Source organism: Pseudoduganella danionis (genome assembly GCF_009720775.1).
Lineage (GTDB): Bacteria > Pseudomonadota > Gammaproteobacteria > Burkholderiales > Burkholderiaceae_D > Rugamonas > Rugamonas danionis.
This window is the reverse complement of record NZ_WNKW01000003.1, coordinates 115,292-172,382: the sequence shown is the minus strand read 5'-3', so window position 1 is coordinate 172,382 and position 57,091 is coordinate 115,292. Positions and strand designations below refer to the sequence as shown.

The window sequence follows — 57,091 nt, the reverse complement described above, 5'->3', positions numbered from 1 at the left end:
CCTGCCGCAGCAGCGCTTCGATTTCATGGGTATCGGCGTCGGCCGACACCAGTTGCACCAGCTTCAGCGCGAGCGCACGCGATGCGGCCTGGCTGCCCACCGGCTTGGGCGGCGGTGCCAGAAACCATTCGCCTTCTATCCAGCTAGCCGTGCCCGGCACTTGCTTGAATTCCTGGTCGAGTGCCGTGTCGCTGTGATGGATTTCATCAGCCGGTGCGGCCAGCCAGCCGGCGTCGAGCAGCAACTGCTGGCTGGCCTCGCTCAAACCGTCGCGGAAATAGCACGCCATGCTGCCGTCCGCCAATTGCTGCAGCAACTCCAGCGGTGCCATTTCAGGCTGCATGCCGCGCGCATCGAGCAACAGGGCCGACGGCATCCCGTGGCGGTCTGCCAGCGGATGGATGAAGACAGGCGGCGTAACAGGCGTAGCAGTCATGGAATTCCGGCAGAGGCAGTCAGTGATCCTGTTATGTTACTCTGAAACTATTGGCAACTGCCAACATTTAACAGTTGCTGCAACAGCTAGACCACGCCTGTTTTATATCAAGGCGGGACGCGGCAAATGCCCTAGCAAACGGGCGAAACGCTGCGGCTGCTGCCAGCGCTCCAGCCACCACGCCAGCGCCGCGCCCATTTCCCCGGTGCGCCAGGCCAGATAAAAGGTCTCGGGCGGCTTGGGCTCGGCCACGGCCTTTTCCACCAGCAGGCCGGCCGCTATCGCCGCGCGCGCACACGGCGCGGGCAAAAAACCAAAACCCATGCCGGCTAGCTGGTAGCGCAGCTTGCTCTGCATGTCGGGCACGCTCAGGCTGTCTTGCCCCAGCAACAGACCCACCGTGCGCGGCGGCAGCTTGCGCGCCGAATCAGCCACGCTGATCGCGCGGAAAGGTTGCAGATGGCCCCGTTCCAGCACTGCCGTCTCGGCTGCCAGCGGGTGGCTAGGTGCCACGCAGAACACGAATTCCATCTGGCCCAGCGCGTGGCTGACATAGCCGCCACCGGCCGGGCCCTCGCCAGCCGCACCGATCAGCAGGTCGGCGCGCCGGTCCAGCAGCGCTTCCCAAGTGCCGGACAGGGCTTCCTGCATCAGGCGCAAACGGGTCTGCTGGCCCAGCCCGTAGAATGCGCTGATATCGTCCTGCAGCGCACAAGCGGCGAACATGCTGTCCATGCCCACGGTCAGCTCAGTTTCCCAGCCGGACGCCACGCGCCTCACCCGGTGTTCCAGATCCTGCGCCGCGCGCAGCAGGTAACGCCCTTCCTTGAGCAGCTCGGCACCGGCCGCCGTCAGCACCACGCGCGGACCGTGGCGCTCGAACACTTGCACACCGAGGTCATCCTCGAGCTTGTTGACAGTATAGGAAATTGTCGACGGCACGCGATGCAATTCCTTGCCGGCAGCGGAAAACGAACCGCGCCGGTCGATGGCATCCACTATCTGCAAGGCTTCCAGGCTCAGTCTTAACATTCGATTTTTTCGATGATTGAATTGTAAATTTTCCGTTTTTTAATCCGGAACGGGCGCTCTATACTGTCGTTCATGGATGCAGCGATAAGAACGATGTTCAAAATTATCGCACATTAACCCGAAAAGAAATGGAGCCTTATCATGTTGCAAATTCGTCCTAGTGAAGCCCGCGGCCACGCCCAGCACGGCTGGCTCGATTCCCACCACAGTTTCTCCTTCGCCCACTACCATGACCCGCTGCACATGGGTTTCGGCCCGCTGCGCGTGATCAATGAAGACCGCGTGATGGGCGGCCAGGGTTTCGGCACCCACGGCCACCGCGACATGGAAATCATTTCCTACGTGCTCAGCGGCGCGCTCGAACACAAGGACAGCATGGGCACGGGCTCGGTGCTGCACTATGGCGATGTGCAGCGCATGAGTGCCGGCACCGGGGTACGCCACAGCGAATTCAATCATTCGCGCAGCGAACAGGTGCACTTCCTGCAGATCTGGATAGAACCGGACCGCACGGGCACGGCGCCCGGCTACGAGGAAAAGCACATCCCGCTGGAGAGCAAACAGGGCAAATTGCGCCTGATCGCCTCGCCCGATGGCCGTGACGACTCGCTGCGCATCCAGCAGGATGCCTATCTGTACGCCACCATCATGGCCGCAGGCGACCAGCTCGAACATGCGCTGGCAGCAGGCCGGCTAGCCTATGTGCACGTGATCCGCGGCACGGTCACGGTGAACGGGGTAGCGCTGAAAGGCGGCGATGCCCTCAAGCTCAGCGATGAGAATGCCGTCACGCTGGCCGGTGCCGAGGACGCGGAAATCCTCGTATTCGACCTGCCCCGCTAAGGCAGCCATCAGGCCGGCCGCTGGCAGCTCCTGAAAGCTAGAGGCCGGCCTAAAAAAACTTTCCGCCAGTTTTGGTATCATGAGGGGCGCGCCGGGTCTGTTCGAACAGCCCGGCGCGCGTTTTTTACCTTGTAGATCACTATTTGAAGAGCAGAATTATGTCGCAGAGTGCAACAACCCCGGCTAACGTGGACCTGGAATACACGACTTCGTGCGCCCTGCCGACGCCCTGGGCCCAGTTCACCCTGCACGCTTTCGTCGAAAAAAGCACGGGCAAAGAGCATCTGGCCATGGTGCTGGGCGATGTCGGCAACGGCGAACCCGTGCTCGGACGCGTGCATTCCGAATGCCTGACGGGCGACGTGCTGTTCTCGCAGCGCTGCGATTGTGGCGCCCAGCTCGAAGGCGCACTGCGCAAGATCGCCGATGAAGGCCGCGGCATCCTGCTCTACCTGCGTCAGGAGGGCCGTGGCATCGGTCTGGTCAACAAGATCCGCGCCTACCGCCTACAGGAAGCCGGTGCCGATACGGTGCAGGCCAATGTGCAACTGGGCTTCCAGCCCGATCAGCGCAACTACAGCATGGTACAACCCATGCTGGCGCAATTTGGCGTGAAATCACTGCGCCTGATGACCAATAATCCGCGTAAGATTGATGCTGTCGGCAAGCTCGGTGTGGAAGTGGTGGAACGGGTTCCGCTGCTGGTCAACCGCAATGCCTTCAACCAGCACTATCTGGACACCAAGGCAGCCAAGCTGGGTCACATGATGACGCCGCTGACGCCAGCCCCCGTGGAGGATGGCGCGCTGTAATCACCGGCCCCAGTAAAAGGAAGGCATGAATTTTCAGCGACTGATCGTTACATTGCTCCTTAGCTGCAGCGCTGGCGCTGTCTGGGCCGCATCCGGCGCGGCCGTCGGTACCGGTACGGCAGCCAGCGCGCCGGCCACCGGCCCGGCAACCGTACCAGCCAACAGCCCGGCCAGCGGCAAGGCCTTGCGCAAACCTGCAACGCCCGCCCCTGCCCCTGCCCCCGCACTGCCGGCCAGCCGCGCCGCCGATCCCGCAGCACTGGCGGCCGGCGAAGAAGACGAGGATGCCGACAGCACCCCGCTGCCCCCACCTTCCAGCGCCGCCCAACACCTATATGGCGCCGCCCGCAACGACCTGCTGCAAGTGCGCACCCTGCTCAAGAGCGGCCGCACCCAGTCCTCGGTCGGTTCCGGCTTTTTGATCGGCACCAGCAATCTGGTCATCACCAACTACCACGTGGTTTCCCAGTTCGCGCTCGATCCCGACACCTATGTGGGCGAATGGGTCGATACCAGCGGCCAGCGCGGCAATGTGGAACTGCTGGCCGTCGATGTGCTGCACGATCTGGCCGTGCTGCGCGTGAGCCGCAACGGCACGGGCTTTTTCAAGATGCCGGAAAAGCTGGCGCGCCTGTCGCAGGGCCAGTATCTGTATGCGCTCGGTAATCCGCTCGATCTGGGCTTCGCGATTTCCGAAGGCGCCTACAACGGCGTGATCGCGCGCAGCTTCTACGACCAGCTGATGTTCACCGGCCCGATCAATTCGGGCATGAGCGGCGGCCCCAGCGTCACCGTCGATGGCGCCGTGGCCGGCGTCAACGTCTCCAAGCGGCTCGATGGTGAACTGGTCAGCTTCCTTGTGCCGGCCCGCTACGCGCAGGACCTGCTGCGGCAGGTGGGCGAACAGGCCAAGCCGCCGGCCAGCTTTACCAGCATCGTCGCGGCCCAGTTGCTGCGCCACCAGAGTGCCATGGTCGACCAGTTGCTGGCCACACCCCTGAGCCTGAAGACCATGGGGCCGTATCAGGTACCCGTGCGCGAATCGGAGCAGATGCGCTGCTGGGGGCGTTCCAACGTCAAGGCCGACAAACCGTTCACCGTCGATGACGCCAGTTGCGCCATGGAGTCCGCCATCTTCGTCAGCGGCAGCCTGCAGACAGGCCAGATCGCCATCCGCCACCAATTCCTGCGCAGCGCAGGGCTGGACCAGTACCGTTTCGCCCAGCTGGCAAGTGCCTCGTTCAAGAACGAAAACTTCGGCAACAACAAGGATAGCCGCCTGACGGCGCCCCAGTGCACGGAAGATTTCGTCAACAACAGCAAGCTGCCCTTGCGTGCCGTGCTGTGCGTGCGCGCCTACCGCAAGTTCGCCGGCCTGTATGATTTCGCCCTGCTGACGGCCAGCACCGACCACGGCCTGATGAGCTTACAGAGCCGCATCGATGCACGCGGCGTGTCGTATGAAAATGGCTTGCGTCTGACCCGTGCCTTCCTCAGCGCACTGACACGTGCGCCCGCACCGAAAGGGGTGGCACGATGAACGCGCCCTACTTCGTCGAAATCCTCGCCCGCAATGGCGATGTACTACACCGCCACCGCCTGCAGCAACTGCCTATCCGTATCGGCCGCGGCTACGACAACGACGTCATTCTCGACGATGCGCACAGCGCCGCCAGCCACGCCAGCATAGACCTCGACGAGCATGGCCAGTTGCTGCTGCGCGATCTGGGCAGCGCCAATGGCAGCTACTACGGCGGCAAGCGCTGCGCAGCGATTGCGCTCGATGGTCATCGCGTGATCCGGCTTGGTCACACCCGATTGCGCGTGCGCAGTGCCGATTTTGTGGTGGCACCCGAACTGGCCGATACCACCATGCATGGCTGGGAAGGTGCCGCACCGGCGATCAGCGGCCTGCTGCTGGCCAGCGCGTTCGCGCTGGTCGAGACATGGTTTAACGATATCGAGAATTTCGCGCTGGTGCGCTATGTACTGGCGCTGGCTTCCTGCCTTGGCGCCGGCCTGCTGTGGAGTGGCGCATGGGGGCTGGCCAACCGCCTGTTCGGCAGCCATGCACGCTTTGGCCGCCACATCTTCATCCTCGGCAGCGGCCTGTGTGTGATGGGCGTGTGGCGTCTGCTCAGCACAGCCATGGCCTATGCATGGGACGCCACCGTGCTGACCCGCTATGGCAATCTGGTGATACTGGCGATCGCCTGCAGCATGTTGTACTTCCACCTGCGCACCATCAAACCGCACCACCCGCGCCGCTACGCCATCGGCAGCGGCATCACCTATGCGGCTAGCGCCATGCTGCTATTGCTGCTCAACCTGCAAAGTACTGGCCGTGCCGGCGACGAGCTGTATATGTCGGCTCTGCTGCCGCCGCAGTGGCACCAGAGCGCCGACCGCAGCGTCGACCGGTTCATGGCCGATGCGGCTGCACTGCGCAACGCGGCCGATGCGGCACGCACCCGCGGTAGCAGCAGCAATGACGACGAAGACGAAGACAGCGAGTGAATCTGGCTAGCCAGCTTGGGCCGGCTGGCTACTGCGAACTAGATCCGGCCGCGTTTGAATTCGGCCAGAAACGCCCGGGTCTGCGCGGGCGTCATGACCTTCACGGCATCGCCGTGCCACGCATACAGATAGGGTGTGCCACCCTGCCTGTCGGTCAGTTTGGCATCCAGCAGGAAGCAGGTACCCAGCGGATAGACGGCCGTATCGCACAGCGCCCGCGCGCACTGTACGCGCAAGCTGGGCGCAAACGCCTGCCCCGGCACCGGCTGTATCCACACCTGGCGCCCATCCGACACCGACTGCACTGCCACCTGCCGGTAAGCATAAATATCTCGCGCCAACATCATCTCCCATTTACAGGCTCAGGCCTGTGCCTACGCAACTCGACCCACGATCTTCATATTTGTGATTCAGGCTGCACGCTGCTGTATGGCAGAATGCCTTCCGTATTCAAGAACTTTAGCGCCTTTTGCAATGCAGATCCGTTTTTGTCGCACCGCTATCACTACAGCGGCCCTGTTTTTCCTGCTGGTCGGCCGCAGCGCAGCAGCAAGCGGTGAACTCGCCGTGTATGTACTTGGCGAGCCCGATGCCCAAGGCCGTCCGGCCCATAGCCAGCCCACCGTTCCGCGAATTATAGACCTGGTCGCAAGCGAATCCGGCCTGCCACTGGTGGCGCACCCGCTGCCATGGCGACGTGCGCTGTTCATGACCGAGACCGGTCAAGGCATATTGTACGGTGCCGAAGCAACTCCCGAGCGCCTGCGCAAATTCCAGTTCTCTGCCTCGCTCGGCTACGCTAATCAATGGCTGCTCTCGACCGAACAGGCACCGCTGGTGTTCCGTCAGTGGGAGGATTTGCGCAACAAGAAAATCTCTACCATGAGCGGCGCCAGCTACGGTGTCGAGTTCGAGCAGCGGCGCAATAGCCTGTTCAAAGTCGAACAGAACGCCACAAATATGGCCAGTCAGGTCAAGATGCTGAGAGCCGGCCGGGTAGATGCCATCCTCGTCGCCAGCTTCCTGAATCCGCAGCAACTCGAAGACAAGTTGAACTGCCTATTCCCCGGTGCAGGCAGGCTACTTATCCGCGGCAACCCGATCGAGGCCAACCCGATTTCTTTTGCTATCGCCAAGGATTCGCCACTGATCAGCAAGCTGCCAGCCTTGAATAGCGCCATCGAACAGATCGTGCGCAACCACAAGCTACTGCCCCTGTTTAACGCACCGCCCACGACGGCATGCGCACCGCACAGCTAAGCCGCGTCTCGTATCGCCGGGCGAACATTTAGTCAGCGAGCAGCAAGGCCACAGCTTCGGCATTGATGCCTTCTTCGCGTCCCAGATAGCCCATCTTCTCGTTAGTCTTGGCCTTGATGTTGACCTGACTGATATCGAGGCCCAGATCCTGCGCCAGATTGGCACACATGGCGCCGATGTACGGCGCCATCTTGGGCCGCTGGGCGATGATGGTGGCGTCGATATTGCCGATGCGGTAGCCGGTAGCCATCACGCGGCGCGCCGCTTCCTTTAGCAGCGTGCGCGAATCGGCGCCCTTGAACTGCGGGTCGGTGTCAGGAAAGTGTTTGCCGATATCGCCCAGCGCGGCCGCGCCCAGCAAGGCATCGGTGATCGCGTGCAGCAGCACGTCGGCATCGGAGTGGCCCAGCAGGCCCAGATGGTGGGGAATCTCGACCCCGCCGATGATCAGTTTGCGGCCTTCGACCAGTTTGTGGCAGTCGTAACCCTGGCCGATGCGGAATGGAAGTTTGAGCATAGTCTGTCCTGTTTTATTCGCCGGCAGCCAGATACATTTCCGCGATGCGGATGTCGGCCGGCAGCGTGACTTTGAGATTGCGCGGATGGCCTTCGATCAGGCGCGGCGTGAGGCCCAGCAGTTCCACCGCACTGGCATCATCGGTAATCGCATCCGGATCAGTGGCGCGGCCCAGTGCGCGCAGCAGCAACTGGTAGCTGAACATCTGCGGCGTCTGCGCCAGCCACATGCCGTTACGCGGTATGGTCGCGGCGGAGCATACGCCTTGCGCCGACGGTGCGCTGCGCTTGACGGTATCGACCACGGGCAGTGCCAGCAGGCCACCGGCCGCATCGTCGCCCACGCCGTCGATCAGCCGTGCGATCAGTGCCGGCGTCAGACCGGGCCGGGCAGCATCGTGCACCAGCACCATATCGCTCTCGGCGATCTCGTTCTGGATCGCGCGCAGGCCATTGAGCACACTGTCCATGCGGGTGGCACCGCCACAGCGCAGCACCGTGACACCGGCCAGTCCGGCCGGCAGCACTTCGTCGATATAGCCGTCGGCGGCGCTCACCACCACATAGGTGTGGCTGATCAGCGTACTGGCGCGGAACGCTTCAACGGCATGGCGCAGCATGGGCTGTCCTGCTACCGTCAGGTACTGTTTAGGGCAGCCAGCCGCCATGCGCGCGCCCACACCAGCGGCAGGCAGCAGAGCGACATAGCGTCGCGTCGGATTCGTATCAGTCATGTTCTTATTGCTTGTTATTGCTTGTTATTGCTTATTTTTGCTTATTTAAGCGCTTCAAAATGGTGGCGGCGACTTCGCCATTGCACACCTTGCCCATGCGGGCATATTCTTCCGGCGTATCGATCAGCGCCTGCTTATCCTTGCCCTTGTCGAATTCGTCGCGGATGAACGGAAACCACTTGCTGCTGATTTCATGCTCCAGCGCAGACATGGCCGTACCCGATGGCGCATACAGCGGCTTGGCATCGAAGCGCTTGTTCAGCGCATCGCGTACCACTTTTTCAACGCGCGCCAGATTATCCATATATGCCTGCAGGTGGCGCTGCTCATGCTCGAGTATCACCTGTTAGCCGCAGGAACCGGGAGCGAACTCGTTGCTCACATAGATCAGCACAGGCGAATAATTGAGCGACAGTTCCACCCGTGGCGCGATGCACTCGTAGCCGCTGGCAGCATCCTGCAAAATGGTGCCGCCCAGTTTGACGGCATACTGGCCATTCGTCACCGTCAGGCCAAGCGTGGCCATGCCATTGGCGGCGCTGCCGCTGCGCGCGGTGAGCTGATTGAAAGGCAGTTGGTTGTTGATGGTATAGCCATTACTGCGTGACGACAGTACGGACACAGTCTTGGCGATAGTATCTTCGCAGCGCACTTGAAATGGCGTGCGGCCGGCTGCGCTATCCGCCGCCATGGCCGCGATGGCCGGCGCTGGCACACAGACGGCCATGGCAGCAGATAGTGCAGCCGCTGCAGCGCGTGCAGCCAGCTTGCTCCATGCCCGCAGCACGTGCAGTTTCATCAGAGTTTCCAGTCGCCCGCGCGCAGCTTGTCGAGCCAGAAGATGCCGATCACCGTCTTCACGTCGGTGATCGAACCATCACGCACGCCTTGCAGCAGTTCGTCGATGGTGGCCGTATAGGTTTCGAGGAATTCACCTTCGTCCAGCTTCTGCTGGCCGGCTTTCAGGCCGCGCGCCAGATACAGGTCCAGATGCTCATCCGAATAGGCGATGGCATTATGGATGCGCGTGACGTACTGCCACTCGCTGGCCGTGTAACCGGTTTCTTCTTCGAGCTCGCGCTTGGCGCTGGCCAGCGGGTCTTCGTTATGGTCGATTTTACCGGCCGGAAATTCAATGAACACCTGATGCAGCGGATAGCGGAACTGGCGTTCCATGAGCACCGTGCCATCATCGAGCAGCGGCAGGATCACCACCGCGCCCGGATGCAGCACGTATTCGCGCTTGGTCTGCTGGCCATCCGGCAGTGCTATGGTATCGCGCTGGATTTTGAGGAAATGGCCGTCGTAGACCAGCTCACCGTCGATGCGGGTTTCTACCAGATGTTTGTCCATGCCTGCTCCACGTCGTTGAAGAACGATAGTGTATCAGTCGTGGCGCTTGCGCAGGTAACGCAGAATGAATCCGGGGAAAGCCAGCACGATGAACAGGCAGGCGGAGATGGCGTAGAACTCCCACGTTTGCGGGAAGCGGTTGCCGAGGCGGCCTTCGAGAGCGAAGCCGATGACACCCACCGCGAAGAAGAGCACGACCATTTCGATCAGCCGCACGAACAGCGGCTTGCTCTCCCAGCGGCTGGGCACGAGCGCGAATACGCGCTCGTTGAAGAATGGCAGGTTGGCCGCCGCAATCGCGATGACGATGACCAACCAGCTTGCTACGGAAATGTCCATCAGGTGTTCAGCGTGATGGTCATGGCTTTCAGGCAGGCTGCCAGCAGCGGGCCTGGCAGTACGCCGAGCAGCACGATGGCGATCGCGTTCAGGCTCAGAGCTACGCTCATGTCGGCCTTGACGACGATAGGCGACTCGTCGGCAGCTTCATCGAACCACATCACTTTCACTACGCGCAGGTAGTAGAACGCGCCGATCAGCGAGAACATCACAGCCAGTACGGTCAGCCAGATCTGGCCGGTGCCCAGCACGGCGGTCAGTACCGAGAACTTGGCAGCGAAGCCCATCATCGGTGGCACACCGGCCAGCGAGAACATCAGTGCCGACATGACGACAGCAAACCAGCCATTACGCTTGCTCAGACCTTTCAGGTCCGCCAGATTTTCAGCTTCGAAACCGGAACGCGACAGCAGCATCAGCATGCCGAAGCTGCCGATGGTGGTCAGCACGTAGGTGATCACGTAGTACATGGCGGCGCTGTAGGCAGCCGATGCACCGGTGCGGTCGGTGGTACCGGCCACGCCAGCCAGCAGGCCCAGCAAAACGAAGCCCATCTGCGCGATGGTCGAGTAAGCCAGCATACGCTTCAGATTAGTCTGGGCGATCGCAGTGATGTTACCGATCGCCAGCGACAGCACGGCCAGGATCATCAGCATCTGCTGCCAGTCGAATGCCAGCGGCATCAGACCTTCCACCAGCAGGCGGATGCAGATCGCGAAGGTAGCGATTTTCGGTGCGCCGCCCAGCAGCAGGGTCACTGCCGTTGGCGAACCTTCGTACACGTCCGGTACCCACATGTGGAATGGTACGGCGCCCAGTTTGAAGGCCAGACCAGCAACGAGGAATACCACGCCGAAAATCAGTACAGTCTTGTTCACGGTACCGCCAGCGACCATGGCCGAAACACCACGGATGTCCAGCGTGCCGGTCGCACCGTACAGCATCGAGATACCGTACAGCAGGAAGCCGGAAGCCAGCGCGCCCAGTACGAAGTACTTCATCGCAGCTTCAGTAGCTTTGTGGTTGTCACGGCGCAGAGCGACCAGTGCGTACAGCGACAGCGACATCAGTTCCACGCCCAGATACACGGACAGGAAGTTGGAACCGGAGATCATCACCATCTGGCCCAGCACGGTGAACAGGGCCAGCACGTAGAACTCGCCGCCCAGATTACCGCTCAGCATACCGCGGTCGTCAGCGTACTGACGCGAATACACGAGTGTCAGGCCAGCCGTCAGGTAGGTGAAGACCTTGAGCAGATTAGCCATCGGGTCGGACACGAACATACCGTTGAAGGTGTAGACCGTGTGGCCGGTAACGAAGTCGTTGTAGCTCAGGACGCCGGCAACCAGCAGCGTCGCCAGCGACAGCAGATAGGTCAGCGAACGCTGTCCCTCTTTGAGGAACATGTCGATCAACAGGATCGCCGAGGCACCGATCAGTAGCACCATTTCTGGGTACACCGGCACCATGTCGATAACAGCTTGTGGAATTGGAGTAGTCATTGTTTTGTTTCCGCTATCAGAACGGCAGCTTGCTCTTGGCGACGTGCGCCAGCAGGTCTGCAACCGAGGTTTGCATGGTGTCAGTGAATGGGGCTGGGTACAGGCCCATCGCCAGCACTGCAACAGCCAGGATGCCCAGCATGAAGAATTCACGACCGTTCACATCAACCAGTTCTGCTACGTGGTGATTCGCCACTTTGCCGAAGATCACGCGCTTGGCCATCCACAGCGAGTAGGCAGCGCCGAAGATCAGCGCAGTCGCAGCCAGCAGGCCGATAACGAAGTTGTACTGGGTAGCACCGAGGATCACCATGAACTCGCCGACGAAGCCGGAAGTCGCTGGCAGACCGCAGTTAGCCATCGAGAAGAAGATGAACAGGGCTGCGAACTTCGGCATCTTGTTGACGACACCACCGTAGTCGGCGATCTGGCGCGAGTGAGCCTGATCGTACAGCACACCGATACACAGGAACATGGCGCCCGAGATGAAGCCGTGCGAGATCATCTGCACGATAGCGCCCTGCACTGCCATTTCATTGAAGATGAAGAAGCCCAGCGTGACGAAGCCCATGTGGGCGATCGACGAGTAAGCCACCAGCTTTTTCATGTCTTTCTGTACCAGCGCCACCAGACCGATGTAGATCACGGCGATCAGCGACAGGGTGATGACGAAACCGGCCAGATATTTCGATGCGTCCGGGGTGATAGGCAGCGAGAAACGCAGGAAGCCGTAAGCACCGAGTTTCAGCATGATGGCAGCCAGCACGGCGGAACCGCCGGTAGGCGCTTCCACGTGCACGTCTGGCAGCCAGGTGTGCACTGGGAACATTGGTACTTTCACGGCGAAGGCCATGAAGAAGGCCAGGAAGATGAAGATCTGCTCTTTCATCGTCAGGGCAATCTTGTGCCACATCAGGATGTCGAAGCTACCGCCCGACACTTTGTACAGGTAGATGATGGCGACCAGCGTCAGCAGCGAACCGAAGAAGGTGTACAGGAAGAACTTGAACGAAGCGTACACGCGGTTTTCACCACCCCACACACCGATGATGATGTACATCGGGATCAGGGTCGCTTCGAAGAAGAAGTAGAACAGCAGGCCGTCCATGGCGGCGAACACGCCGATCATCAAACCCGACAGGATCAGGAAGGCGCCCATGTACTGGGCTACGCGCTTCTGGATCACCTGCCATGCCGAGATCACCACGATCACGGTGATGAAGGCGGTCAGCGGTACGAACCACAGCGACAGGCCGTCGATACCGAGCGAGTAGAAGATGTTGAAGCGTTCGATCCACGGCGAGCGCTCGACGAACTGCATGCCATGCGCGGCGTTGTCAAAGTTGGTAATCAGCGGAATGGTGGCGCCGAAGCTCACCAGTGCGCCGATCAGCGAACCAACGCGCACCAGCGCGGCGTTGGTATCGCGACCGATGGCCAGCACGATCAGGCCGAAGATAATCGGGAGCCAGATCGCGAGGCTCAGGTACGGAGGTAAGGTAGATATAGTTGACTGCATCATGGTTATCTTTATCTCTTTGCGTATCAGCTAATTAAGCGTGCCAAAACGGCAGGAAGTAGATCAGGAACCCCAGAATGCCGAGGATCATGACAAACGCGTAGTGGTAGATATAACCAGTCTGCGCCAAACGGGTCAGCGTCGAGAACCAGCCCACCACTTTGGCGCTGCCGTTGACCAGCAGGCCGTCGATCAGGGTGCGGTCGCCCACAGTCCACAGACCATTGCCCAGCAGGCGTGCGCCGCCGGCGAACACGGTCTCGTTGAACTTGTCCATGTAGTACTTGTTCTCCAGCAGAGTGTGCAGGAACTTGAACTTCTCGTAGAACCAGGCTGGTACGCGCGGGTTGATCATGTAGCAGTAGTACGAGGTTGCCACACCGGAGATCGCCAGCCACAGAGGCAGCGAGGTCAGTGCGTGCATCGCCATGGCCACAGGGCCGTGGAACTCGTGTGCCAGTTCTTCCATCACAGGGTGGTTAGCACCGAAGGTGATCACGCCTTTGAAGAAATCGCCGTACAGCATAGGGCCGATGGCCAGATAGCCGATGATGACCGAAGGGATGGCCAGCATCGCCAGCGGGAACCATACAACAAATGGCGACTCGTGCGGTTTCTGGCCCGGAGCCAGACCGTGGTGCGCGTGGTCGTCATGGTCATCGTGACCATGATCGTCATGGCCGTGGCCATCGTCGTGTGCAGCGGCAGCCGCCGGAGCATGGGCGTGGTGGTCGTCATGGTGAGCTTTGCCGAAGCGCTCTTCACCGTGGAACACCAGGAAGTACATACGGAACGAGTAGAACGCGGTCACGAACACACCAGCCAGCACGGCGAAGTTAGCGAAGCCGGCACCCCACAGGTGGCTCTCCCCTACTGCTTCGATGATCGAATCTTTCGAGTAGAAGCCGGAGAAGAACGGGGTACCGATCAGAGCCAGCGAACCCAGCAGCGAAGTGATCCAGGTGATAGGCATGTATTTACGCAGACCACCCATGTTGCGGATGTCCTGATCGTGGTGCATACCGATGATCACCGAACCGGCGCCCAGGAACAGCAGCGCTTTGAAGAAGGCGTGGGTCATCAGGTGGAACACGGCCACGGAGTAAGCCGATGCGCCCAGTGCCACGGTCATGTAGCCGAGCTGCGACAGCGTCGAGTAAGCGACCACGCGCTTGATGTCGTTCTGGATGATGCCGAGGAAGCCCATGAACAGCGCGGTAATCGAGCCGATCACGAGGATGAAGGACAGTGCCGTATCCGACAGTTCGAACAGTGGCGACATACGGGTCACCATGAAGATACCGGCGGTAACCATGGTTGCCGCGTGGATCAGTGCCGAAATCGGGGTCGGGCCTTCCATCGAGTCTGGCAGCCAGACGTGCAGCGGGAACTGGGCCGATTTACCCATCGCGCCGATGAACAGGCAGATACAGGCCACGGTCAGCAGTGCCCAGTCGGTACCCGGCAGGGTCAGCGACACCAGTTGTTCCTTCTTGGCGAACACTTCCTGATAGTCCATCGAACCGGCGTAAGCCAGCAGCAGACCGATACCGAGGATGAAGCCGAAGTCACCCACACGGTTGACCAGGAAGGCTTTCATGTTGGCCACGATGGCGGTCGGCCGGGTGTACCAGAAGCCGATCAGCAGGTACGACACCAGACCCACAGCTTCCCAGCCGAAGAACAGCTGCAGGAAGTTGTTGGACATAACCAGCATCAGCATCGAGAAGGTGAACAGCGAGATGTAGGCGAAGAAGCGGTTGTAGCCTTCATCTTCTGCCATGTAGCCGATGGTGTAGATGTGCACCATCAGCGACACGAAGGTCACTACGCACATCATCATCGCCGACAGCGCGTCGATCTGGAAGCCGACCACCAGCTTGATGGTGCCAACCGTCATCCAGTTGTACACGGTAGCGTTGTAGCTCGCGCCACCGATCACGTCGTTCAACGTCATCGCCGACAGGATGAATGCTACCAGCACGCCCAGTATGGTCGCCGTGTGCGAGACCGTACGCCCCACCACGTTGCCGAAAAATTTAGTTCCTAACAGGCCGGCAATCGCGGAGCCGGCCAGCGGCGCCAGTGGTACGGCCAGTAGGAGATTAGGGTTAAGAGTAACCGCCATGATGAACCTTAATCGTTATTATTCGAAATTGAACTTAGCCACGAAGGATTAACCCTTCAAGCTATCCAGGTCTTCTACATTGATGGTGTCCAGATTACGGAACATCACCACCAGAATCGCGAGGCCGATTGCCGATTCGGCAGCGGCGACGGTCAGAATGAAGAACACGAAGATCTGCCCGGCCGCGTCACCCAGATAATGGGAGAACGCGATAAAGTTCATGTTCACTGCCAGCAGCATCAGTTCGATGGCCATCAGCAGGACGATGATATTTTTGCGATTGAGGAAAATACCGACGATCGAGATCGCGAACAGTATCGCGCCAAGAACGAGGTAATGAGCCAGCGATAAAGTCATGGTGCCTCCTTAACTTCTGCTTCGGCCGCGCCGCGCGTGCTGACGGCATCGACTTTGACGATGCGCAGACGGTCGTTACGCTTGACGCGTACCGCTTCCGACGGGTCGAGATATTTGATGTCCTTGCGCTTGCGCAGGGTCAGCGCCACGGCAGCGATGATAGCCACCAGCAGCACTGCTGCAGCGACTTCGAAGCCGTAGATGTATTTGGTGTAGATCAGCAGGCCCAGTTCTTTGGTGCCGCCGATATTGCCGGCGTTGACCGGTTGCTGGTCCATTGCGTAGAACGAGCGCCACAGCACGGCCGCCATTTCCAGCACGATCAGCGCGCCGATGGCCGAAGCCAGTGGCAGATAGCTCCAGAAGCCCTGGCGCATCTTGTCGGTATCCAGATCGAGCATCATCACCACGAACAGGAACAGCACCATCACGGCGCCCACGTAGACGAGTACCAGCACGATGGCGAGGAACTCCGCTTCCAGCAGCATCCAGATGCCGGCCGCCGAGAAGAACGCCAGCACCAGGAACAGTGCTGCGTGCACCGGGTTGCGGGCCGTGATAACGCGCGTCGCAGCCAGAATCATGATGGCTGAGAAGGCGTAGAACAAAGCAGTTTTAAATTCCATAACTAACCCAAGAGACGTACATAATTGATCAATACACTGGGATGCCGGCACAGGGCCGGCAACGATCAGCGGTAAGGAGCGTCGGCTGCGCGTGCTTCGGCGATCTCTGATTCGTAGCGATCACCAACTGCCAGCAGCATCTCTTTCGTGTAGTACAGATCGCCGCGTTTTTCGCCGTGGTATTCCAGTACATGCGTTTCAACGATGGAATCGACCGGGCAGGATTCTTCGCAGAAGCCGCAGAAGATGCACTTGGTCAGGTCGATGTCGTAACGGGTGGTACGGCGCGAACCGTCAGCACGCTGTTCCGACTCGATGCTGATCGCCATCGCCGGGCACACTGCTTCGCACAGTTTGCAGGCGATGCAGCGCTCTTCACCGTTAGGATAACGACGCAGTGCATGCAGACCACGGAAACGTGGCGACATCGGCGTCTTCTCTTCCGGGTACTGCACGGTGATTTTGCGCGAGAACATATACTTGCCCGTCAGCGCCATCCCTTTGATCAGTTCGGTCAGCATGAAGCTGCCGATGAAATCTTTTAAACGTTCCATATTCTCTAATCCTTACTTCCAGATATTCCAGGAGGTCTGCATCACGCCTGCCACCAGTACCAGATACACCAGCGTCAGAGGGATGAACACTTTCCAGCCCAGACGCATGATCTGGTCATAGCGGTAGCGTGGGAAGGTACCGCGCACCCAGATGAACACCGAGACCAGGAAGAAGACCTTAGCGAACAGCCAGAAGAAGCCACCGAAACCGCCCCAGAATTCGAGTGCAGCCAGCGGTGCCGACCAGCCACCGAGGAACATGATCGAAGCCAGCGTGGCGATCAGGATCATGTTGGCGTATTCGGCCAGCATGAACATGGCGTAGGCCATACCCGAGTATTCCACCATGTGACCTGCAACGATCTCCGACTCGCCTTCCACCACGTCGAACGGGTGACGGTTACATTCGGCCAGACCGGAAGTCAGGTACACCACGAACAGTGGCAGCAGTGGCAGCCAGTTCCACGACAGCAGATTCAGGCCTTGTGCCGCCATCATGCCGCGCTGCTGGCTGGCGACGATTTCGCCGAAGTTCAGCGAACCGGATACCATCAGAATCACTACCAGTACGAAGCCCATCGGGATTTCGTAGGAAATCATCTGTGCCGAAGCACGCATCGCGCCGAGGAAGGAGTACTTCGAGTTCGAAGCCCAGCCGGCAATGATGATGCCGTACACTTCCATCGAGGTGATTGCCATCAGCAGCAGCAGACCGGCGTTCACATTGGCCAGCACGGCTTCAGGACCGAACGGCACCACCGACCATGCGGCCAGTGCCGGCATGATGGTCATGATAGGACCGATCACGAACAGACCAGGGTTAGCCTTGGCCGGGGTGATGATCTCTTTAAACAGCAGTTTCAGCGCATCGGCGATAGGCTGCAGCAGACCGGCAGGACCGACACGGTTAGGACCCACACGGATCTGGATCCAGCCGATGAACTTACGTTCCCACAGGGTCAGGTAAGCCACCAGACCCATCAGCGGCATCAGTACCACCACGATACGGATCATGGCCCAGATCAGCGGCCATGCCGGGGCCAGCACACTGTTGGCGCCCATGGCATTAATAGTCGTTACGAATTCAGGCAGAGCCATTATTTACCCTCTCCTGCTTTTTCAACAGTGATAGAACCGAACATGCTACCCAGCGCAGCGGTCGATGCATGGGCTGCAGCGACACGCACGGTGCGCTCTGGCAGCGCTGCGTCGATGGCAGCAACCAGCGTGGCGCTACCGGCACCCTGGGTCACTTTCACCAGATCGCCTGCAGCCACACCCAGTTGCTGGGCCAGCGCTGCCGACAGATGCGCTTTCGGCGCAGCCGCGTCGACGGTCTGTTGCAGCGACTCGGCACGGCGCACGATGGCGTCGGCGAAGTAGATCGGTACATCGGCGATACGCTCGGTGCCACCGTTGCCGATTTGCGCGGCCACCGGAGCAGCGGCGCTGCGGTTGTTCAGCTTGGCGGAAACGTCGGTCACACCGGCGCCCAGCACTTCGTCACGGATGGCTTCCGAAGTTTCATACTCGAAGCCCGACAGGCCGAGGATGTTACCCAGAACGCGCAGCACTTTCCATGCAGGGCGGGTTTCCAGCAGCGGCTTGACGGTGCCGTTGAAGCTCTGTGCACGGCCTTCGCAGTTGACGAAGGTGCCCGAAGTTTCGCTGAATGGCGATACTGGCAGCAGCACGTCGGCATATTCCATGCCGTGCTTGTACGGCGACATGACAACCACCATGTCGGCGTTCTGCAGCGCGCTGGCAGCAGCTTGCGGGTTGTGCGCGTCGAACGCTGGTTCGGCGTTGAGCAGCAGGTAGGCTTTTTTCTGTTCGCTGAAAGCTGGTGCCGAGGCGCCGTTGGCGTTAGCCACGTAAGCACCCACGGTGTTGGCAGCTTCGGTCAGGTAACCGAACTTGGCACCGGTCTGCTCAGCGATCCACTGGGCGGCAGCGTGCAGCGCGCCAGCCTGTGGGTGCTGGGCTGCAGCGTTACCGAGGAATACACCGCGGCTCAGTGCAGCGTCGCCCGACAGCAGCGAAGCAGCGATAGCCGTCGCAGCGGCATCAGCCTGTACGCCTTCGAAACCGGCCGGAGCGGCCACGCCTTTGGCGGCAGCTACAGCAACGACGACTTGCGACAGTGCTGCCAGCCAGTCCGACGGAGCAGCAATCATCTTGTTAGCGACGTTCATCAGCAGGTCGTCGTCGGTGGCGTGCAGGATGGACAGCTTGGCGCCGCCCTTCACTGCCAGACGCAGACGCGTAGCCAGTTGCGGATGATCTTTACGCAGGAAGGAACCGATCACGAAAGCGCGGTTCAGATGGCCGAAGTCGGCAATCGACATACCGAGCCAAGGTGCAACGCCCTGCAGCGACACGTCCGCGTTACGCAGACGGGTATCAACGCTGTCCGAACCCATGGCGCGGGTCAGTTTCTGCAGCAGGTGCAGTTCTTCCAGCGTCGAGTGCGGCGTCGCCAGCGAAGCCAGCGACTGTGCACCGTGTTCGTGACGGATGTTTTTCAGGCCGTGCGCCACGTATTCGAGCGCGGTCTGCCAGTCGACTTCTTTCCACTCGTTGCCTTGCTTGAGCATAGGCTGGGTCAGACGGTCAGCGCTGTCCAGACCTTCGTACGAGAAGCGGTCTTTATCGGAGATCCAGCATTCGTTGACGGCATCGTTTTCCAGCGGCAGCACGCGCTTGACCTTGCCGGCTTTGACCTGAACGATCAGGTTGGCGCCGAGGCCGTCGTGTGGCGATACCGATTTACGACGCGACAGTTCCCACGAACGGGCGCTGTAACGGAATGGCTTGGAAGTCAGTGCACCCACAGGGCACAGGTCGATCATATTGCCCGACATTTCCGAGGTCACGGTCTGACCAACGAAAGCGGTAATTTCGGAATGTTCGCCGCGGCCGATCATGCCCAGTTCCATCACGCCGGCCACTTCCTGACCGAAACGTACGCAACGGGTGCACTGGATGCAGCGCGACATCTCCTGCATGGAGACCAGCGGGCCGCCGTCTTTCGGCGCCACTACGCGCTTGTCTTCTTCGTAGCGCGAAGTGGTCTTGCCGTAACCTACGGCCAGATCCTGCAGCTGGCATTCGCCGCCCTGATCGCAGATCGGGCAGTCCAGCGGGTGGTTAATCAGCAGGAACTCCATCACCGACTTCTGAGCCTGTACGGCCTTGTCGGAAGCAGAGCGCACAATCATGCCGGCCGCAACGGGCGTAGCGCATGCTGGCAAAGGCTTAGGCGCCTTCTCTACTTCGACGAGGCACATACGGCAGTTCGCAGCGATCGACAATTTCTTGTGATAGCAGAAGTGCGGAATGTAGGTTCCCAGTTTGTTGGCGGCGTCCATCACCATGCTACCAGCAGGGACTTCGACTTTTTTGCCGTCTATTTCGATTTCAACCATGGTGATCGTTACCTGACGCAGCTTAAATGTAAGCGGGCACTAAGCAGCGCTTGTGCTCGACGTGATATTCAAATTCTTCGCGGAATTGCTTGATGAACGCGCGCATAGGCATTGCTGCCGCATCACCCAGAGCGCAGATAGTGCGGCCCTGAATGTTGTCGCAGATCGAGTTCAGCACATCCAGATCCGAAGGACGACCCTGACCGTTTTCAATCCGGTGGATCATACGGTACATCCAGCCCGTACCTTCACGGCATGGGGTGCACTGACCGCACGATTCTTCGAAGTAGAAATAAGCCAGACGTTCCATCGCCTTGACCATGCAACGCGTTTCGTCCATGACGATGACGGCGCCCGAACCCAGCATCGAACCCGCTTTGGAGATCGAATCGTAATCGAGGTCGGTGTTCATCATCACTTCGCCGCGGATCACCGGAGCGGACGAACCACCCGGGATAACGGCTTTGATCTTTTTACCGCCGCGCATACCGCCTGCCAGTTCCAGCAGTTTGGCAAACGGCGTACCCAGCGGTACTTCGTAGTTGCCCGGCAGCTCAACGTCGCCCGAGATCGAGAAGATCTTGGAACCGCCGTTGTTTGGACGACCCATGCCCAGATATTTTTCCGGACCCATATTCAGGATGAACGGAACGGCAGCAAAGGTCTCGGTGTTGTTAATCGTGGTTGGCTTGCCATACAGACCGAACGACGCAGGGAAAGGCGGCTTGAAGCGTGGCTGGCCTTTTTTGCCTTCCAGCGATTCCAGCAGCGCGGTTTCTTCGCCGCAGATGTAAGCGCCATAACCATGGTGCGCGTGCAGCTGGAAGCTGAAATCGCTGCCCATGATCTTGTCACCCAGGAAGCCAGCCGCGCGGGCTTCTTCCAGTGCATCTTCGAACAGGCTGTACACCTCGAAGATTTCACCGTGGATGTAGTTGTAACCGACCGTGATGCCCATCGCGTAAGCGCCGATGGCCATGCCTTCGATCAGTGCATGGGGGTTGTAGCGCAGAATGTCGCGGTCTTTGAACGTACCCGGTTCGCCTTCGTCCGAGTTGCAGACGAGGTATTTCTGGCCGGGGAACTGGCGTGGCATGAAGCTCCACTTCAGACCGGTCGGGAAGCCTGCACCACCACGGCCGCGCAGCGACGACGCTTTCAGGTCGGCGATGATCTGCTCGGGGGTGATTTTCTCTTCCAGAATGCGGCGCAGCGCGCTGTAACCACCGCGCTTGACGTAGTCTTCCAGATGCCAGTTCTTGCCGTCCAGGCCGGCGAGAATGACGGGGTCGATGTGACGGTTATGCAGGGAGGTCATTTCTTCAGCTCCTCCACCAGTGCGTCGATTTTCTCATTGCTCATTTTGCTGCACATGCGGTGATTGTTCACCAGCAGCACCGGTGCGTCGCCGCAGGCGCCCATGCACTCGCCCTCGATCAGCGTGAACTCGCCATCTTCCGTGGTGCCACGGTAGTCGATGCCCAGCTTGTCCTTGAGGTGCTCGCCGGCGCGTACACCGCCCGACAGAGCGCAAGGCAGGTTGGTGCACACGGTGATCTTGTGCTTGCCGACCGGCTTGAGGTTGTACATATTGTAGAAAGTGGCCACTTCCTGCACGGCGATGGCCGGCATGCGGATGTAGTCAGCCAGTTCCTGCATGACTTCCGGCGAGACCCAGCCCAGTTCTACTTGCGCGTGGGCCAGCGCAGCCATCACGGCCGATTGACGCTGGTCGTCTGGGTATTTCGCCAGCTCGCGGTCGATTTTTTTATAACACTGCTCAGATAACAACATACTTTTCTGCCTCTCGGACTTAGCGGTCAATACTGCCGAACACGATATCTTGCGTACCAATGATGGTCACGGCGTCGGCGATCATGTGGCCACGCGCCATTTCATCGAGCGACTGCAAGTGCGCGTAGTCAGGTGCGCGCAGCTTCATGCGGTACGGCTTGTTGGCGCCATCGGAAACCAGATAGATGCCGAATTCGCCCTTCGGATGTTCCACCGCGCTGTACACCTCGCCCGGTGGGACGTGGAAGCCTTCGGTAAACAGCTTGAAGTGGTGAATCAGCGATTCCATATTGGTCTTCATGTCGACGCGGCCCGGAGGCGCAACCTTGCGGTTGTCGGTCATGACAGGACCCGGATTATTACGCAGCCATTCCACGCACTGTTTGATGATGCGGTTGGACTGACGCAGTTCTTCCACGCGCACCAGATAGCGGTCATAGCAATCGCCGTTGGTGCCGACTGGAATATCGAAGTCCATCAGATCGTAGACTTCGTAAGGCTGGTGCTTGCGCAAGTCCCAGGCCACGCCCGAACCGCGCAGCATGGCGCCCGTAAAGCCCATGGCTTTCGCATCTTCCGGCGAGACCACGCCGATGCCGACGGTACGCTGTTTCCAGATACGGTTGTCGGTCAGCAGGGTTTCGTATTCGTCGACGTAGGTCGGGAAACGACGGGTGAAGTCTTCGATGAAGTCCAGCAGCGAACCCTGACGATTTTCGTTGAGTTTGCTGATCGCCTTGGCCGAACGGATGATCGACGGACGGTGCTGCGGCATCGCATCGGGCAGGTCGCGGTACACGCCGCCCGGACGGTAGTAGGCTGCGTGCATACGCGCGCCGGACACGGCTTCGTAGCAGTCGAACAGGTCTTCACGATCGCGGAAGCAGTACAGGAACGGACCCATCGCACCGACGTCGAGCGCGTGCGCGCCCAGCCACATCAGGTGGTTCAGGATACGGGTGATTTCGTCGAACATCACGCGGATGTACTGGGCACGCAGTGGCACTTCCACGCCCAGCAGCTTTTCGATGGCCATCACATAGGCGTGCTCGTTGCACATCATCGAAACGTAGTCCAGACGGTCCATATAAGGCACGGACTGCAGGAAGGTCTTCTGCTCGGCCAGCTTCTCGGTGCCGCGGTGCAGCAGGCCGATGTGCGGGTCGGCGCGCTGGATCACTTCGCCGTCCAGTTCCAGCACCAGACGCAGCACGCCGTGCGCTGCCGGGTGCTGCGGACCAAAGTTCAGGGTGTAATTTTTAATCTCTGCCATGTGTCACTTCCCGTAATTTTCTTCGCGGATCACGCGTGGCACGTTTTCACGTGGCTCGATGGTGACCGGCTGGTAGATCACGCGCTTCTGTTCCGGGTCGTAGCGCATTTCGACATAGCCCGATACGGGGAAGTCTTTGCGGAACGGGTGGCCGATGAAGCCGTAGTCGGTCAGGATGCGGCGCAGGTCGTTGTGGCCTTCGAACAGGATGCCCATGACGTCGAACGCTTCGCGCTCGTACCAGTTGGCAGCACGCCACAGCGGCACGATGGAAGCCAGCACTGGCATATCGTCGTCCGGTGCGAACACGCGCACGCGCACGCGCCAGTTGTGCTGAACGGACAGCAGATGGGTCACGGCGGCGAAACGCAGGCCGTCCCAGGCACCGTCGCCGTAGGTCGAGTAGTCCACGCCGCACAGGTCGATCATGGTGTCGAAGCCCAGCGTCGCATCGTCGCGCAGGGTCTGCATCACGCCGTAGTAGTCGGCCGCAGCCACTACCAGCGTAATCTCACCCAGTGCAACGGTGGTAGTAACGCGATCGCCCAGGGCAGTGCCGAGGGCGTTTTGCAGTTGTTCTAAATGTGTAGTCATATTAGCGTGCGATCGTGTTGGTACGCTTGATCTTGTTTTGCAGCTGCATGATGCCATACAGCAGCGCCTCAGCCGTAGGCGGGCAGCCCGGCACGTAGACGTCTACCGGCACGATGCGGTCGCAACCGCGCACCACAGAGTAGGAGTAGTGATAGTAGCCGCCGCCGTTTGCGCAGGAGCCCATCGAGATCACCCAGCGCGGCTCTGGCATCTGGTCGTAGACCTTGCGCAGTGCGGGGGCCATCTTGTTGCACAGCGTGCCGGCCACGATCATCACGTCGGACTGACGTGGCGAAGGACGGAACACAACGCCGAAGCGGTCCATATCGTAACGGGCCGCGCCCACGTGCATCATTTCAACCGCGCAGCAGGCCAGACCGAACGTCATCGGGAACATGGAACCCGTACGCGCCCAGTTGATCAGCTTGTCGGCCGAGGTGGTGATGAAACCTTCGTTTAATACGCCTTCAATAGCCATGGCTTATTCCCAATCAAGGGCACCTTTCTTCCAGATATACCAAAAACCGACAACGAATTCAGCAATGAACACCATCATCGTGACGAAGCCGCCCCAGCCCAGTTCGCGCATGGATACGCCCCATGGGAAGAAGAATGCCGTTTCCAGGTCGAACAAAATAAACAGAATTGCGATCAGGTAGTAGCGCACGTCGAACTTCATGCGCGCATCTTCGAATGCTTCGAAACCGCACTCGTAAGGGGAAAGTTTAGCCGCATCTGGGCGTTTAGGGCCCAGCAGATGGCCGAGAACTTGCGGGAGTATGCCTACGCCGAGACCGACGAGGATGAACAGCAGGACGGGGAGATAATTTTCGAGGTTCACGATTGATGAGCTTATGTTGAACGGTCAGTTAAAAGGGCCCACTGCGATGTTTTGCGGTGCGCTTAACGTTCGCCCCAATCGTATAACTACTTAGACCAGGATCGAACGACACATCCTCGTAAAAAAGCCAGCCTAGGGTCACTTCGGTGCTCCTTATGCTGGCCTTGAATTTCTGGTGCCGACGACGAGACTCGAACTCGTACAGCTTTCGCCACTACCCCCTCAAGATAGCGTGTCTACCAATTTCACCACGTCGGCGTTAGGCCATTATTCTAACGCTTTTTCACAATCTTGTTAATGCGAATTGCGTTAAAACAAGACGAAAAACGATAAATATTTGCTGAGATACGTATTGAATTGTTTTTTTCGAGCAGAAAAACCCACAACTGCCAAAATATTCAGCAGCCGGCTTATCAGGCCGGCAATGTCACAACTTATAACTTACGTCAGGCTTACTTCGGAATCGAAGCAGCCGGGCCGCTGGCGGCCGGTGCAGCAGGTGCCGTTGCCGGTGCAGCCGCTGGCGCGGTCGGAATTGCTGCCGTGCCGGTGACTGGCGCAGCAGGCGCTGGCGCTGCTGGCACTGCTTTATCCATTACACCGCCGCTGACGGTATCGCCACGCTGGGTCGAGATATACGACAGCGCGAGGGTGGCGCTGAAGAAGATCGCGGCCGCGATGCCGGTCGATTTGGACATGAAGTTCGACGAGCCGGTGGCACCGAACAGGCTGCCCGAAGCGCCCGAACCGAAGGCGGCGCCCATATCGGCACCCTTACCATGCTGCAGCAGCACCAGACCGATGATGGCGATGGCCGACAGAACCTGAACTACGATAACCAGATTGAACAAAGTGTTCATGCTATTCCATTCAAAAATAAAAATGTTTTTACTGCTATTTACTGCTGCACTGCTAATTCGTCGCAGCTAATACCTTGCATACGGCGGTTTAAACGGCCTGGATAATGCCGAGGAAATCCGCTGCCTTCAAAGCTGCACCGCCTATCAGGCCGCCATCAATATCAGGCTGAGCCATCAGTTCCTTGGCATTTTCCGGCTTCATGCTGCCGCCATACAGTATCTGCATGCTGGCCGCCGCGACTGCATCCTTGGCTGCCAGTTGCGCACGCAGCAGCGCGTGCGCTTCCTGCGCGATCTGCGGTGTTGCAGTTTTGCCCGTGCCAATGGCCCAGACTGGTTCGTAAGCCACCACAATCTTGATCAGCTCGCTGTTTTCCAGCACATCCAGCACGGCTTGCAGTTGGGCGCCGATCACGGCGGCCGTTTGCCCCGCTTCGCGCTGCTCCAGCGTTTCACCCACACACACCACCGGCGTCAGGCCGGCGGCCAGTGCGGCACGGGCCTTCTGTGCCACCAGTTCATTGCTTTCATGATGGTAGGCACGACGTTCCGAGTGGCCACACAGCACATAGCGGCAACCGAAGTCCACCAGCATGGCCGCTGCCACTTCGCCCGTGTAGGCGCCGCTGGCGTGTACGGAGAGGTCTTGCGCACCCCACGCTACCGCACTGCCCTGCAGCTGGGATTCACATTGAGCCAGATACGGCGCCGGTACGCACACTGCGCAGTCAGCACCGAAATCGTTCAGACCGGCCAGTATACCGGACAGCAAAGTGGAGTTGGCGGCACGGTTGCCGTTCATCTTCCAGTTGCCGATGACAAGTTTGCGTCGCATAGTAGCCTAAAATTCAATAACCCGTTATTTTAACGCGTTGCCGGAATACCGGTCAAACGACGGGCTGGCAGCGTGCCGCGATCGCCACACTGGCATCGACTAGATCACCTGCAGCATGATCTTGCCCACATGCTGGCTGCTCTCCATCAAAGCGTGTGCCGCGGCGGCCTGCTCCAGCGGGAAAACTTCGTAGATTACCGGTTGCAGCTTACGTGTAGCCAACAGCGGCCAGACCTTTTCCAGCAACTGGCGCGCAATCGCGCCCTTGAAAGCAGGCGAGCGGGGGCGCAGGGTCGAGCCGCTGATGGTCAGGCGGCGGCGCAGTACCTGCCCCATATCAACGGTAGCCTTGGAGCCGCCCAGCGTGGCAATCAGGCCGATGCGGCCATCATCGGCCAGACAGTCGATTTCGCGCGGCAGGTAATCACCGCCCACCATGTCGAGAATCACGTCGACACCGCGGCCATCCGTGAGCGTCTTGACCACGGCGCCGAAGTCTTCGCTGCGGTAGTTGATGCCGCGCTCGGCGCCGAGTTTCACGCAGGCCGCCACCTTGTCGTCACTGCCAGCGGTGGCAAATACACGGTGGCCCAGCGCGCTGGCGAGCTGGATGGCGGTCACGCCGATGCCGGAACTACCGCCCTGCACCAGCAGCGTTTCACCAGCCGCCAGCCGCGCCCGGTCCCAGACATTGCTCCAGACCGTGAAGTAGTTTTCCGGAATGGTGGCCGCTTCCAGCATGCTCCAGCCCTTGGGCACGGGCAGTACCTGCTCGATCGGCGCCACCACGTATTCGGCATAGCCGCCGCCCTGCACCAGCGCGCACACAGCATCGCCTAGATCAAATGTGGTGTAGTCCAGATCGCCGTCGACGATTTCGCCGGCCACTTCCAGCCCCGGCAGATCGGAGGCGCCAGCCGGCGGGTTGTACAGGCCTTTACGCTGCAGCACATCGGGCCGGTTGATGCCCGCCGCATGCACTTTGATCAGCACTTCGCCGGCGCCGGCCACGGGCATAGGCCGCTCGCATAGCTGCAGCACCTCGGCCGCACCAGGCTGAACTATCTGTATCGCACGCATCGCACCCACTCCTATCAAACTTGGTCAAACGGCAATTGTACGCCAGCGCCGCTCTGACGTCGTACGCACCGCAAACGGAAATGAGAGCCAAGATGTTAATGAGATCAATTCCTATTTACATTCGCATTAAGTCTGCTTATACTCTTCGCCAAACTTTATTTCCGTCCCACCCTTTTTTCGAGACGACTATTTTGAACAAGCCGAAAGCCCAACACCCGCACAGCATCCGCATGGAACAGGATAGCGCCCTGCGCAGCATGCAAAAAACCAGCCTGGCCATGGGCCTGTCCACCGCCATGCTGCTGCCGCTGGCAGCCGTGGCCCAGACCGCCGCCACCGACAAGACCGTCGACATGCGCGAAGTGCTGGTGCTCGGTAAGCGCCTCGACCCGAATCCCAACGCCGAAGCCGGTACGCCTTACAAGGCCAAGACTTCGGGTGATAGCCGCCACACCCGCCCGCTGGCAGAAACCCCGCAGACCATTTCCGTGGTTACCAAGGCTGCCATCGACGACTCCGGCCTGACCGACCTGAAACAGATTCTGGCCGCGCAACCGGGCATCACGCTGGGCACGGGCGAAAACGGTAACGCTTTCGGCGACCGCTACATCATCCGCGGTCAGGAAGCGCGCAGCGACGTATTCGTCGACGGTCTGCGCGACCCCGGCATGAGCACGCGCGAAAGCTTCGCCGTCGAACAGATCGAAATTTCCAAAGGCCCCAATTCGAGCTTCGCCGGCCGCGGCACGGCGGGCGGCGCCGTCAACGCCATCACCAAGCAGGCCACGCTGGATCACGACTTCACCCGCTTCTCCATGGGCGTAGGCAGCGATTCGCAACGCCGCATCACCTCGGACGTGAACCGTGGCTATGGCGAGAACTTCGCCGTGCGCGCCAACATCCTGTGGGGTGAAGAAGACGTGCCGGGCCGTGCGCCATCGAACCGCAGCCGCAGCGGTCTGGCCCTGTCCGGCCTGTGGGAAGCTTCCGACACCTTCAGCCTGACCACCGACTACTACGGCCTGCGCACCAAGGACCACATGCCCGACCTGGGCGGCTATCTGGTCGGCAGCGTGCCCAACCGCGTACCGGCCACCAATGTGCCCGTGTATGCCCAGACCAGCGACTTCCTGCAATCGGATGTCGATACGCTGACCGCGCGCATCAACTGGAAAATTGCACCGCAACTCAAGCTGACCAGCCTGACCCGCTACGGCAAGTCCAGCAACGCCTATGTCACCACGGGCGCAAATATCGGCACCCGCTACAACGGCAGCAACAGCGTGCCCTTCACCGCAGCGGCGCTGGATGGTGGCCACACGGGCTGGCAGGAAGTCGATTACTTCGCGCACCAGAGCAATCTGCGCTGGGACAAGGAACTGGCCGGCCTCAAACACGAGTTCATCTTCGGTGCCGAATACACCGACCACAAAGTGCTGTCCGGCACCTACCAGATCACCAACACGGGCGCCTACAATTGCCGCACCGTCGGCAATAACACGCCGATAGTCGGCCCGCTGAATGCCTATTGCCTCAGCGACGCCTACGGCCAGAACTACGCCAACCTGAACACGCTGGCCGGCCGCAGCGCCACCCGTCTGGGCTGGAATCAGGACTGGCATGTCAAGACCGTGGCGCTGACGGCCATGGACACGGTAGACCTGACGGACAAACTGAGCGCATTCGGCGGACTCCGTGCCGACTACTTCGACCTGAATCTGGTGCGCCGCAACAACACCACCGGCGTGATCACGGGCGACTACGGCTACAACGATACGCTGGTCAACGGCCACTTGGGCCTGAGCTACAAGGTCGCCAAGGACGCCATCGTCTACGCTAGCGTCGCCAGTGCGCAGGACATCAACGGCGGCGAAGCCGATTCGGGCACCAACAGCGGCTACGGCGGCGCCGTGCTGTACGACGGCAAGATCGCTGGCGCCAAGCCGGAAACCTCGATCAACTACGAACTGGGCACCAAGTGGGACCTGTTCGACCACAAACTGCTGGCCACCGCTGCCCTGTTCCAGACCACCAAGAAAGACGTGATGGAAGGCGCCAACTACGACACGATCGGCACCTTCAACTCGGGCAAAAACCGCGTACGCGGTCTCGAAGTGGGCGTCGCCGGTAACTTCACCGAGCGCCTGTCGGGTCAGATCGGCGGCAGCATCATGCAGTCGGAAGTACTCGGTTCGGCCACGGCCACGAATATCGGCAAGCCGCTGGCCAACTTCGCCAAGAAGTCCTTCTCGGCCCAGCTAAAATTCCAGCAGACCGATGCCCTCAGCTATGGCGCCGTAGCGCGCCACGAGAGCGACCGTTGCGGCGGCCAGCCCGATACGGCAGCCGGCTACACCAACGGCGTATGCGCCCAGCCAGTACCGGCCTTCACCGTGTACGACGTGTTTGCCGCCTACCGCTTCAGCCGCCGTTTCGACCTGCGCCTGAATGTGCTCAACGTCGGCAACAAGGACTACTACACGGCCGTGTACCGCTCGGGCGCCTTCCTGTACAAGGGGGATGCGCGCGCCGTACGCCTGACCGTGAACTACGAACTGTAATCGAGGTCAAGTCGCTGTAAAGCTTTCCCCATGCCGGATACCCCATCCGGCATTTTTTTTGCGGGGTCAGGTCGGGCAAAGTGCAGGTGTCAGGTCGGGCACTGGGGCACACTTTCGCATGAGAAATACGATGCAGGAACTTAGCCATGCATAGAACTTGTGTGGCCAGTCGTTTATGCTGTGAGGGCAACCTGATCGTTGCACCAGTCAGCCTCTAGATTGAATGCATGAAAATATGCCCATTTGCCCGACCTGACACCTGCACTTTGCCCGACCTGACCCCAAGCTGGACTGCACATGTCTGAAACGTTGATCAAGGCTGCATTAAGCCACATTCCGCCGGAAATCCGCTGCGCGCTCGATTACGAGACGCTGGCACCACAATTCATCGCTGCGCCCACACTGGCTTATATCGCCGGCGGCAGCGGCCATGACCAGACGGTAGCCGCCAACCGCGCTGCCTATGCACGCTGGGCCATCACGCCGCGCCTGCTGAGTGATGTCAGCGCTGGCCACACGGCCATCACGCTGGCTGGCATGGCCATGGCCCATCCGCTGATGCTGGGGCCTGTGGCCTTCCATAATCTGGTGCACCCGGGTGGCGAACACGAAACCGTGCGTGGCGCCGCAGCGCTGGACTGCCCCATCATCGCCAGCACCCAGTCCTCCTGCACACTCGAACAGCTAGCCCGGAGCGCAGGTCCGCAGCGCTGGTTCCAGATGTATCTGCAGCCGCAGCGCGCCGATACGCTGGACCTGCTGCGCCGCGCCGAGGCCGCCGGCTACAGCGCCATCGTGCTGACGCTGGACGCGCCGATACAGGTCGCCAGCCTGCGCACCTTGGCGGCGCAGTTCCAGCTACCGGCGCACTGCGTGCCCGTCAATCTGGCAGGCTATACGCCAGCGCAGCAAAGCGCCGTGGCACCAGGCGCCAGCCGCATCCTGCAAGGTGTGATGGCGGCAGCACCGAACTGGGATGAATTGCGCTGGCTGCTCACGCAAACCCGTTTGCCTGTCTGGGCCAAAGGCGTGATGCATGGCGACGATGCGCTGGCATTGCAAGCTGCCGGCGTGGCCGGCATCATCGTTTCCAACCACGGCGGCCGCAGCCTCGATGGCGCGCCTGCCACGCTGGACGTACTGCCTGCCATCCGCGCCGCTGTAGGCAAGGACCTGCCCATCGTCTTCGACGGTGGCGTGCGCTCGGGCGCCGATGTCTTCAAGGCGCTGGCACTGGGCGCGAATGCCGTGGCTATCGGCCGCTTGCAGCTATACGCGCTGGCCGTGGCCGGCGCACTGGGCGTGGCGCACATGCTCAAACTGCTGCGCGAAGAACTGGAAATCTGCATGGCCCTCGCCGGCTGTGCCCATATCGATCACATCCGGGCTACGGCCCTGTTCCATCAGCGAGATCACCATGTTAATCACGATTGAAAATGTACTGAGCAAAGACGAAGTCCGCCAGTTCCGCGGCTGGCTGGCCCAGGCCAGTTGGCAGGACGGCGCACTGACGGGCGGCAGTCTCGCGCGCCACGTCAAACAGAATCTGCAACTGCCGGATAACGCCGAACCGGCCCAAAGTCTGGGCCAGCACATCCTGCGCGCCTTATCGGGCCAGCCGCTATTCATCTCTGCCGCGCTGCCGCGCAAAATCTATCCGCCCAAATTCAACTGCTATCAGGATGGCGGCACTTATGGCACCCACGTCGACAACGCCGTGATGCAACTGCCCGGCAATCTGGGCAGCGTGCGCAGCGACCTGTCGGCCACGCTATTCCTGTCCGAGCCTCATGAATACGAAGGCGGCGTGCTGGAAGTGGAAAGCGAATTCGGCGTGCAGTCGGTTAAACTGGCAGCAGGCGACATGGTGCTCTACCCTTCGTCCAGCCTGCACCGCGTCACGCCCGTCACGGCGGGCGCCCGGCTGGCCTCGTTCTTCTGGATCGAGAGCATGGTGGCCGATGAAGGCGAACGCAGCCTGCTGTTCGATCTGGACCGCACAGTACAGAATCTGTCGCAATCCCTGCCGCCTGACCATCATGAACTGGTCAGACTGACGGGCATCTATCATAATCTGCTGCGGCGCTGGGCTCAGACCTGAACCGCCTTATTTTGAAAGGAATCATGATGAAACGTTCTTACTCCCGTCTGGCACAGTTTGCGCTGCCTGTACTGCTGGCCGTATGTGCCGCTGGCGCCAGCGCGCACGGCAATGTGGTGTGCACCAAAGCTCCCAAATCGGAATGGAAATCGCACGAAGAACTGCAGAAGAAACTGGTGGCCGAAGGCTGGGTGATCCGCCGCATGGAAGCCACCAACTCCTGCTACGAAGTCTACGCCAAGGACCCGAAAGGCAAGCGCGTGGAAGCCTTCTTCGATCCCGTGACTTTCGCCCGTGTCGAAGAATAAGCCACTGACGATCTGGGATCTGCCACTGCGGCTGCTGCACTGGTCACTGGTGCTATGCGTGGCCGCAGCCTGGCTGACCAGCAGCGATACCGGTCCCCAGCATGAATACTGGGGCTATGGCGCGGCCACCATCGTGGCGTGCCGCTTCCTGTGGGGCTATACGGGCAATTACTACGCCCGCTTCAGCCAATTCGTGCGCAATAGCGCCGATACGCTGCACTATCTGCGCCAGGTCCTCAGCGGCACTGCGCCGCGCTACCTCGGCCATAATCCGCTGGGCGGCTGGATGGTGTTGGCCCTGCTGCTGTGCGTGGCCCTGCTGGGCATCACGGGCTGGGCGCTGAATACGGATCTGCTGTGGGGCTATGCCTGGCCGGTGCGCGTGCATCAGGCGCTGGGCTGGACGCTGCTAGGGCTGATTGCCCTGCATCTGGGCGGCGTGCTGTTCACCAGTTGGCAGCACCGCGAGAATCTGGTGGCCGCCATGCTGAGCGGCCGCAAGGACGCCGACGACCACCCTGTCTGAATCGGCAGCGGCGCACATGCCGCGACCCGCCCGTACTAGCTGCCGCCGGTACGGGAACGCTGCGGCAGCGGCGTATTTGGCTTCCAGGCAGCCGACAATGCCTGCCCTTCTTCCAACTGCTCGGCCGTCATGTTCTTGACCACAGCCGAACGCTGCTCGGCCGCATTGGCCGAGCCATAGGACGCCGCCAGATTCCACAGCATGTAGGCGATCACATTATCCTGCGGCAGTCCGGCCGTGTGATAGCGGTACATCAGGCCCAGCGCCTGCAGCGCTTCCGCGTGGCCCTGCTCGGCCGCCTTGCGGAACCAGGCCACGGCCTGCTTGTGATCCTGTATCACGGCATTACCTGTGTAGTACATGGCGCCTACCACGTATTGCGCGTCGGCCTTGCCCTGCAGGGCTGCCTTGCGATGCCATTCGAGCGCCTGCTTGTAATCCTGGGTGACGCCACGGCCCATGTAATACATCAGGCCCAGCAAATGCTGGGCATCGGCATTGCCGGCCTTGGCCAGTGGCGTGATTTCCTTTAGCGCCACGGTGTAGTTTTTAGCGTTGTAGGCGGTCGCGCCTTCTGCAAAACCGGCTTGCGCCAGCTGCGGCAGACTGAAGGCCAGGCCTAGTGCCAGTATGATTTTTTTCATATCCCCGGTGGTCCTGTCGATTACTTCCAGCTGACTTTGCCCAAACCATCTACGCTCACATTACGGTTCATCGGTTTGCCATACACCGTGACCGAACCCAGCCCGCTCAGGCTCAGGGTTGCGTTGTTGCGCGCATTGACGGTGGCATTACCGAGACCACTGAGGTCCACATTCACATTCTCTGCCTGCAACTGCTGGGCATTCAGTCCGCCCAGCCCACCCAGCGAAGCTTTCAGCATCTTGCTGCGGCCACCCAGCGTGATATAGCCGGCACCGCGCAGATCGAGATCGACATTGTCGTTCTCGCTGACCCACAGGTTCATGCTGCCCACGCCGCCCAGATCAGCTTTCAGATTCTTGTAGTCGCAATTGACTTTCATACTGCCGGCGCCATCGAGCGTCAGTTCCAGTTCATCGCCGCTAAAGCCGCTGATATCGGTAGTGCCTACACCTTCGGACACCACTTCGCGCAGCATCGGCAAGGTCAGTTCGGCGCGTACCATATTGCGGCCTATCTTGATGCCGCGCCCTTCCGTTTCCAGATGCAGGGTATCGCCCGTGGTGGAAGACATGGTCTTATCGAGATAGCGCTTCTCGCCGATGATGATCAGCCCCGGCGCAGCCCCCTGACGCACCTTGAGGTCGATCACGCCATCAAGCTTGACGCGCACCACGCGGGCATCGATGGCCACCACGCGCTTCTCGACCGGGTCTTCGGCAGCGAAGGCCGAGTTCCACAGCGCGCTACAGGTGGCCAGCAGCAGGCCGAACTGGAAAAACTTATTCATAACGATATCCTCACTGGTGTATCCCATCCGCACTCGGGCGGCGTCGCACAATTCTAGCAGCCCTGCCGGTGGCGGCGGGCGTCATACAATCAGGCGTTGGCGCTCAGGCGATGGCCTTTCACCACGACTACCTGCATGGCAGCCTGACTCACCTGGGCGACAGGTTCCAGTGCGGCGGCCTTCTGGGCAGCGCTGCTGGTGTAAGCGAAGGTACCCAGTACCATGGTGGCTGCGAGGAAGATGACTTCCATGTTTTTTGCGATGTTCATTTTGCTCTCCTTAAAATCGTTGCGGTATGTGAGCACTATAGACATAGGCCGCGCAAGCGTCGTGCGGATTGCGACGAAACGCAAAAAACAGCGACTAGACGGCATTTACAGCCGCTGAAAGCCCGCTCAGGCCACAACTTAGGGGCACGCCTCTACTGGCGGTCACACGCAGGTAACAGACGGTCGATACGCTTGCAGGTTTTAATTAACCTGCAATAGTCCATTTATGTCCCCTGCTACCCCTTACGCAAAAACCCGTTTGCATCTGGCGCTGGCCGCCGCTGGCCTGTGCGCACTGCACGCCCCTGTTATGGCAACCGAAGATGGCAGCGAAGGCGCGCTGTCCAAAGTATTTGTCAAAGCCACGGTGGAAAAGAAAAAGCTGGGCGATAGCGTCAGCGGCGGTGCGCTGGGGCGCAAATCCGAACTCGATACGCCGTTCTCCACCAAGGCAGTGAGCAGCGACGAAATCGAAGACCGTCTGGCCACCAGTATTTCGGAAGTGCTCAAATACGACGCTTCCGTCACGGCCATCAGCCCGCCCATCAGCACCCACCCGGCCACCATACAGATGCGCGGCCTGCGCCTTGATGACCTGAACGGCTACAAGATCAACGGCCTGGCAGCCGTCAACCGCGGTACCGAAATGCCGCTGGAAATGTTCGAAAGTGTGGAAGTGCTGAAAGGCCTGAGCGGCTTTATGTACGGTTTCGGATCGCCGGGCGGCATCGTCAATTACGTCAGCAAGCGTCCGACTACGGACAAGAGCTTTAGCGCAGCGCTGGGCTATCAGGAAGGTGGCGCGCTCAAGGAACACTTCGACATCGGCGGCCGTGTGGGCGAAGAAGGCGGCTTTGGCTATCGCCTCAACCTGCTGCACGAGGATGGCGGCGTGCAGGAAGAAAGCGGCACCATCCACCGTAACGCCGCTGGCCTGAATCTGGAATGGCGCGTCAGCGATGATGTCGCGCTGACCTACGAATCGCTCTACCAGCGCCGCAAGAGCGTAGGCGGCACCGACGTGGTGCTTTCTACTGCCTACGCGGTGCCGCGCCCGATCGCCGGCAACAGTAAACTCAATAGCATAGGCGCCGGCAGCGACGTGGAATTCGTCATGTACACCATGGGTATGGATGCACGCGTAGCACCGGACTGGATGATGAACCTGTCCTACCGCACTTCCGACTCCACCCGCGTCTACAAGAAGGACCAGTACTACATCACCAGCGACAAGGCCGACTACAAGGACCGCGTCACTTCGGAGCTGCACGGCTACCACTTCGACCAGATACAGGCTAGCTGGGAAGGCAAGCTGCAGAAGTGGGGTGTGGCACACGACATCGTGACCGGCTTCACATCGCAGAACCTGACGTCCACCTCCTCGGCCGTCACGCCCAAGACCTATCTGGGTACGGGCAATCTGTACGCACCGACCATCATCAACGTCAACAGCATCAACTGGAGCGGCGGCACCTATCAGGACGAAGCCACCCGCCAGGAGGCCGTGTTCTTCAGCGACACCGTCAAGTTCAACGACAACTGGTCGGTGCTGGCCGGTGCACGCTACAACCGCTTTAACGAAAACGCCTACAACACCAAGAACGTGGTGACGGCCAGCTATCCGGCCAACCGCACCACGCCTACCGTTGCGCTGATGTTCAAGCCGGCGGCGGACACCACCCTGTACGCCAGCTATGTGGAAGCGATGGAGATGGCCTCGAATGCGCCCGCCTCGGCCGTCAATGCCAACCAGACCTTCGCACCGATCAAGAGCAAGCAGGCGGAAGCGGGCATCAAGACGGAGCGCAGCTTCTGGAATGCCAGCGCGGCGCTGTTCCAGATCAAGCGCGGTGCGCAGTACACCAATGCGGCCAATGTCTTCGTGGCCGACGGCGAGACCAAATATCAGGGTCTGGAAGTGAATAGCGTGGTTCAAGCCAGCAAAAACCTGTCCGTCGAAGGCGGCATCATGCTGCTCGACGCCACGCTGGAAAATGCGGCGCCCGGCTACAGCGGCAAGCGTGCTGTGGGTGCACCACGCCGTCAGGCTTCGATACAGGCCACCTGGCGCGAAGTGCTGCCGGGCCTCGCCCTGCACGCCGGCTCGCAATATCTGGGCGAGTTGCCGCTCGATGCGGCCAATGTCCATACGCTGTCCGGCACTACGCTGTTCGATGCGGGCTTCAACTACCGTCAGCGCTACTTCGGTAAGATGGTCAGCGTGCGCGCCAACATCTCCAACATCGCCAACCGCAAGTACTGGACCTACTATCAGGAGAACTACCTGAACGTAGGCTCGCCACGCACGGTCAGCGTCAACCTGCGCGTGGACTTCTAAGCATGCCGGCCCCACGCCTTGCCCGCACTGGCGCTGCCGCTGCCGCACTGTCCCTGCTGCTGTCGTCGGCCTATGGTCAGCATTATCAGACCAAGACGCCATATCAGCCGCAGCTGGCCAGCGCCAGCAGCGAAGCTGTGCCGCAAGGCTACCGGCCTATCCATACCCAGCTGCTGGCACGCCATGGTTCGCGCGGGCTGACCAGCATGAAGTCCGATCTGGCGCTCTACAATCTGGTACAACTGGCAAAGCAGCAGCACGCGCTTACGCCGCTGGGCGCGCAACTTGAGCCGGCCATCTACCAGATGATGGAGGCCAACGCCTTGCTAGGCTATGGCGTGGCAGGCATACGCAAGCCCGGCTACGGCAACGAAACCATGCAGGGCATACGCGAACACCAGCAACTGGCACAGCGTCTGTATCAGCGCATGGCGCCACTGTTTCAGCCAGCGGATGCCAGCAGTGGTGCAGCACCACGTCAGATCTTGCTACTCAGTTCGGGCAAGGACCGCGCGGTCGATAGCGGCGAATACTTTGCGCAGGCGCTGTTCGCTTTGCAGCCGGCGCTGCAGGCACATCTTGTACGACCAGCGCCGCTGGCACCACGCAGCAGCGCCAGCATCGAAAGCAGCGGCGGCGCAAGTACCGCCAGCAACAACGCCAGCGCTGCCGGCACCGACCGCTTCCTGCTCTACTTCCACAAGCTCAACCCCAAAACGGATCTGGTCAGCGACAGCAGCGATCCGCTGTATGCCGCTTATCAGGCCAGCCTCGCCTATCAGGCGTGGTTGCGCAGCGAGGCGCTGAGCCAGCGCCTCGCTGCGCTGGAAGCCCGGCCAGAACTGGCACAGGCTGCACACGCCGTGCTGGCACGTCTGTTCCAGCCTGCCTTCCTGCGTGCGCTGGGCGCTGGTCAGCATACGGCAGCCAATACCGGCAGCATGCAGTTCACCAGCAAAGATGGCCAGTACACCAGCCGCCTGACGGGCGATGGTGAAACGGCGCTGCGTACGCCGGTCGATGCCGCACTGGCTTTGTATGAACTGTACGCTGCGGCCGCCGACATGCAGGCCGAACTCCGCGCCGACTTCCACCGTTTCATGCCGCAGGCGCAGGCCGCCGTATTCGCCGCTCACGAGGATGCCGTGAGCTTCTACAGCAAAGGCCCGGGCCTGCAGGAAAACGGTGCGCTCAACTATGCCATGGCCCAGCCCCTACTCGATGACTTCTTCGAGGAAGTCGCAGCCGTGGCAGCGGGCGATCTGCGCCACGTAGCCAAGCTTCGTTTCGCTCATGCCGAAATCGTCATCCCCATGGCGGCGCTGCTCGGCCTGCAGGGCATGTCCGAACAGCTAACAGCGGCGACGCCTTATAGTTACAAATCCAGCCCATGGCGCGGCGAACGGGTCGCGCCCATGGCGGCCAACATCCAGTGGGATGCTTATCAAAACGATCAAGGTCAAATCGCCGTACGCATGCTGTACAACGAACAGCCTGTTGATTTCAAAACCACCTGTGCTTACGCCAAACTTACGGTAGCAAGCCAGTTCTACGACTTTGCCCGCCTGCGCCGCTGCTATCAGCGCCCGGGCGAATGACGCAGGATTAATTTCTTAAACGTTCTGACAAGATTGCTCGTGTTGCAGTGCATCAAAAGCAACATTTATTGCAATCGATTTCGAAACTAGCCTTTCCCTGGTGATAAACTTGGTAGGTCTTTGCCACCTATGAAAGGCTTATCCCATGAACCAGATGAACCGCCGCCAGTTCCTTCGGGTAACTGGCGCAGCCATCGCGGGTTCAAGTATCGCGTTACTAGGCTTTACCCCGGGCACGGCCTTGGCCGAAGTCCGGCAATACAAGCTGGCGCGCAGTACTGAAACCCGCAATACCTGCCCCTACTGCTCCGTCGGTTGCGGCATCCTGATGTACGGTCTGGGCGACGGTGCGAAAAACGCCAAGTCCACCATCATCCACATCGAAGGCGATGCCGACCACCCCGTCAATCGCGGCACGCTGTGCCCGAAAGGCGCCAGCCTGGTCGATTTCATCCACTCTGAAAACCGTCTGCTGGCACCGGAATACCGTGCTCCGGGCGCGACGGAATGGAGCCCCATCTCGTGGGATGACGCGCTGACCCGCATCGCCAAGCTGATGAAGGCTGACCGCGACGCGAACTTTATCGAGAAAACCCCCGAAGGCAAAACCGTCAACCGCTGGACTACCACCGGTATGCTGTGCGCCTCCGCTGCTACCAACGAAGTAGGCTACTTAACCCATAAAACCATGCGCAGTCTCGGCATGCTGGCATTCGACAATCAAGCACGTGTTTGACACGGTCCAACGGTGGCAGGTCTTGCCTCGACATTTGGACGTGGTGCGATGACGAATCACTGGGTAGACATCAAAAATGCTGATGTCATCCTGGTCATGGGCGGTAACGCAGCAGAAGCACACCCTTGCGGCTTTAAATGGGTCACGGAAGCGAAAGCGCATCGCGGCGCCAAGCTGATCGTGGTAGATCCGCGCTTTACCCGAACCGCTTCGGTGGCGGACTATTACGTCCCTACCCGTACCGGTGCGGACATCGTTTTCCTCGGCGGTATCATCAACTACCTGCTGACCAACGATAAGATCCAGCACGAGTACGTGCGCAACTACACCGACATGCCGTTCATCGTGCGCGAGGACTTCTCGTTCAAGGATGGTCTGTATTCGGGCTACGACGAAAAAGCCGGTAAATACACTGACAAGAGCAGCTGGAACTACGAGCTGGGCGAAGATGGCTATGCCAAAATCGATCCGACGCTGGAACACCCGCGCTGCGTCTACCAGCTGATGAAGGCGCATTATTCGCGCTACACCCCGGCCATGGTGGAGAAAGTCTGCGGCGTACCGCCAGAGAAATTCAACAAGGTCGCGGAAATGCTGGCATCGACGGCCGTACCGGGTCGTGCTGCCACCATCCTGTACGCACTGGGCTGGACCCAGCACTCGACGGGCGCAGAAACACTGCGTACGGGTGCGATGGTACAGCTGCTGCTGGGGAATATGGGTATCGCAGGCGGCGGCATGAATGCGCTGCGCGGCCACTCGAATATTCAGGGCCTGACCGACCTCGGTCTGCTGACCAATATGCTGCCCGGTTATCTCACCCTGCCCGGCGAAGCCGAACAGGAATGGGATGCGTACGTGACCAAGCGTGCGCTCAAGCCACTGCGTCCAAATCAGCTCAGCTACTACAGCAACGCCAAGAAATTCCTCGTCAGCTTCATGAAGTGCTGGTGGGGCGATGCAGCCACGGAGGAGAACAACTTCGCCTTCGACTATCTGCCTAAACTGGATAAGCCTTACGACATGATGCAGGTGTTCGAGCTTATGCACCAAGGGAAGATGAATGGCTACATCTGCCAGGGCTTCAACATCCTGGCCTCGGCACCGGACAAGCAAAAGATTACCGAAGCACTGTCCAAGCTCAAGTATCTGGTGGTGATGGACCCGCTGGCCGTGGAAACGGCGGAATTCTGGCGCCCGTTCGGCGAGTTCCATCAGGTCGATCCGACCAAGATCATGACCGAAGTGTTCCGCCTGCCGACCACCTGCTTCGCCGAAGAACGCGGTTCGCTGGTGAGTTCCTCGCGCGTGCTGCAGTGGCACTGGCAAGGTGCCGATGGTCCGGGCCAGACCCGCAGCGATCTGGAAATCATGTCCGGCCTGTTCTTGCGCATCAAAGCGATGTACAAGAAAGATGGCGGCAAATTCCCTGATCCTATCCTCAACCTGACCTGGCCTTATGCCCAGCCGTATAGCCCGCAGCCGGAAGAACTGGCGATGGAATACAACGGCAAGGCACTCAAGGAGCTGACCGATCCTAAGGACCCGACTAAAGTCATCCTGAAGAAAAACGAGCAGCTGGCCGGCTTCGCGCAACTGCGTGACGATGGCAGCACCGCCTGCGGTTGCTGGATCTTCGCCGGTAGCTGGACTGCCGCAGGCAACCAGATGGGACGGCGCGACAACAGCGATCCGAGTGGCATAGGCCAGACCCTGAACTGGGCCTGGGCATGGCCGGCCAATCGCCGCGTGCTGTACAACCGTGCTTCCTGCGACACCAAGGGCAAGCCATGGGACCCGACCCGCAAGCTGATTGCGTGGAACGGCACCAACTGGGCCGGACCGGACATCCCCGACTTCAAGGCCGACGAGCCGCCGGAAAACGGTATGGGCCCGTTCATCATGCTGGCAGAAGGTGTAGCACGCTTCTTCTCGCGTGAGGCCATGGCCGAGGGGCCGTTCCCCGAGCACTATGAGCCGTTCGAAACGCCGGTGGGTCACAACCCGCTGCACCCGAACAATGCGCGCGCTACCAGCAATCCGGCTGCACGCATGTTTGCCAATGACCGCGCCAAGCTGGGTAAAGCGGCGGAGTTCCCGCACGTGGCCACCAGCTACCGTCTGACGGAGCACTTCCACTACTGGACCAAGCATGCCAAGCTGAATGCCATCATCCAGCCGGAGCAGTTTGTGGAAATCGGCGAGGAACTGGGCAACGAGATCGGCGTGAAGCACGGCGACCGCGTCAAGGTCAGCTCCAAGCGTGGCCACATCATTGCCAAGGCAGTAGTGACCAAGCGTATCAAGGCGCTGACCATCGACGGCAAAAAGACCCATCAGGTGGGTCTGCCTATCCACTTCGGTTTCAAGGGGGTTACCAAACCTGGGTACTTAATCAACACGCTGACACCGACGGTTGGTGACGGCAATTCGCAGACACCGGAATTCAAGTCCTTCCTGGTGAAAGTGGAAAAAGCATGATGACCCAAGGAGAATAACCATGCCTTTACAATCCCTTGATATCAAGCGCAAATCCGCTACCACCGTGCAGGAGCCGGTGGCTCGCACGCCCGTCATCGGTCAGGTGGCAAAACTGATCGATGTGAGCAAGTGCATAGGCTGCAAGGCCTGCCAGACCGCCTGCATGGAGTGGAACGATCTGCGTGACGAAGTCGGTGAGACCACCGGCGTGTATGACAACCCGACCGACCTGTCGCCACAATCGTGGACGGTGATGCGTTTCACCGAACACGAGAAAAACGACGGCAACCTCGAATGGCTGATCCGCAAGGACGGCTGTATGCACTGCGAGGACCCGGGCTGTCTGAAAGCCTGCCCTGCACCGGGCGCCATCGTGCAGTACACCAACGGCATTGTGGATTTCCATCAGGAGAACTGCATAGGCTGCGGCTACTGCGTGGCGGGCTGCCCGTTCGACGTTCCGCGCATCTCGAAGAAGGACGACCGCGCTTACAAATGCACGCTGTGCTCGGACCGCGTGGCGGTGGGACAGGAGCCTGCCTGCGTCAAGACCTGCCCTACCGGCGCCATCGTATTCGGCTCCAAGGAGGACATGAAAGACCATGCAGCAGAGCGCATCGAAGATCTGAAGTCGCGCGGCTACGCCAATGCCGGTCTGTATGATCCGGCCGGTGTCGGTGGCACGCACGTGATGTATGTGCTGCACCACGCGGACCAGCCGGGCCTGTACCACGGTCTCAAAGCCAATCCGTCCATCAGCCCGATGGTGGGTATGTGGAAGGGTCTGACCAAACCGCTGGCACTGGCAGGTATTGCTGCCACGGCGCTGGCGGGCTGGTTCCACTTCACGCGCGTCGGTCCTAACGAAATCAGCAAGGACGAAGAAGCCGCAGCACTCAATGAAGCCAACCGCATCCGGGAGGGCGAATAATGGAAAATCTGCACCGCGACAAAGACGGCAATCCGCTGATCGACCGTTATTCACCGGATGAGCGCAATCACCACTGGCTCACGGCAGGCTGCTTCATTCTGCTCGCACTGTCAGGTCTGGCCATGTTCCATCCGGCCACGGCCTGGCTGGCCATGCTGTTCGGTGGCGGCCAGTGGACACGCATCCTGCACCCGTTCATCGGGCTGGTGATGTTTGGTTCCTTCGCCATGCTGGTGAAGCGTTTCTGGCATCACAACCAGTTCGAGCCGGGTGACAAGGAGTGGCTGGCCCAGATCGGCGACGTGATCAACAACCACGAAGAGAAACTGCCCAAGTCCGGCCGCTACAACGGCGGGCAAAAGATGCTGTTCTTCGTGCTGATCGCCTGTATGACGGGCCTGCTGATTTCGGGCCTGCTGATCTGGCGCGCCTACTTCTCGGCCTACTTCCCTATCGATCTGGTCCGGCTGGGCGCCCTGCTGCATGCTACTTTTGGCTTCATCATCATCTGCGCCATCATTGTTCACATCTACGCGGGTATCTGGGTACGAGGTTCCATCCGTGCCATGGTGCGCGGCACGGTCACCTACGGGTGGGCGCGCAAGCACCACCCGCGCTGGTTTGAAGAAGAGGCGCGTAAATCGCGTAAATAGTCAGGCTGTTTAATCCCGTAGTTTGGGATTAGAATAGTCCGGAGCCGGCGGCGCAGTCGCCGCCGGCAATCTGGGAGAGATTTTTGGTACAACGCCTGCTTGCCCCCGGCGAGATCGAGGCACTCGATCACACCGCCATTCCACGTCTGCTGCTGCCGCAGCCGAAAGCCCTGTTCACTGCCCGTGCTGCGCGTCTGCGCCAGCTGGCCAATAACGAAATCAAAGGAATCCCCGTCGGCGAAACGCTGCGCGGCTATCTGCTGCTGATGGCAGCACTGGTCGATGCGCAAGCTGCCGTGGCCGAGTCTCTGCCGGCCGAGGTGTTTGCCCTGCCGCCGGCCGCTGCGATCGACCTGTCGATCGAACATCACATGCCGCCGCTGCCCGTCAACGGTGAGCGCCCTGCTTCATGGCGCCTCGTATTCGACGCCCTGCTCGATCATCTGGCACCGCTGGCCGCCGGTCAGCCGCAGATGGCCACGGTGCTGAGCGAGCTGCGCGCACTCGATAACGGCCAGCTAGAAGGCTGCGCCGATGCCGTGCTGGCCGAGCTGACCGATGGCGTGCACCCGCTGCACGCACCGTTTGTCGCCGCCGCGCTGCAACTGATGTGGACCATGCGCTCTGCACAACTAGACTCGCGCCGCGTGCAGCCACTCGTCACCAACACCCTGTGCCCTGTTTGCGGCGCCCATCCGGTCGCCAGCGTGATCCGCATCGGCGGCCAGTCGCAAGGCTACCGCTACCTGCATTGCAGTTGCTGCTCGAGCGAGTGGCATATGGTGCGGGTCAAGTGCTCATGCTGCGAAGGCACTGCCAAGGTGGCCTACCAGAGTCTGGAAGCGGCCGATGCGCCTACGCCGGACGATGCGCCGGTCGCCACCGGCAAGGCCAACGATCCGAGCAAGGTAGCACGCGCCGAAACCTGCGACGAGTGCCACACCTACCGCAAGATCTTCAATCAGGAGCACGACTACAACGTCGATCCGCTGGCCGACGATCTGGCCAGTCTGGCCATCGATGTGCTGGTCGGCGAAGCGGGCTATGCGCGCGCCAGCGGTAACCCGCTGTTATGGTTCAGTGCCGAATGAGTAACGGCACTGAAAATCACGGCACCGAAGCCGGCAACGTGGAGGCAGGTGCTATCCGCCTGCCTGCCGTCCACCTGCTGCTTTCCGATCCGGCCTGCGCCGAACTGATAAGCGAATATGGCCGTGTGCAGACGCTGGAGACGGCGCGTTTGCTGCTGGCCGAGCTGCGCAGCATTATGCTGGCCAGCCGTCGCGACGGCGCTGCCATGCCGACAGCACCCGATATTCCCGCCGTGCTGGCACAACTAGGCGAACGCCTGCGCACCAACAACCGTTCCCCGCTGCGTCCCGTGTTCAATCTGACGGGTACCGTGCTGCACACCAATCTGGGCCGCGCGCTGCTGCCTGACGCCGCCGTGCAGGCAGTAACAGAAGCGCTGCGCTGGCCGATGAATCTGGAATGGGACATCGAAACGGGCAAACGCGGCGACCGCGATAACCTGATCGAAGAACTGCTGCTGGAACTGACGGGGGCCGAAGCGGCCACCATCGTCAACAACAATGCCGCTGCCGTGCTGCTGATGCTGAACACTGTCGCACAGGGCAAGGAAGTCATCGTCTCGCGCGGCGAGCTGGTGGAAATCGGCGGTGCTTTCCGTATCCCCGACATCATGACGCGCGCCGGTGCCGTGCTGCGCGAAGTGGGCAGCACCAACCGCACCCACCTCAAGGATTATGCCGAAGCGGCCAACCCGCAAACGGCGCTGATGATGAAAGTCCATTGCAGTAATTACGCAATCACGGGCTTCACCAAAAGCGTGGAACTGCCGGAACTGGCGCCGCTGGCGAAGAAGGCCGGCGTGCCACTGGCCGTCGATCTGGGCAGCGGTACGCTCGTCGATCTGGAACAATATGGCCTGCCGCACGAAACCACAGTGCGCGAGACCATCGCCGGTGGTGCCGATCTGGTCACCTTCAGCGGCGACAAACTGCTCGGTGGCCCGCAGTGCGGCATCATCGTTGGCCGTGCCGACCTGATTGCGCAGATCAAGAAGAATCCGCTCAAACGCGCACTGCGCGTGGGCAAACTGACGCTCGCGGCACTGGAGCCGGTGCTAGCCCTGTACCGCGCACCGGATCTGCTGCCGGAACGTCTGACCACGCTGCGTCTGCTGACCCGCCCTGCCAGCGCAATGCACGCGCTGGCACAGGAAATTGCACCCGTCATGCAGGCCGCACTGGGCACGCAGTATCAGGTACACAGCGAAGCGATGATGAGCCAGATCGGCAGCGGCGCACTGCCGGTGGACCAGTTGCCTAGCTATGGTCTAGTAATTCGCGCCAGCGTAGACAAGGCAGCCGGCAAGAACGCCGGCCAGCGCAGCAGCAATCCACTTGGGGCACTGGAGCAGCGTTTGCGCGCCCTGCCCGTGCCTGTCATCGGCCGCGTGGCACAGGATGCGCTGTGGCTGGATCTGCGCTGCCTCGACGAGCATCAGCGCCAGCGCTTCATCGATCAACTGGCACTGCTGCGCGCATGATCATAGGCACGGCAGGTCATATCGACCACGGCAAGACCACGCTTACTCGCGCCCTCACGGGCGTGGACACCGATCGTCTCAAGGAAGAAAAGGCGCGCGGCATTTCCATCGAACTAGGTTATGCCTACACGCCGCTCGATGATGGCGACATCCTCGGCGTGATCGACGTTCCCGGCCACGAAAAATTCATCCGCACCATGGCCGCCGGCGTCACGGGCATCGATGCAGCACTGCTGGTGATTGCTGCCGATGATGGCATCATGCCGCAGACGCTGGAACACCTGTCCATCCTGCGCCTGCTGGGCGTACGGCGCGGCGCGGTAGCCCTCACCAAAGCCGACCGCGTCGATGCCACGCGACTGGAACAGGTTGAGCAGGAGATACGCAATCTGCTCGCTCCCACCGATTTTTCCGATGCCGCCATCTTCCGCACCAATGCCAGCACCGCTGGCGATGCAGGAGTAGCAGCCTTGCGCCAGCATCTGGCGCAAATGGCCAAAACCTTGCCAGCAAGCGACGAACGCCGCTTGTTCCGTCTCGGTGTAGACCGCGTGTTCACCCTACAGGGACAAGGCACCGTCGTTACCGGCACTGCACTGGCGGGGCGCGTGCAGATCGGCGACGTACTGCAATTAGCACCTAGCGGCTTGCAGGCACGCGTGCGCAGCATTCACGCCCAGAACCGCAGTGCCGAAGCTGGCCATAGCGGACAGCGGCTCGCGCTATGCCTGAGTGGTGTGAGCAAGGACGATATCGCCCGTGGTAGCTGGGTGGTAGCCCCTGCACTGGCCGAATGCTCCGAGCGCTTCGATGCCACCCTGACGCTGACGCCCGATTGCGCCCAGCCACTCAAGCCTTGGTCGCCCGTGCACGTGCATCTGGGCGCCGCCCACCACACTGCCAACGTGGTGCTGCTCGATGGCGAATATCTGGCGCCGGGCCAGACGGCACGCGTGCAACTGGTACTCGATGCGCCCGTCCATGCGGTAGCAGGTGACCGCTTCGTGATCCGCAATGCACAAGCCACGGCCACCATCGGTGGCGGCATGGTGCTCGATCCCTTCGGCCCTGCGCGCAAACGGCGCAGCAGCACGCGGCTGGCGTGGTTGCAGGCGATGGCCGAATTCATCGAAAGCGGCGACAGCGGCACTCTGCTGGCGCGCTCGCCACTCGGTCTGCGCGCATCGGCGCTGGTGCGCCTGTCGCAGCTTCCCGCTGCGGAGCTGGATATCCCCGCCAGCACGTTGCGCCTGCCCTTGCAAGGTGGCGACGAACTGCTGCTGGCGGCCGCAGAAGCCGACCACTTGGAACAGCAGATACTTGCTGCGCTGGCTGCCTTCCACGAAAAAGCGCCCGACGATGCTGGCCCCGAACTGTGGCGCCTGAAGCGCATCGTCTCGCCGGAGATGGAAGATCGGCTGTGGAGCCGTCTGGTCGACAATCTGCTGGCGTCAGGTCAAATCTGCCAGCGTGGTCGCAGCCTGCACCTACCCGATCATAGTGTGGAGCTGAGTGCGGAAGAACAGGCCATTGCTGCGCCCCTGCTGGCGGCGCTGCAGGCAGGCCGCTACGATCCGCCGTGGGTGCGTGATCTGGCACGCGATCACGCCATCGCCGAAGCAGAAGTACGACGTTTGCTGCGCAAACTGGCCAAAAGTGGCGATATCAGTCAACTGGTGCCGGACCTGTTCTATCACCCGCAGCCGCTGGCCGAACTGGCAAAACTGGTGACCACCCTGCCGGAAGTACAGGCAGCCTCGTTCCGCGACGCCACGGGACTCGGGCGCAAACGCGCCATCCAGATCTTGGAGTTCTTCGATAGGGTCGGCTATACTCGACGCGTAGGCAATGTGCACATGGTGCGTCCGAACGCAGTCTGGGCCCACAGCGCTTAAGGGTCGCACTCAAACACAGCACACCAGCATTGCACCAGTTGTAGCAGCAATCACACCAGCACGGAAGGCATACTTATCCGGTGATGGGGCCGGGCTTCAAACCCGGTGGGGGGCGTCAGCCGCTCTCCTGTAAGTTCGACTCTTACTGCCTTCCGCCATCCCCGCTACTTCAACACCCCGCACACCATCTCGATGGCGGCATCCAGCCTGGCTGGCTGCTCGGCCAGTAGCGCCCACAGATAGTTATGCTGGGCGCCGTCGACCACATGCAGCTGCGCAGACTGCGCCCGCGTTGCAGCAGCCACCAGCCGTTCCGGTATCTCCAGCGGAATCGTGGCATCGTGCTCCGCCGCGATCACCAGCAAGCGCCCTTCGAACTGCCCTAGTATGTCCCACGCATCGCTATCAGCCCAGCTACGCGGCTGGCGGATCACGGCAGAAAAGTCCGGCCCGAACGGCACTTCGTAGGCACTGGGCGTATACACACCCGGCACGATCAGCACCAGCGCATCGACCGCATGGCTTTGCGTCATGCGGATAGCGTTGTAGGCACCCATGCTGGCCCCCACCACGGCCAGCGGCTGCGGCAACGCGCGCGCTTCGGCCACAGCCTGTGCCTGACGCGTGCGACTCGCCACCGAGGACTGCGCCAGCACACCGCCTGTGTCACCGTGGCCTATGCAATCAAAGCAGGTGCTGCCGATGCCGCGCTGCTGCAAAGCCCCGCGCAGCAGACGGTGGCCATGGCGGCTGCTATTGCCTGCGCCGTGCAGGTACAGCACGCGGTTGCTATCAGCGCCCACATACTGGTCCCCCTGCAGCAGCGCCTCGCCGAACGGCACTGCGAAATCGACGATCATTTGGCGGCTTCCTCGGCCAGCCGCTGCTTCAACTCGGGCTGCATGGTCGCTACCAGCTTCTGGCAGGCGCTAGGCTGACCTTCTGCCACAGCAACCGGCTGGCCGGACGACAGTTGCGGCCACTGCTCCGAGAACGATGGATGCGCCGTCACCAGTATGTCGCACGGCGCTGCGTTGAGTGTCGCGTAGCTGTGCTCGAACTGCGCAACCACCTCGGGATGATCGGTAAAGCGGTAGCCCTTGCCGCGTACGGGATAGATACTGTCGGCATACACCAGATTACGGCAGCTACCCTGCTCGCATGACTGCCAGCGCCAGCTAGTACCGCCCGCCGTATGGCCGGGCGTCGCCATGGCCGTCAGCGCCAGCGAGCCTAGGCGCACCACTTCGCCATCCGCCACCGCGCGCACGCGCTTGACGGGGGCATACGGCGTATTGCCGATGAACTGGGGATCGTCCTTGTCCATGCGGCCGCGCTTGAGCGATGCTGCAGCGGAGGCGCTAGCCACCACCGTCGCCCCCGTCATGCGCTGCAGTTCCGCGATGCCGCCTGCGTGGTCCACATGGTCGTGCGAACTCAGAATCAGCTTCACATCGCGCAGCTTGAAGCCCAGCTTGCGGATGCTGGCGGCAATCAGCTTGGGCGAATCCGGCAAGGCGCCATCGAGCAGAATATGGCCTTGGGGCGAAGTCACCAGCACGGAACTCAGGCCGGCCACACCGACGTAATAGGTATTGCCGTAGATGCGGAACGGATCGCGCGGCTGGTTCCAGTCATCGTCCGCATGGGCAGCGTGGGAACCTAGGGCAAGCAAGGCAGCAATCAGGATTTTTTTCATGGCGCAGTCGAGTTAAGGAATTTTCAACATTGTAATGCCAGCGTTCCACAACGCACAGGTAGAAATTCAGTGCGCATGGCACAATACCGCCTTCACTATGAAGGAACCCCGCCATGAAATCATCCGCACTGCGTAGCGCTACTCAGGCCGGCCTGAGCGCCCTGCTGCCCGCCCTGTTTGCTGCCCTCGCGCCAGCCCACGCCGCCGAAACCGTCAGCAGCGCCGAGCAGTTGTACCAGACCCATTGTGCGGCCTGCCACGGCAGCGCCATGCAGGGTGCCATCGGCCCGACGCTGGGTGCGCACAAATGGCTGCACGGTGCGCCGACCAAGGCCAATCTGGTCAAGGTGATTACGCGCGGGGTGCCGGAAAAAGATATGCCTTCATGGGGCAAGACGCTGAGCGCCGCGCAGATCGAGCAACTGGCCAGCTACATTGCAGCCAATGCAAATAAGCCTGCAGTGGTCAGCAAAGTGGCCAGCGTAGCGGCGCCTGCGGCTGCAGCCGCCACGACACCTGCAACGGCCGCCGCCATTGCTGCCGCAAAGGCCCAGCAGAACATCCCTGACCTTAACGGCTTCAAGCTGCCGAAAGGCTTCCACATCAGCGTCTATGCCGATCAGGTAGCGGCTGCACGCAGCATGGTGGTATCGGACAGCGGCATCGTCTATGTGGGTTCGCGCAAGGCCGGTAAAGTCTATGCACTGGTACCGCGCGCCGATAAGCAGCAGGCCGACGTCGTCACCGTGGCCGAAGGTCTGGAAAACCCGATCGGCGTCACCCTGCTCAACGGCGCGCTGTACGTGGGCGAAATCAGCCGCGTAATCCGCTTCGACCAGATCGACAAGCACTACGCCAGCAAGCCGGCCTACACCGTCCTCAAAGTAAAGCTGCCTAACGATAAGTGGCACGGCGAGAAAGTCATCAAAGCCGGCCCTGACGGCAAGCTCTACATCCCGGTCGGCGCGCCTTGCAATGTGTGCGAAACGGAAGACAGCATGCACGCCAAGATCTACCGCATGAATGCCGATGGTAGCGGTCTGGAAGAATATGCACGCGGCGTGCGCAACACGGTAGGCTTTGACTTCCACCCGACTACGAAAGCGCTGTGGTTCACCGATAACGGACGCGACGAAATGGGCGACAACACGCCATCGTGCGAACTGAATATCGCGCCCAAACCCGGCCTGCACTTCGGCTTCCCGTATTGCCACGGCGGCGTAGTGCCGGATCCCGACTTCTCCCATGGCCGTAGCTGCGAAGAGTTCGAAGCGCCTGTCGCCAAACTGGGGCCGCACGTCGCACCACTGGGCATGACCTTCTACACGGGCAGCCAGTTCCCTGCTTCCTATCGTAATCAGGCCTACATCGCCGAACACGGCTCGTGGAACCGTACGACCAAGAGTGGCTACAGCGTGCGTCTGATCACGCTCTACAACAGCAAGGTCGTCACCGACACGGCCTTCGTCGACGGCTTCCTGCGCGGCGAAGAAGTGGTTGGCCGCCCTGTCGATCTGGTCACGCTGGCCGATGGTTCCATGCTGATCTCGGACGACTACGGTGGCCGCATCTACCGCGTCACCTACGACGGCAAATAAACCCTCGGGGTCAGGTCGGGCATTGGTGCAGAGCTCGCCAAAGCTCAAGCAGACTCTGCACCAAAGCCCGACCTGACACCTGCACTTTGCCCGACCTGACACCTGCACTTTGCCCGACCTGACCCCAAAATAAAAAAACCGCCGGACTTGCGCACCGGCGGTTTTGCTTACGGCCTGAGCCGGAAGGATTACTGTGCTGCGGCAGCTGCTTCTTCAGCAGCAGCTTTCATCGACAGTTTCAGACGGCCGCGGTCGTCGGTTTCCAGAACCTTGACGCGTACAGCCTGACCTTCTTTCAGGTAGTCAGCCACGGCGTTCACACGCTCGTTGGCGATCTGCGAGATGTGCAGCAGACCGTCTTTGCCCGGCATTACCTGCACGATCGCGCCGAAGTCCAGCAGCTTCAGAACCACGCCGTCGTAGCACTTGCCTACTTCTACCGAAGCAGTCAGTTCTTCGATACGGCGTTTGGCTTCCTGACCTGCAGCAGCATCGACGGAAGCAATGGTGACCACGCCTTCGTCGCTGATGTCGATCTGGGTACCGGTTTCTTCGGTCAGAGCGCGAATCACGGCGCCGCCTTTACCGATCACGTCACGGATCTTCTCTGGGTTGATCTTGATGGTGATCAGACGTGGGGCGAAGTCCGACAGTTCGGTCTTCACGTTAGGCATGGCTTTCTGCATTTCGCCCAGGATGTGCTCGCGGCCTTCTTTGGCTTGCGCCAGTGCCACTTGCATGATTTCCTTGGTGATGCCCATGATCTTGATGTCCATCTGCAGTGCCGTGATACCGTTGCGGGTACCAGCCACTTTGAAGTCCATGTCGCCCAGGTGGTCTTCGTCACCCAGAATGTCGGACAGCACAGCGAACTTGCCGCCTTCCTTGATCAGACCCATGGCGATACCGGCCACGTGTTCTTTCATCGGAACGCCAGCGTCCATCAGTGCCAGGCAGCCGCCGCAGACGGAAGCCATCGACGAGGAACCGTTCGATTCGGTGATTTCCGATACCAGACGCACGGCGTAGCTGAACTCTTCCTGCGAAGGCAGAGCAGCGATCAGTGCGCGCTTGGCCAGACGGCCGTGGCCGATTTCGCGGCGCTTAGGCGTACCCACGCGGCCCGTTTCGCCGGTGGCGAACGGAGGCATGTTGTAGTGCAGCATGAACGGGTCGGTGAATTCGCCCATCAGTGCATCGATCTTCTGGCTGTCACGCGCGGTGCCCAGCGTGGCAACTACCAGCGCCTGGGTTTCACCACGGGTGAACAAGGCCGAACCGTGGGTACGTGGCAGTACCGAGGTACGGATCGAGATCGGACGTACGGTGCGGGTGTCGCGGCCGTCGATACGTGGCTCGCCGTCCAGAATCTGCGAACGTACGATCTTGGCTTCCATTTCGAACAGGATGTTGCCAACTTCGGCAGCGTCCACGCTGGTGCCAGCGGCAGCAGCTTCAGCCGACAGGTCAGCCATGATTTCAGCCGAAGCGGTCTTCAGCTTGGCGGTACGTTCCTGCTTGTCTTTCACCTGATAGGCAGCCGACAGTTTGTCGCCAGCGAAGTGCGCCACGCGGGCGATCAGCGCTTCGTTCTTGGCAGGTGGTGCCCATTCGACTTCTGGCTTGCCGCCGTCGCGTACCAGATCATGGATCGCGTCGATGACAGCTTTCATCTGCTCGTGGCCATACACCACGGCGCCCAGCATGATTTCTTCCGACAGTTGCTGCGCTTCCGATTCCACCATCAGCACGGCGGTTTCGGTACCGGCCACCACCAGATCCATCTGCGAGGTTTTCAGTTGTTCTACGGTCGGGTTCAGGATGTACTGACCGTTGGCGTAACCCACGCGGGCAGCGCCGATAGGACCGTTGAAAGGCACGCCAGCGACGCACAGAGCGGCCGAAGCACCGATCATCGAAGGGATGTCCGGATCGATTTCAGGATTGACCGACAGCACGTGAATGATCACTTGCACTTCGTTCAGGTAACCTTCTGGGAACAGCGGACGGATAGGACGGTCGATCAGACGCGAGGTCAGCGTTTCCTTTTCCGATGGACGACCTTCACGTTTGAAGAAACCGCCAGGAATCTTACCGGCTGCATAGGTTTTTTCAACGTAGTCGACGGTCAGTGGGAAGAAATCCTGACCTGGCTTGGCGTCTTTACGCGCTACCACGGTGGCCAGAATCACGGTATCTTCAACCGATACCATCACTGCGCCGGAGGCCTGACGAGCGATCTCGCCAGTTTCCAGCGTGACGGTGTGTTGACCGTACTGGAAGGTTTTCGTAACTTTATTAAACATGGGTAATCCCTTTCTATTTGCCGACAGATTTTCAGGGGCTGTCGTTCACCTCACCACAGGCAGCCTCGCGACCACCTTTACTGCTTTTTTACAACTCACTACAAACTACAAAATCGGAATTCCATGCTGCGTTGCCAAGAGCGTATGCTGCCTAGCAATTTTTGCCCGGCTTGAAAGACAAAATGCCCGCGTCAGAAAACTGGCGCAGGCATTTCGTTAAGCCGGATGATGCAATATTACTTACGCAGACCCAGTTTAGCGATCAGATCGCGGTAACGGGTAGCATCTTTGCCCTTCAGGTAGGACAGCAGCGATTTACGACGGTTAACCATCATAATCAGACCACGACGCGAGTGGTGATCTTTGGTGTGTGCTTTGAAGTGGGCGTTCAGTTCGTTGATGCGTGCGGTCAGCAGTGCAACTTGAACTTCTGGCGAACCGGTGTCTTTTTGACCACGGGCGTTGTCCGCAATGATAGCGGCTTTGTTGATGTTTTCTACGGTCATGATATTACCTTTCACATGCGGTGCGCGGAGTCTGAACCCTGCCCACCGTGAGCTTCAAAAAAATCTGATCGGAAGACCAGACCCGCGATTATAACGGAAATTCGCGCCCCTGTATCCTGATTTGACTACAATCGTTTCATCTTCTGCATGGCGCGTGGGGTTTTTTATGAAAAACATTATAGCCGCAACAACATTTGTGCTCGCATTTAGCGCATGTGCCGGCCTGCAAGCACCACCGGCCGGCTCCAGTGAGGCGGCCGTGCTAGCCAGTCTGGGACAGCCCACGGGGCGCTACACGCTGGACGGCAACACCATGCTGGAATATGCGCAAGGGCCACTAGGCCAGAGCACCTATATGGCGAAACTGGGGCCGGATGGCCGTCTGATCTCGTTCGAGCAAGTGCTGACCAGCGAGAAATTTGCCGGTGTCGCGCTCAAGCGCGATACCAAGCAGACCATCCTGGCCCGCTTCGGTCGCCCTAACGAGGTGGTGCACTACGCCAGCGTAGAGGGTGACGTCTGGCGGTATCGCTACAAGGAACAGAAAGTCTGGGACTCGATGATGCACGTCGAGTTCGACCGCAACGGCGTGGTGCAGGCCATGGTCAACGGCCCTGATCCCGACCGGCAGGGGCGCCAGCTACGCTAGGCAGCCGCTCGCCCCGCCCTGTGCATCACACTTGCGGGTTGACGCGTTCGACCTTCGAGTGCAGCTTGTTCAGCGCCGACAGATAGGCCTTGGCCGAGGCCACGATGATGTCCGGATGGGCACCCACGCCATTGACGATACGACCATCCTTGGACAGACGCATGGTCACTTCGCCCTGCGACTGGGTGCCGGTGCTGATCGCGTTCACAGAGAACAGCACCAGTTCGGCGCCACTGCCCACTTCCGACTCGATCGCATTCACCGTTGCATCGACCGGACCATCGCCACGGCCTTCCGAAGTGTGCTCCTCGCCATCGATAGTGAACACCACTTTCGCGCTAGGCGTGGTGCCCGTATCGGACTGCTGCGCCAGACTGATGAAGCGGTAGTACTCGCTATCCTGCGATTGCTGCTCGTCCGATACCAGCGCCAGAATATCTTCGTCGAAGATATCGGCCTTGCGGTCGGCCAGTTCCTTGAAGCGCACGAAGGCGGCATTGATTTCCGCTTCCGATTCCAGCTCGATGCCCAGCTCCGTCAGGCGCTGCTTGAAGGCGTTACGGCCCGACAGTTTGCCCAGCACGATCTTGGTGGCAGTCCAGCCCACGTCTTCGGCGCGCATGATCTCGTAGGTCTCACGCGATTTCAGCATGCCGTCCTGATGGATGCCCGAGGCGTGTGCGAAGGCGTTGGCGCCTACCACCGCCTTGTTAGGCTGCACGGCAAAGCCGGTAATCTGCGAGACCATCTTCGATGCAGCCACGATCTGGGTAGTATCGATGCCGACGTCCAGATTGTAGTAGGCGCGGCGCGTGCGCAGTGCCATCACCACTTCTTCCAGCGCCGTGTTACCGGCACGTTCGCCCAGACCGTTGATGGTGCATTCGATCTGACGTGCGCCGCCTATCATCACACCGGCCAGCGAGTTGGCCACGGCCAAACCCAGATCGTTGTGGCAGTGCACCGACCAGATGGCCTTGTCCGAATTCGGAATCCGTTCGCGCAAGCGACGTATGGTTTCGCCGAAAATCTCCGGCACGGCATAGCCTACCGTGTCCGGGAAGTTAATCGTGGTGGCGCCCTCGTCGATCACACCTTCCAGCACGCGGCACAGGAAGTCTTCATCCGAGCGGCTGCCATCTTCCGGGCTGAATTCAATATCGTCGGTATGCTGGCGCGCGAAACGCACGGCATTACGGGCCTGCAGCAGCACCTGTTCCGGCAGCATGCGCAGCTTCATCTCCATGTGCAGCTTGGAGGTGGCGATGAAGGTGTGGATGCGTTTGCGCTCGGCCGGTGCCAGCGCTTCGGCAGCACGGGCGATATCGCGATCATTGGCGCGCGACAGCGAGCAGATGGTCGATTCACGTACTGCAGTAGCAATCGCGCGGATCGATTCGAAGTCACCCTGCGAGGCGGCAGCAAAGCCAGCCTCGATCACATCCACGCGCAGCCGTTCCAGCTGTTTGGCGATGCGGACTTTTTCGTCCTTGGTCATGGAAGCGCCCGGCGATTGCTCGCCATCGCGCAGGGTGGTGTCAAAGATAATCAGGCGGTTGGATGAGTTGCTCATAATAGCTCCGTGGCTTGTGCTTCGTTGCTTGAATTCTCAGGGCCTGCCGCCCTCAGGTCTTTGTAGTGTGGGCTTAGCGGCGTTCGCTGGGGTCGCTGGTTTCCTGCTCGGTCTGGATCAGGCTGACTTTCTTGCCTTTGGCCAGACGCCATGCAGAGACGACATAACCGGACAGGCCATAAGCGATAAAGATAGGGAACAGCACCTTGGGCGGATCGATGGACACCAGTGCGAACACCAGCGCAATCAGGAACACTGCAATAAACGGCACAGACTTGCGGAAATTGATGTCCTTGAAGCTGTAGAAAGGCACATTGGTCACCATGGTCAGGCCGGCGAACATGGCAATGCTCCACGACACCCAGCGCAGCTCGATGCCGGATACTTCCTGATCCACCATCAGCAGCACGAAACCGGCTACCAGCGCAGCAGCGGAAGGCGAAGGCAAGCCCTGGAAGAAGCGCTTGTCCACCACCTGGATATTGGTGTTGAAACGGGCCAGACGCAGCGCAGCGCCGGCGCAGTAGACAAACGCGGCGATCCAGCCCAGTTTGCCCAGACCGCGCAGCGACCATTCGTAGATCACCAGCGCCGGTGCGGCACCAAACGACACCATATCGGACAGGCTGTCGTACTGGGCGCCGAACTCGCTCTGGGTATTGGTCAGGCGGGCCACACGGCCATCGAGACCGTCCAGTATCATGGCGATGAAAATCGCCCATGCCGCGTGTTCGAATTTCAGGTTCATGGCCATCACGATGGCATAGAAGCCGCAGAACAGCGCTGCCGTGGTGAAGGCATTCGGCAGCAGATAGATGCCGCGATGACGTGGCCGGTCCAGATCCTCCCCGCGGGCACGACGGGCAAAGCGGGCAAAGCGCGACATTTGCGGCGTCTTTGCCAGATTGACGCCAGCCTTGGCGCGGCGGCGGGGGAATTTAGCCATAGTGTTCTGTTTCCTGAAAGCTGAAGTTAATGCGCCACCATTATAGTGGAGCCGACCATAAAAAAGGGGGATAGTCGCACCATCCCCCTTGATTCTGACGTGATCGGCCGACTAAATCGGCCTACCTGACCAATTCCGCACCGCCCACCTCTGGCCGGCGCTGGCTGCGGCTTATTT

56 protein-coding genes and 2 tRNA genes (2 of these 58 cut by a window edge) are annotated in these 57,091 nt (G+C 60.3%); 21 read left to right on the top strand and 37 right to left on the bottom strand.

From position 1 onward, the window contains the following. A protein-coding gene (locus GM655_RS12410; RefSeq protein ID WP_155435002.1) for an EAL and HDOD domain-containing protein crosses the window boundary here: on the bottom strand, positions 1–436 show its 5' portion. Its footprint begins 554 nt before the window's first position; 436 of the gene's 990 nt are visible here — the first part of the coding sequence; the start codon lies at positions 434–436; the stop codon falls past the left edge of the window. Between the two features lie 102 nt (positions 437–538). Further along, the gene (locus tag GM655_RS12405) at positions 539–1,468 is read right to left on the bottom strand and encodes a LysR substrate-binding domain-containing protein (protein WP_155435001.1); all 930 of its coding nucleotides are present in this window, start codon (positions 1,466–1,468) and stop codon (positions 539–541) included. A gap of 141 nt (positions 1,469–1,609) precedes the next feature. Here GM655_RS12405 and GM655_RS12400 point away from each other — a divergent pair, with 141 nt between their 5' ends. The 4 genes from GM655_RS12400 to GM655_RS12385 all read left to right on the top strand — a co-directional run bounded on the left by GM655_RS12400 (position 1,610) and on the right by GM655_RS12385 (position 5,640). Then, on the top strand, positions 1,610–2,311 hold the full coding sequence (locus GM655_RS12400) for a pirin family protein (protein WP_155435000.1): 702 nt from the start codon (positions 1,610–1,612) through the stop codon (positions 2,309–2,311). 158 nt (positions 2,312–2,469) lie between these two features. Continuing rightward, positions 2,470–3,123: a GTP cyclohydrolase II gene (gene ribA, locus GM655_RS12395; RefSeq protein WP_155434999.1), complete on the top strand. Its 654-nt coding sequence runs from the start codon at positions 2,470–2,472 to the stop codon at positions 3,121–3,123. Positions 3,124–3,148: 25 nt separating this feature from the next. Next, positions 3,149–4,663 (top strand): S1 family peptidase, encoded by a 1,515-nt coding sequence (locus tag GM655_RS12390; protein ID WP_229632543.1) that lies wholly within the window; start codon positions 3,149–3,151, stop codon positions 4,661–4,663. Further along, on the top strand, positions 4,660–5,640 hold the full coding sequence (locus GM655_RS12385; RefSeq protein WP_155434998.1) for an FHA domain-containing protein: 981 nt from the start codon (positions 4,660–4,662) through the stop codon (positions 5,638–5,640). The genes GM655_RS12390 and GM655_RS12385 overlap by 4 nt, the downstream gene beginning before the upstream one ends. Positions 5,641–5,678: 38 nt before the next feature. Here GM655_RS12385 and GM655_RS12380 read toward each other — a convergent pair whose 3' ends face one another. Further along, the gene (locus tag GM655_RS12380) at positions 5,679–5,987 is read right to left on the bottom strand and encodes a hypothetical protein (RefSeq protein ID WP_229632542.1); all 309 of its coding nucleotides are present in this window, start codon (positions 5,985–5,987) and stop codon (positions 5,679–5,681) included. Between the two features lie 127 nt (positions 5,988–6,114). Here GM655_RS12380 and GM655_RS12375 point away from each other — a divergent pair, with 127 nt between their 5' ends. Beyond that, positions 6,115–6,900 carry a substrate-binding periplasmic protein gene (locus tag GM655_RS12375; RefSeq protein WP_196308759.1) on the top strand — a complete coding sequence of 262 codons (786 nt, stop codon included), beginning with the start codon at positions 6,115–6,117 and terminating at the stop codon, positions 6,898–6,900. A gap of 28 nt (positions 6,901–6,928) precedes the next feature. Here the strand turns inward: GM655_RS12375 and ispF are convergent, their stop codons facing one another. The 24 genes from ispF to GM655_RS12260 form a co-directional block, all read right to left on the bottom strand. Further along, positions 6,929–7,417, bottom strand: coding sequence for a 2-C-methyl-D-erythritol 2,4-cyclodiphosphate synthase (ispF, locus tag GM655_RS12370; RefSeq protein WP_155434996.1), 489 nt, complete (start codon positions 7,415–7,417; stop codon positions 6,929–6,931). A gap of 13 nt (positions 7,418–7,430) precedes the next feature. Next, the gene (ispD, locus tag GM655_RS12365; RefSeq protein WP_155434995.1) at positions 7,431–8,150 is read right to left on the bottom strand and encodes a 2-C-methyl-D-erythritol 4-phosphate cytidylyltransferase; all 720 of its coding nucleotides are present in this window, start codon (positions 8,148–8,150) and stop codon (positions 7,431–7,433) included. A 31-nt stretch (positions 8,151–8,181) separates the two neighbouring features. Next, positions 8,182–8,493: a hypothetical protein gene (locus tag GM655_RS22985; RefSeq protein WP_229632541.1), complete on the bottom strand. Its 312-nt coding sequence runs from the start codon at positions 8,491–8,493 to the stop codon at positions 8,182–8,184. A 3-nt stretch (positions 8,494–8,496) separates the two neighbouring features. Next, on the bottom strand, positions 8,497–8,949 hold the full coding sequence (locus GM655_RS22980) for a hypothetical protein (RefSeq protein WP_229632540.1): 453 nt from the start codon (positions 8,947–8,949) through the stop codon (positions 8,497–8,499). Then, complete coding sequence (locus tag GM655_RS12355; protein ID WP_155434994.1) at positions 8,949–9,503, bottom strand: NUDIX domain-containing protein; 555 nt, start codon at positions 9,501–9,503, stop codon at positions 8,949–8,951. Before GM655_RS12355 ends, GM655_RS22980 begins: the two co-directional genes overlap by 1 nt. 33 nt (positions 9,504–9,536) lie before the next feature. Then, entirely contained in the window at positions 9,537–9,842 is a 306-nt protein-coding gene (locus GM655_RS12350; protein ID WP_155434993.1) for a DUF2818 family protein, read from the bottom strand. Next, complete coding sequence (gene nuoN, locus GM655_RS12345; protein WP_155434992.1) at positions 9,842–11,347, bottom strand: NADH-quinone oxidoreductase subunit NuoN; 1,506 nt, start codon at positions 11,345–11,347, stop codon at positions 9,842–9,844. Before nuoN ends, GM655_RS12350 begins: the two co-directional genes overlap by 1 nt. A gap of 16 nt (positions 11,348–11,363) precedes the next feature. Then, the gene (locus GM655_RS12340; protein ID WP_155434991.1) at positions 11,364–12,869 is read right to left on the bottom strand and encodes an NADH-quinone oxidoreductase subunit M; all 1,506 of its coding nucleotides are present in this window, start codon (positions 12,867–12,869) and stop codon (positions 11,364–11,366) included. A gap of 31 nt (positions 12,870–12,900) precedes the next feature. After that, the gene (nuoL, locus tag GM655_RS12335; protein ID WP_155434990.1) at positions 12,901–14,994 is read right to left on the bottom strand and encodes an NADH-quinone oxidoreductase subunit L; all 2,094 of its coding nucleotides are present in this window, start codon (positions 14,992–14,994) and stop codon (positions 12,901–12,903) included. Positions 14,995–15,042: 48 nt separating this feature from the next. Next, on the bottom strand, positions 15,043–15,351 hold the full coding sequence (nuoK, locus tag GM655_RS12330; protein WP_008450334.1) for an NADH-quinone oxidoreductase subunit NuoK: 309 nt from the start codon (positions 15,349–15,351) through the stop codon (positions 15,043–15,045). Beyond that, complete coding sequence (locus tag GM655_RS12325; protein WP_155434989.1) at positions 15,348–15,977, bottom strand: NADH-quinone oxidoreductase subunit J; 630 nt, start codon at positions 15,975–15,977, stop codon at positions 15,348–15,350. Before GM655_RS12325 ends, nuoK begins: the two co-directional genes overlap by 4 nt. Positions 15,978–16,042: 65 nt before the next feature. After that, complete coding sequence (nuoI, locus tag GM655_RS12320) at positions 16,043–16,531, bottom strand: NADH-quinone oxidoreductase subunit NuoI (RefSeq protein WP_155434988.1); 489 nt, start codon at positions 16,529–16,531, stop codon at positions 16,043–16,045. Between the two features lie 12 nt (positions 16,532–16,543). Continuing rightward, positions 16,544–17,629 (bottom strand): NADH-quinone oxidoreductase subunit NuoH, encoded by a 1,086-nt coding sequence (nuoH, locus tag GM655_RS12315; protein WP_155434987.1) that lies wholly within the window; start codon positions 17,627–17,629, stop codon positions 16,544–16,546. Further along, positions 17,629–19,959, bottom strand: coding sequence for an NADH-quinone oxidoreductase subunit NuoG (gene nuoG, locus GM655_RS12310; protein ID WP_155434986.1), 2,331 nt, complete (start codon positions 19,957–19,959; stop codon positions 17,629–17,631). The genes nuoH and nuoG overlap by 1 nt, the downstream gene beginning before the upstream one ends. Before the next feature lie 22 nt (positions 19,960–19,981). After that, positions 19,982–21,277, bottom strand: a complete 1,296-nt coding sequence (gene nuoF / locus GM655_RS12305; RefSeq protein WP_155434985.1) for an NADH-quinone oxidoreductase subunit NuoF — start codon at positions 21,275–21,277, stop codon at positions 19,982–19,984. Then, on the bottom strand, positions 21,274–21,753 hold the full coding sequence (gene nuoE, locus GM655_RS12300) for an NADH-quinone oxidoreductase subunit NuoE (RefSeq protein ID WP_155434984.1): 480 nt from the start codon (positions 21,751–21,753) through the stop codon (positions 21,274–21,276). The genes nuoF and nuoE overlap by 4 nt, the downstream gene beginning before the upstream one ends. A 19-nt stretch (positions 21,754–21,772) precedes the next feature. Beyond that, positions 21,773–23,026, bottom strand: a complete 1,254-nt coding sequence (locus GM655_RS12295; RefSeq protein WP_155434983.1) for an NADH-quinone oxidoreductase subunit D — start codon at positions 23,024–23,026, stop codon at positions 21,773–21,775. A gap of 3 nt (positions 23,027–23,029) precedes the next feature. After that, positions 23,030–23,620 (bottom strand): NADH-quinone oxidoreductase subunit C, encoded by a 591-nt coding sequence (locus GM655_RS12290; RefSeq protein ID WP_155434982.1) that lies wholly within the window; start codon positions 23,618–23,620, stop codon positions 23,030–23,032. A 1-nt stretch (position 23,621) separates the two neighbouring features. After that, positions 23,622–24,098, bottom strand: a complete 477-nt coding sequence (locus GM655_RS12285) for a NuoB/complex I 20 kDa subunit family protein (RefSeq protein ID WP_008450353.1) — start codon at positions 24,096–24,098, stop codon at positions 23,622–23,624. Positions 24,099–24,101: 3 nt separating this feature from the next. Beyond that, positions 24,102–24,461 (bottom strand): NADH-quinone oxidoreductase subunit A, encoded by a 360-nt coding sequence (locus GM655_RS12280; RefSeq protein ID WP_161034870.1) that lies wholly within the window; start codon positions 24,459–24,461, stop codon positions 24,102–24,104. Positions 24,462–24,634: 173 nt separating this feature from the next. Then, a tRNA-Leu gene (locus GM655_RS12275) sits at positions 24,635–24,719 on the bottom strand. 194 nt (positions 24,720–24,913) lie between these two features. Beyond that, a complete protein-coding gene (secG, locus tag GM655_RS12270) occupies positions 24,914–25,321 on the bottom strand; it encodes a preprotein translocase subunit SecG (RefSeq protein WP_155434981.1) in 408 nt (135 codons plus the stop codon). An 88-nt stretch (positions 25,322–25,409) separates the two neighbouring features. Beyond that, on the bottom strand, positions 25,410–26,156 hold the full coding sequence (gene tpiA, locus GM655_RS12265; protein WP_155434980.1) for a triose-phosphate isomerase: 747 nt from the start codon (positions 26,154–26,156) through the stop codon (positions 25,410–25,412). Positions 26,157–26,255: 99 nt separating this feature from the next. Next, on the bottom strand, positions 26,256–27,236 hold the full coding sequence (locus GM655_RS12260) for an NAD(P)H-quinone oxidoreductase (RefSeq protein ID WP_155434979.1): 981 nt from the start codon (positions 27,234–27,236) through the stop codon (positions 26,256–26,258). A 191-nt stretch (positions 27,237–27,427) separates the two neighbouring features. On the opposite strand from GM655_RS12260, the gene GM655_RS12255 reads away from it, so the two are divergent. The 5 genes from GM655_RS12255 to GM655_RS12235 all read left to right on the top strand — a co-directional run bounded on the left by GM655_RS12255 (position 27,428) and on the right by GM655_RS12235 (position 32,732). Continuing rightward, positions 27,428–29,797 carry a TonB-dependent receptor gene (locus GM655_RS12255; RefSeq protein ID WP_229632539.1) on the top strand — a complete coding sequence of 790 codons (2,370 nt, stop codon included), beginning with the start codon at positions 27,428–27,430 and terminating at the stop codon, positions 29,795–29,797. A 297-nt stretch (positions 29,798–30,094) separates the two neighbouring features. Then, positions 30,095–31,231, top strand: a complete 1,137-nt coding sequence (locus tag GM655_RS12250; protein WP_155434978.1) for an alpha-hydroxy acid oxidase — start codon at positions 30,095–30,097, stop codon at positions 31,229–31,231. Further along, positions 31,215–31,898: a Fe2+-dependent dioxygenase gene (locus tag GM655_RS12245; RefSeq protein ID WP_155434977.1), complete on the top strand. Its 684-nt coding sequence runs from the start codon at positions 31,215–31,217 to the stop codon at positions 31,896–31,898. Before GM655_RS12250 ends, GM655_RS12245 begins: the two co-directional genes overlap by 17 nt. A gap of 23 nt (positions 31,899–31,921) precedes the next feature. Then, the gene (locus GM655_RS12240; RefSeq protein ID WP_229632538.1) at positions 31,922–32,206 is read left to right on the top strand and encodes a PepSY domain-containing protein; all 285 of its coding nucleotides are present in this window, start codon (positions 31,922–31,924) and stop codon (positions 32,204–32,206) included. After that, a complete protein-coding gene (locus tag GM655_RS12235) occupies positions 32,193–32,732 on the top strand; it encodes a cytochrome b/b6 domain-containing protein (RefSeq protein WP_371866795.1) in 540 nt (179 codons plus the stop codon). Before GM655_RS12240 ends, GM655_RS12235 begins: the two co-directional genes overlap by 14 nt. Positions 32,733–32,767: 35 nt before the next feature. On the opposite strand, the gene GM655_RS12230 is transcribed toward GM655_RS12235, so the two are convergent. From GM655_RS12230 to GM655_RS12220, 3 genes are all read right to left on the bottom strand, one after another. Then, complete coding sequence (locus GM655_RS12230; RefSeq protein WP_155434976.1) at positions 32,768–33,376, bottom strand: tetratricopeptide repeat protein; 609 nt, start codon at positions 33,374–33,376, stop codon at positions 32,768–32,770. Between the two features lie 20 nt (positions 33,377–33,396). Then, positions 33,397–34,164 carry a GIN domain-containing protein gene (locus tag GM655_RS12225; RefSeq protein ID WP_155434975.1) on the bottom strand — a complete coding sequence of 256 codons (768 nt, stop codon included), beginning with the start codon at positions 34,162–34,164 and terminating at the stop codon, positions 33,397–33,399. Positions 34,165–34,253: 89 nt separating this feature from the next. Then, positions 34,254–34,433, bottom strand: coding sequence for a hypothetical protein (locus tag GM655_RS12220; RefSeq protein ID WP_155434974.1), 180 nt, complete (start codon positions 34,431–34,433; stop codon positions 34,254–34,256). A 226-nt stretch (positions 34,434–34,659) separates the two neighbouring features. Here GM655_RS12220 and GM655_RS12215 point away from each other — a divergent pair, with 226 nt between their 5' ends. The 9 genes from GM655_RS12215 to GM655_RS12175 all read left to right on the top strand — a co-directional run bounded on the left by GM655_RS12215 (position 34,660) and on the right by GM655_RS12175 (position 47,795). Next, a complete protein-coding gene (locus tag GM655_RS12215) occupies positions 34,660–36,771 on the top strand; it encodes a TonB-dependent siderophore receptor (protein WP_155434973.1) in 2,112 nt (703 codons plus the stop codon). A gap of 2 nt (positions 36,772–36,773) precedes the next feature. Then, on the top strand, positions 36,774–38,369 hold the full coding sequence (locus GM655_RS12210; protein ID WP_155434972.1) for a histidine-type phosphatase: 1,596 nt from the start codon (positions 36,774–36,776) through the stop codon (positions 38,367–38,369). A 145-nt stretch (positions 38,370–38,514) separates the two neighbouring features. Beyond that, on the top strand, positions 38,515–41,586 hold the full coding sequence (gene fdnG, locus GM655_RS12205; RefSeq protein WP_155434971.1) for a formate dehydrogenase-N subunit alpha: 3,072 nt from the start codon (positions 38,515–38,517) through the stop codon (positions 41,584–41,586). Positions 41,587–41,605: 19 nt separating this feature from the next. Continuing rightward, the gene (gene fdxH / locus GM655_RS12200; protein ID WP_155434970.1) at positions 41,606–42,517 is read left to right on the top strand and encodes a formate dehydrogenase subunit beta; all 912 of its coding nucleotides are present in this window, start codon (positions 41,606–41,608) and stop codon (positions 42,515–42,517) included. After that, positions 42,517–43,170, top strand: coding sequence for a formate dehydrogenase subunit gamma (locus GM655_RS12195; protein WP_155434969.1), 654 nt, complete (start codon positions 42,517–42,519; stop codon positions 43,168–43,170). Before fdxH ends, GM655_RS12195 begins: the two co-directional genes overlap by 1 nt. Positions 43,171–43,253: 83 nt before the next feature. Further along, positions 43,254–44,261 (top strand): formate dehydrogenase accessory protein FdhE, encoded by a 1,008-nt coding sequence (fdhE, locus tag GM655_RS12190; protein ID WP_155434968.1) that lies wholly within the window; start codon positions 43,254–43,256, stop codon positions 44,259–44,261. Next, a complete protein-coding gene (gene selA, locus GM655_RS12185; protein WP_155434967.1) occupies positions 44,258–45,742 on the top strand; it encodes an L-seryl-tRNA(Sec) selenium transferase in 1,485 nt (494 codons plus the stop codon). The genes fdhE and selA overlap by 4 nt, the downstream gene beginning before the upstream one ends. Next, positions 45,739–47,637 carry a selenocysteine-specific translation elongation factor gene (gene selB / locus GM655_RS12180; protein WP_155434966.1) on the top strand — a complete coding sequence of 633 codons (1,899 nt, stop codon included), beginning with the start codon at positions 45,739–45,741 and terminating at the stop codon, positions 47,635–47,637. Before selA ends, selB begins: the two co-directional genes overlap by 4 nt. Before the next feature lie 62 nt (positions 47,638–47,699). Continuing rightward, a tRNA-Sec gene (locus tag GM655_RS12175) sits at positions 47,700–47,795 on the top strand. 6 nt (positions 47,796–47,801) lie between these two features. On the opposite strand, the gene GM655_RS12170 is transcribed toward GM655_RS12175, so the two are convergent. Both GM655_RS12170 and bla read right to left on the bottom strand, forming a co-directional pair. Beyond that, on the bottom strand, positions 47,802–48,497 hold the full coding sequence (locus tag GM655_RS12170) for an alpha/beta fold hydrolase (RefSeq protein WP_155434965.1): 696 nt from the start codon (positions 48,495–48,497) through the stop codon (positions 47,802–47,804). Beyond that, positions 48,494–49,336, bottom strand: coding sequence for a subclass B3 metallo-beta-lactamase (bla, locus tag GM655_RS12165; protein WP_155434964.1), 843 nt, complete (start codon positions 49,334–49,336; stop codon positions 48,494–48,496). The genes GM655_RS12170 and bla overlap by 4 nt, the downstream gene beginning before the upstream one ends. 113 nt (positions 49,337–49,449) lie before the next feature. Here bla and GM655_RS12160 point away from each other — a divergent pair, with 113 nt between their 5' ends. Further along, positions 49,450–50,934 (top strand): PQQ-dependent sugar dehydrogenase, encoded by a 1,485-nt coding sequence (locus GM655_RS12160; protein WP_155434963.1) that lies wholly within the window; start codon positions 49,450–49,452, stop codon positions 50,932–50,934. 188 nt (positions 50,935–51,122) lie between these two features. Here the strand turns inward: GM655_RS12160 and pnp are convergent, their stop codons facing one another. Continuing rightward, positions 51,123–53,240, bottom strand: coding sequence for a polyribonucleotide nucleotidyltransferase (pnp, locus tag GM655_RS12155; RefSeq protein ID WP_155434962.1), 2,118 nt, complete (start codon positions 53,238–53,240; stop codon positions 51,123–51,125). 236 nt (positions 53,241–53,476) lie between these two features. Then, positions 53,477–53,746 (bottom strand): 30S ribosomal protein S15, encoded by a 270-nt coding sequence (rpsO, locus tag GM655_RS12150; protein WP_155434961.1) that lies wholly within the window; start codon positions 53,744–53,746, stop codon positions 53,477–53,479. Between the two features lie 166 nt (positions 53,747–53,912). Between rpsO and GM655_RS12145 the strand changes: the two genes are divergently transcribed. Further along, on the top strand, positions 53,913–54,395 hold the full coding sequence (locus tag GM655_RS12145) for a hypothetical protein (RefSeq protein ID WP_155434960.1): 483 nt from the start codon (positions 53,913–53,915) through the stop codon (positions 54,393–54,395). A 25-nt stretch (positions 54,396–54,420) separates the two neighbouring features. On the opposite strand, the gene GM655_RS12140 is transcribed toward GM655_RS12145, so the two are convergent. The 3 genes from GM655_RS12140 to GM655_RS12130 form a co-directional block, all read right to left on the bottom strand. Then, the gene (locus tag GM655_RS12140) at positions 54,421–55,968 is read right to left on the bottom strand and encodes a 2-isopropylmalate synthase (protein ID WP_155434959.1); all 1,548 of its coding nucleotides are present in this window, start codon (positions 55,966–55,968) and stop codon (positions 54,421–54,423) included. 73 nt (positions 55,969–56,041) lie between these two features. Next, positions 56,042–56,914 (bottom strand): CDP-diacylglycerol--serine O-phosphatidyltransferase, encoded by an 873-nt coding sequence (gene pssA, locus GM655_RS12135; RefSeq protein WP_155434958.1) that lies wholly within the window; start codon positions 56,912–56,914, stop codon positions 56,042–56,044. Between the two features lie 171 nt (positions 56,915–57,085). Next, a protein-coding gene (locus tag GM655_RS12130; protein ID WP_155434957.1) for an SIMPL domain-containing protein crosses the window boundary here: on the bottom strand, positions 57,086–57,091 show its end. 774 nt of this gene lie beyond the right edge of the window; only the last 6 of its 780 coding nucleotides appear in the window; its start codon lies beyond the right edge, outside the window — the gene reads right to left on this strand; its stop codon occupies positions 57,086–57,088.

Coding starts and splice junctions, on each gene's coding strand:
- nuoI (WP_155434988.1), bottom strand. CDS start 16,531: ATGGAACGTTTAAAAGATTTCATCGGCAGCTTCATGCTGACCGAACTG.
- selA (WP_155434967.1), top strand. CDS start 44,258: ATGAGTAACGGCACTGAAAATCACGGCACCGAAGCCGGCAACGTGGAG.
- nuoG (WP_155434986.1), bottom strand. CDS start 19,959: ATGGTTGAAATCGAAATAGACGGCAAAAAAGTCGAAGTCCCTGCTGGT.
- tpiA (WP_155434980.1), bottom strand. CDS start 26,156: ATGCGACGCAAACTTGTCATCGGCAACTGGAAGATGAACGGCAACCGT.
- GM655_RS12215 (WP_155434973.1), top strand. CDS start 34,660: ATGTCCCCTGCTACCCCTTACGCAAAAACCCGTTTGCATCTGGCGCTG.
- secG (WP_155434981.1), bottom strand. CDS start 25,321: ATGAACACTTTGTTCAATCTGGTTATCGTAGTTCAGGTTCTGTCGGCC.
- pssA (WP_155434958.1), bottom strand. CDS start 56,914: ATGGCTAAATTCCCCCGCCGCCGCGCCAAGGCTGGCGTCAATCTGGCA.
- GM655_RS12245 (WP_155434977.1), top strand. CDS start 31,215: ATGTTAATCACGATTGAAAATGTACTGAGCAAAGACGAAGTCCGCCAG.
- GM655_RS12250 (WP_155434978.1), top strand. CDS start 30,095: ATGTCTGAAACGTTGATCAAGGCTGCATTAAGCCACATTCCGCCGGAA.
- GM655_RS12225 (WP_155434975.1), bottom strand. CDS start 34,164: ATGAATAAGTTTTTCCAGTTCGGCCTGCTGCTGGCCACCTGTAGCGCG.
- ispD (WP_155434995.1), bottom strand. CDS start 8,150: ATGACTGATACGAATCCGACGCGACGCTATGTCGCTCTGCTGCCTGCC.
- bla (WP_155434964.1), bottom strand. CDS start 49,336: ATGAAAAAAATCCTGATTGCTGCCTTGCTTGCCCTAGGTTCCCACGCT.
- GM655_RS12240 (WP_229632538.1), top strand. CDS start 31,922: ATGATGAAACGTTCTTACTCCCGTCTGGCACAGTTTGCGCTGCCTGTA.
- GM655_RS12220 (WP_155434974.1), bottom strand. CDS start 34,433: ATGAACATCGCAAAAAACATGGAAGTCATCTTCCTCGCAGCCACCATG.
- GM655_RS12295 (WP_155434983.1), bottom strand. CDS start 23,026: ATGGCAGAGATTAAAAATTACACCCTGAACTTTGGTCCGCAGCACCCG.
- GM655_RS12385 (WP_155434998.1), top strand. CDS start 4,660: ATGAACGCGCCCTACTTCGTCGAAATCCTCGCCCGCAATGGCGATGTA.
- nuoE (WP_155434984.1), bottom strand. CDS start 21,753: ATGTTGTTATCTGAGCAGTGTTATAAAAAAATCGACCGCGAGCTGGCG.
- nuoH (WP_155434987.1), bottom strand. CDS start 17,629: ATGGCTCTGCCTGAATTCGTAACGACTATTAATGCCATGGGCGCCAAC.
- GM655_RS12355 (WP_155434994.1), bottom strand. CDS start 9,503: ATGGACAAACATCTGGTAGAAACCCGCATCGACGGTGAGCTGGTCTAC.
- GM655_RS12195 (WP_155434969.1), top strand. CDS start 42,517: ATGGAAAATCTGCACCGCGACAAAGACGGCAATCCGCTGATCGACCGT.
- GM655_RS12285 (WP_008450353.1), bottom strand. CDS start 24,098: ATGGCTATTGAAGGCGTATTAAACGAAGGTTTCATCACCACCTCGGCC.
- GM655_RS12325 (WP_155434989.1), bottom strand. CDS start 15,977: ATGGAATTTAAAACTGCTTTGTTCTACGCCTTCTCAGCCATCATGATT.
- GM655_RS12390 (WP_229632543.1), top strand. CDS start 3,149: ATGAATTTTCAGCGACTGATCGTTACATTGCTCCTTAGCTGCAGCGCT.
- pnp (WP_155434962.1), bottom strand. CDS start 53,240: ATGTTTAATAAAGTTACGAAAACCTTCCAGTACGGTCAACACACCGTC.
- GM655_RS12140 (WP_155434959.1), bottom strand. CDS start 55,968: ATGAGCAACTCATCCAACCGCCTGATTATCTTTGACACCACCCTGCGC.
- GM655_RS12170 (WP_155434965.1), bottom strand. CDS start 48,497: ATGATCGTCGATTTCGCAGTGCCGTTCGGCGAGGCGCTGCTGCAGGGG.
- rpsO (WP_155434961.1), bottom strand. CDS start 53,746: ATGACCGTAGAAAACATCAACAAAGCCGCTATCATTGCGGACAACGCC.
- GM655_RS12210 (WP_155434972.1), top strand. CDS start 36,774: ATGCCGGCCCCACGCCTTGCCCGCACTGGCGCTGCCGCTGCCGCACTG.
- GM655_RS12405 (WP_155435001.1), bottom strand. CDS start 1,468: ATGTTAAGACTGAGCCTGGAAGCCTTGCAGATAGTGGATGCCATCGAC.
- fdxH (WP_155434970.1), top strand. CDS start 41,606: ATGCCTTTACAATCCCTTGATATCAAGCGCAAATCCGCTACCACCGTG.
- GM655_RS12145 (WP_155434960.1), top strand. CDS start 53,913: ATGAAAAACATTATAGCCGCAACAACATTTGTGCTCGCATTTAGCGCA.
- nuoF (WP_155434985.1), bottom strand. CDS start 21,277: ATGACCTCCCTGCATAACCGTCACATCGACCCCGTCATTCTCGCCGGC.
- GM655_RS22980 (WP_229632540.1), bottom strand. CDS start 8,949: ATGAAACTGCACGTGCTGCGGGCATGGAGCAAGCTGGCTGCACGCGCT.
- GM655_RS12160 (WP_155434963.1), top strand. CDS start 49,450: ATGAAATCATCCGCACTGCGTAGCGCTACTCAGGCCGGCCTGAGCGCC.
- GM655_RS12290 (WP_155434982.1), bottom strand. CDS start 23,620: ATGACTACACATTTAGAACAACTGCAAAACGCCCTCGGCACTGCCCTG.
- nuoN (WP_155434992.1), bottom strand. CDS start 11,347: ATGACTACTCCAATTCCACAAGCTGTTATCGACATGGTGCCGGTGTAC.
- GM655_RS12400 (WP_155435000.1), top strand. CDS start 1,610: ATGTTGCAAATTCGTCCTAGTGAAGCCCGCGGCCACGCCCAGCACGGC.
- ispF (WP_155434996.1), bottom strand. CDS start 7,417: ATGCTCAAACTTCCATTCCGCATCGGCCAGGGTTACGACTGCCACAAA.
- selB (WP_155434966.1), top strand. CDS start 45,739: ATGATCATAGGCACGGCAGGTCATATCGACCACGGCAAGACCACGCTT.
- GM655_RS12375 (WP_196308759.1), top strand. CDS start 6,115: ATGCAGATCCGTTTTTGTCGCACCGCTATCACTACAGCGGCCCTGTTT.
- nuoL (WP_155434990.1), bottom strand. CDS start 14,994: ATGGCGGTTACTCTTAACCCTAATCTCCTACTGGCCGTACCACTGGCG.
- GM655_RS12380 (WP_229632542.1), bottom strand. CDS start 5,987: ATGATGTTGGCGCGAGATATTTATGCTTACCGGCAGGTGGCAGTGCAG.
- ribA (WP_155434999.1), top strand. CDS start 2,470: ATGTCGCAGAGTGCAACAACCCCGGCTAACGTGGACCTGGAATACACG.
- GM655_RS12260 (WP_155434979.1), bottom strand. CDS start 27,236: ATGCGTGCGATACAGATAGTTCAGCCTGGTGCGGCCGAGGTGCTGCAG.
- GM655_RS12350 (WP_155434993.1), bottom strand. CDS start 9,842: ATGGACATTTCCGTAGCAAGCTGGTTGGTCATCGTCATCGCGATTGCG.
- GM655_RS12230 (WP_155434976.1), bottom strand. CDS start 33,376: ATGAAAAAAATCATACTGGCACTAGGCCTGGCCTTCAGTCTGCCGCAG.
- nuoK (WP_008450334.1), bottom strand. CDS start 15,351: ATGACTTTATCGCTGGCTCATTACCTCGTTCTTGGCGCGATACTGTTC.
- GM655_RS12340 (WP_155434991.1), bottom strand. CDS start 12,869: ATGATGCAGTCAACTATATCTACCTTACCTCCGTACCTGAGCCTCGCG.